Below are 56,649 nucleotides of genomic sequence, written 5' to 3'. Positions count from 1 at the left end.
CTTCACCGCCTGCGCGTTGAAGGGCGTGCCGTCGGTGAAGGTGACGTCCTTGCGCAGGTGGAAGGTGTAGGTGCGCAGGTCCTTCGACACGCTCCAGGACGAGGCGAGCCAGGCGTGGAACTGCCCCTTGTCGTCCTGGTAGACGAGTGAGTCGAAGACGTTGCGCTGGATGGAGCCGGTGATGTCCTGCTGGCTGACGTCGATGTCCCAGGAGACCGGTTCGGTGTCGACCGCGTAGGTGAGGGACCCGCCGGAGACGGGCTTGCCGGTGGAGGTGGTGCTGCCGCCCGACCCCGATCCGCCGCCGCAGGCCGCGGCGAGGAGTACGGCCGCGGTGGCGGCGGCGAGCGGGACGGGTCTGCGGCTGAGGCGGGACATGCGGGTCTCCCGTAGGTACCTGGTGGGTGCGAGGGCGACGGCCGGGCCGCTGGGGTGCGGCCCGGCCGTCAGGGTGGTGCGGGGTGGTGCGGGGGGTGCTGTGCGGGGGGAGGGGATCGGTCCTGTGGCGGGTGGTCAGGCCTTGGCGAGGTTCTCCCGGACGGCGGGCACGACCTCCTCCGCCCACCGCCCGAGCGCGACGTCGAGCGGGCCGCCGTCGGTGGCGAAGTGGATGAACCCGGCGGCGCCGTGCTCCAGTACGGCGCCGGTCAGCTCCTCGACCCACTGCCGTACCGAGCCGCCGATCCAGCGGCCGTCGGCGTCCCGGGTGCGGTCCAGCGCGGCGCTCGTGATCCGGCCCGGCAGGTTGAAGACGGTGGCGACCTCCGACGGGTCGCGCCCGGCCTCGGCCGCGGCCCGGTCGACCAGCGGACGCGAGTCGAGGTAGCGCCGGCTCACCCAGTCCGAGGCGTGGCCGGGTATCCAGCCGTCGGCCAGCCGCCCGGTGACCGCCAGGGAGCGTTCGCCGAGCGACCCGGTCCAGATCTGCGGGGTGGGCACGTCGGCCGGCTCGATCTCGCGGATGGTGCTGAACTCGCCCTGGAACGTGACCGGTTCACCCCCGCCGGACAGCGCGCGGACCAGGGTGATCGCCTCCTGGAGCGCCCGGACCGCCTGGCCGGGGCCGAGCCGGGGCCGGCCGAACCGCTCGATCTCGTCCCAGAAGCCGCCCGCGCCGATGCCGAGCACGATCCGCCCGCCCGACAGCGCCGACAGCGAGGTGACCGCCCGGGCGAGCACCGGCGCGGGCCGGCTCGGCAGGTTGGTGACGTTCGCCAGCCCGGCGATGCCGGAGGTGGCCCCGAGCACGAAGCCCAGCGTGGAGTAGGCGTCCAGCCGCTGCCCGTAGTACGGATGGTCCGAGGTGGAGAACAGGTCGAGGCCGGAGCGGTCGGCCTGGACCCCGAGCCGGACGATCTCGGCGGCGCGGGCGGTCTCGGTCCCGGGGGCGAATCCGAACAACGTGGTGCGCTGCGTCATCGACGCGCACTCCTTTCGTGAAGGGGGCGGTGGGTCGGGCGATCAGATCGGTGGAGCCGGTCCGGCGGGTCCGGCCGGGCGGTGCGCCGTCAGCCGGCCGCGGACCGGCTGTGCACGACGGTGTAGGTGTTCGCGTCCCGCCCGGTCACCAGCGAACGGGCGTGCTCCCGGCCGCGCCGCACACTCGCCGGGCGCTCCTCCTCCGGCAGCAGGTGGAAGGCGTCGTACGCCTCCTTGCTGTCCCACTGGGCGTAGTTGACGACGGTCTTGCCGTCCAGGCCGCGCAGGATCGTGTGCGAGCGGTGCCCGGGGTAGGTGCGGACCCACTCCTCGGGTTCGGCGAGCGTGTCGACCAGGTCCTTCTGGTGCTCCGGGTCGACGTCGAAGACGACGATCACCGTGTAGTCGTCGCGCTCGGCGGAGAACTCCGCCTTCGCCAGGCCCGGGTGGAGCTGTGTGGCCACCACCTCGGTCTGGAGCAGGCGGATGGACGTGGCGAGTTCGTTGAACAGCGGCACCGTGTGGTGCTTGAAGCCCTCGCCGGCGTACCGGGCCTGGAGGTCCTCGAGGCTGCGCCACTGGATGTAGTTGGCGGTGCCGCGCGCGTCCTGGCCGCTGTGCAGCGTGGAGGAGATCCAGCCGGGGTAGTCGGCGTGGTCGATGATGTCCCGCATCGCGTCCAGCAGGCGGTCCTGGCCCTGCTGGGTCTCGGTGCGGAAGAGGTTGAGCACGGTCAGGTAGCCGTCGTCGGGCGAGAGGAAAGGCATGGCGGTCTCCGGTCGGAAGGCAGCGGCGGACACGGCGGAGGAGCCCGGAAGGGGCTGCGAACTCCACTGTGTGAAGCGGAAGGTGACGAATGGTCAGTTGATGTCCGGGTCAGGCCGCGACGGCCTCGACGACGCTGCAGTGGCCGCCCGGTACGATCCGGGTCAGCCGCAGCCCGGCGCCGGCGAGCAGCGCGGCGAACTCCGCCTCGGTGCGCTGCCGGCCGCCGCACAGCACGAGCATGTCCAGGTCCATCAGCTTGACGTTCAGCGCGGGCCGGTCGGTCGGCAGCACCGCCTCCACCAGCAGCACCCGCCCGTCCGCGGGCAGCACCGCCCGCACCTTGGACAGAATCCGGACCGACGGCTCGTCGTCCCAGTCGTGGATGATGTTCGACAGCAGGTAGGCGTCGCCGCCCGGCGGCACCGCGTCGAAGAAGCTGCCGCCCTGCGCGGTGGCGCGCTCGGCGACGCCCGCCTCCTTGAACACCGGACCGGACTCGGCGACGACCTCCGGCTGGTCGTAGAGCACCCCGCGCAGGCCCGGGTTGGCTGCCAGGACCGCCGACAGCAGCGCGCCGCGCCCGCCGCCGACGTCGACGAGCGTGCGCAGGCCGCCGAAGTCGTAGGCGGCGACGATCGAGCCGATGATCTGGCGGGACGTCTGCGTCATCGCCCGGTCGAAGACGCCCAGCACGTCGGGGCGGTCGCGGATGTGGTCCCACACGGACGTGCCGTGCACGCGCTCGAAGACCGGGGCGCCGGTGCGGACGCTGTCGGCCAGCCGGGTCCAGGTGTCGCGCTCGGCGGGCAGGCCGGTCCAGACGGCGAAGTCCCGCAGCGAGACGGGCGAGTCGGTGCGCAGCGCGTCGCCGAGCTCGGTGAGCGCGAAGACGCGGTCCGGGCGCTCCTCGAACAGCTCGATGTCGGCGCAGGCGCGCAGCAGCCGGTAGAGGGTCGGCGCGTGGGCGCCGACCTCCTCGGCGACCTCCTCGACGGTCCGGGGACCGGCGGCGAGGGCGTCGGCGACGCCCAGTTCGGCGGCGGCGCTGACGGCCTGCGCCATCCAGCCGGCGGTGGCCAGCTGGAGGATGCGTACGGGGGGTGGAAGCGAAGCGGGCATGGCGGAACAGCCTCCATGAAAGGGGGTTGCCCGTGTCCGCCGCACGGCCCGGCCCGCGGCAACGGTCTCGCGCGGACGCGAGGACACGGTGGCGCGACGGGGCGGGGTACGGGGTGCGGAAGCGGGCTGCGGCTGGCGGAGCCGGGAGAGAAGGCTCCTGAAAGGCGCTGCACGGAAGGAGGTTGACGAACCGTCTGTTTCCGGGCAGGGCGAAGCCGCCCGGAAAGCGTGACACATGCCTGAGCAGGGCGTCAACTGACGACCGGACGGTCCGGGGCGGCGGGGCGGTCGGCGCGCGGGGCGTGGCGAGCACGGTGGTGCGCGGGGCCGCCGGAGTGGTGGGTGTGTCGGGGTGGTGGGTGCGTGTGGGGTGATGTCCGGCGCTTTGATGTCGGGGGGTTTCTACGGACGGCCGGGGCGGGGCGGCAGGTCGCCGCGGCTCCAGACCAGGTGGATGGCGAGGGCGCTCAGCCGCCATCCGTCCGGGGTGCGCACCGCCCGGGCCGCGACCCGGCTGCCGGTGCGCAGGTCCGCCCGGGCGGACTCGGGCGGGTGGACGTGGGTCACCAGCAGCTTGGCGGTCAACTCGGCCGCGTCCCCGGCCAGTTCGACCACATGGTTGGTGCTGGCGTGGTGGGTGCGCGCCCAGTTCGCCTTCGCCGCGCGCTGGAACTGCGCGAGCCCGGCGAGCCCGTGGTGCCCGCCCACCGGGAACACCAGCTCCAGGTCCGGCGTGAAGAGCGTGCCGTACCAGGTGTCGTCGCGCGCCACCGTGCCCAGGTCGTCGAAGTCGAGCAGATAGCGGTCGAGCAGGCCGCTGATCTCGGCCCGGTCGAGCAGTTCGGCGACGGCGGTGGCACCGTGGGCGCGCGGCAGGCCGGGCGCGCTCATCGCGGGCCGCGGGGCGGCGGGCCGAACCAGCGGCGCAGCGCCCTGCGGGTCGCGGCCAGGCTGCGGGCGGGGGTGGGGTCGGGGCCCGCGGCCCAGGCCACATGGCCGTCGGGGCGGAACAGTGCGGCGCCGACCCCGGCGAGCCGCTGCGCGTCCGGCCCGGTGGGGCGCGCCCGGACGTGGTGCACGCGGTCGGCCCAGGGCGCGAGGGCGCGGGCGAGCCGTTCGCCGTGGGCGGCGTCGCCGGTGAGGTCGAGCAGCACACCGCGGCCGTCGCGCAGCAGCGCGGCGGTGGTGGTGGCGGACGGCGCCGACAGGGGGACGTGGGGGAGCAGGCCGCCGGTCAGGGCGTGGCCGCCGCCCAGGTCGTAGCGGGTGTCGAGGCCGCTGACCTCGCCGGCGAGGTGCCGCCGCGCCGGGGGCAGGGCGATCAGCTCCTCGAACACCGCCCGCACCGGGTCGACTTCGGGCCCGCCGAGCAGCAGCAGGGCCTGGGCCCGGACCGAGGTGAGGACCTGGTGCCCGGCCGGGTGCCGCTCCGCGTGGTAGCTGTCCAGCAGGGCGTCGGCGAACGCGGGTGAGCCCGCGTCCTGCGCCCGCAGCGCCGCGGCGAGCTTCCACCCGAGGTTGAAGGCGTCCTGGAGGCCCAGGTTGAGGGCCTGCCCGCCGACGGGCAGGTGCCGGTGGGCCGCGTCCCCGGCGAAGAGCACCCGGCCCTCGCGGTAGCGGGCGAGCTGGCGGGCCGCGTCGTCGAAGGCGCCGGCCCACAGCGCGGTACCGTGTCCGATCTCCTCGCCGGTGACGCGTTTCCAGGCGTCCGCGACGGTCGCGAACCCGACCGCGCCGTCGGGGGAGCCGGCGGCCGACGGCGGGGAGCCGAAGACATGGACCATCACCCGGGTCACCCCGTCCGCCCGCCGGGCGGCGATCGCGAGGCCGCGGTCCAGCCGTTCGAAGCGGCGGTCGGGGATGTCGATGCCCGCCACGTCCGCCCGCAGCAGCTCCCGTTCGGCGCCCTGCCCGGGGAAGTCCGCCCCCAGCAGCTCGCGCACGGTGCTGTCCTGCCCGTCGGCCGCGACGGCGTAGCGGGCCCGTATCCGGGTGGTGGCGCCGTCGGGGGTGCGGGCGAGCAGGTCGACGTGGCCGGGGCCCTGCGTGACGCCGTACACGTCATGGCCGCGCAGCACGCGCACGCCCGAGTCGGCCGCCCGGGCGGCGAGACGGGCTTCGGTGGTGGTCTGCGGCACCTTCCACTGCCCGGCGTACGGGCCGGGGCCCGCCAGGTCCAGCGGGATGCCGCCGAAGTGGCCGCGCGGCTCGTGCGGGAGGGTGCCGAAGGCGGTCAACAGGTCGCGGCTGTCGAGGAGTTCGAGGGTGCGTGTGTTGAGGGTGGAGGCGCGCGACTCGGTGGTGGGCTCCACCAGCCGCTCCAGCACCAGTACGTCGGCGCCGCCCAGCCGCAGTTCCGCGGCGAGCAGCAGGCCGACCGGTCCCGCGCCCACCACGACGGCGTCGGCGTGCAGGTCGGGCTCCTCCGGCGCGGACGCGGCGTGCGCGGCGGGGCGTTGGGTGGGGGCCATGGTCACCGCCCGCCTTCCGCGTAGGCCCGGGCGAGCTCCAGCGTGGCCCGACTGTTGGCGCTCAGCGCCCCGCGGACGTAGTCGCGTGCCGCGGCCACGTCCGCGTCCGGGCCGAGCACGCCGGCGATCGCGTCGGGCCTGAGGACGACGGTGTGCCGGGAGGCCGCCGCGACGCCGTTCCCGTCGTCGGTGAAGGTCCACAGCCCGGTGTGCAGCGCCAGCAGCGCCGGGAGCGTGACCTGCTTGTAGGCGATCCGGTGCGGCGCCAGGCACACCCGGTGCGACTTGGTGGTGTGGGTGCTGCCGTCCTTCGCCCGGGTGTCCATCTCCAGCGTCTGGAGGCCCGGGGTGTCCTCGGTGAGCCGGACCCGGGCGACGTGCGGCAGCCGGCTCTCCCACTGGCCGGCGTCGTTGACGAAGTCGTAGACGTCCTTCGCCGTGCCGTCGACGTGCACCACGTCCTCGAAGGAGAACGTCAACTCCGCCTCGTGGTGGGCGCGTTCGACGTTCGCCCGCAGGCCCTCCAGTTCGGTGCGGGAGTTGCGGTCCACCGCCTGGTCGATCCACGCCAGGCCCTCGGGGCTGTCGTCCACCGCGCTGTAGTCGTGCAGCAGCCGCACCCGCGCGGCGTCCGCGCCCTGCGGCTCCACGATCCAGGTGCCGCCCATCCGGGCCACCGGCGGGGTCGAGACCTCCTGCCGGAAGTCGATCCGCAGCGCGCCGGGGTCCAGGGTGCGGCGCGAGGTCCAGCTCTTCGGCTCGCCGTTCGCGGTGGCCCAGATCCGGATGCGCTCCTGGCCGCCGGAGCGCTCCAGGTGGTCGACGTGGATGGTCGGCGCGAAGATCACCGGCCAGCGCTCGACGTCGGCGAGCAGGTCGTAGACGGTCGCGGCCGGGGCCGCGACGGTGATGGTGTGTTCGGTCTCGTGCGTGCCGCGCTGCGGCATGGGACCTCCGTAGGTGGTGAGGCGGCCCGGGAGGGCCGGACGGGGTGAGGGGTGGTGCGGCGGCAGGTGCCGGGCGGTCGTCAGAAGTTGCCCAGGCCGCCGCAGACGTTCAGCGCCTGGGAGGTGACCGAGCCGGCCGCGTCCGTCACCAGGTAGCCGACCAGGCCCGCCACCTCCTGCGGCGTCGAGTAGCGGCCGAGCGGGATCTTCGCCTGGAAGCGGGTGAGCACATCGCCCTCGCTGACGTCCCACGCCTGGGCGTATCCCTGCCGGACCCGCTGCGCCATCGGCGTCTCCACGTATCCCGGGCAGACCGCGTTGACGGTGATGCCGGTGGGCGCCAGCTCGTTGCCCAGTGCCTTGGTGAAGCCGACGACGCCGTGCTTGGACGCGGAGTACGGCGCCCCGAGCACGACGCCCTGCTTGCCCGCGGTGGACGCGATGTTGACGATGCGTCCCCAGGGCCGGTTGCGCAGCCCGCCGGTGGTCAGCACCTCCCGGGTGACCAGGAAGACGCTGTTGAGGTTGGTGTTGATCACGTCGTACCAGAGGTCGTCGGCGAGGTCGGCGGTGACACCGCCGCCGGAGCGCCCGGCGTTGTTGACGAGGATGTCCACGCCCCCGTACGCGGCCACCGCCTGCGCGACGAACGGCCGGACCGACTCCGGGTCGCGCACGTCGACCTCGGCGCCGTCCACCGCGAGCCCCTCGGCCCGCAGTTCCTTGACGGTCGCGGCGACCGACTCGGCGGTGCGCGCGCCGAGGAAGACCCGGTGGCCCTGTTCGGCCAGCAGCCGGACGACGGCCAGCCCGATGCCGCTGGTGCCGCCGGTCACGACCGCGACCCGGCCGAAGTCCCCCGCGGCCGGGTCTGGTTGCTCCTCCTCGGCGGCCGGCTGCGGCGCCGCGGCGGCCAGTTCGCCGTTGACCGCGGCCAGCAGCGCCCGGGGGGTGGTGTCGGGGGCCAGCGCGTCGTCGCCGAGCGCGATGCCGTACTCGCGCTCGATCCGGCTGCCGGTCTCCAGCAGGGCCAGCGACTCGTAGCCGAGCGCGCCGAAGTCGGTGTCGAGGATCTCGCCCTCGAGGTCGACGGTCTCGTCGGCGCCCGCGCCCTCGCGCAGAATCCTGCGCAGGTCGTCGAGGCGGAACGGGGTGTGCGCCATGGGGTCCTCCCAGCGGGAACGGGTGGGTACGTGCGGCGGCCCGCGCGGCAGCGGACCGGTGGGGCGGTGGGGGTGCGGTCGGGTTACCGTCCGGGGCGCACGCGGCGCCGGGCCGGATCGAACTGACGTGGCGTCAGATAGGGTCGGCGGCGCGAACGACGACCGCGGAGTTGAAGCCGCCGTAGCCGCGGGCGACGACCAGCGCGGTGCGCAGCGCCGCCTCGCGGGCGGCCCCGGTGACCAGGTCGATCCGGTAGCCCGGGTCGGGGGTGACATGGACGGTCGGCGGGATGACGCCGTGCCGCAGCGCCAGCAGCGCCCCGGCCAGGTCGAGCGGCGCGGCGCCCGACCCGAGCCGGCCCGTGGCGGTCTTCGGCGCGGTGACCGGCACGGCCGACGGCCCGAACACCGCCGCCAGCGCGTCGGCCTCGATCCGGTCGAGCGCGGGCAGCCCGGCGGCGTCGGCGAAGACCACGTCGACCTCGTCCGGCGCCACCCGCGCGTCGGCCAGCGCGGTCACGATCGCGTGCCGCAGCCCCGGCTCCCGGCCGGAGCCCGGCCGCGGGTCGAAGGAGGCGCCGTAGCCGGCGACGACGCCGTAGCCCGCCACCCCCCGCGCCCGCGCGGTGGCCGCGTCCTCGACCAGCAGGATCGCACCGCCCTCGCCGGGGACATGGCCGGAGGCCGCCGCGTCGAAGGGCAGATAGGCGCCGTCCGGGTCGTCGCTGGTGGTGAGCCGGGCACTGGCCAGCTGCGCCACCCAGCCCCACGGGCACAGTGCGGCGTCCACACCGCCGGAGACGATCAGCGGGGTGCCCTTGCGGATGAGCCGGCGGGTGTGGGCGAGCGCGTCGAGCCCGCCGGCCTGGTCGCTGACGATGACGCCGGAGGGCCCCTTCATGCCGTTGCGGATGGAGATCTGGCCGCTGTTGACGGCGTAGAACCAGGCGAAGGACTGGTAGGCGCTCACATACTGGCCGCCCTGGCTCCACAACTTGCGCAGTTCGTTCTGCCCGAACTCGAAGCCGCCGGAGGTGCTGGCGGTGACCACGCCCATGTCGAACGCGGCGTGGTCGGTGGCCGGGTCGATGCCCGCGTCGTCCAGCGCCCAGTCGGCGGCGACCAGCGCGAGGCGCGTCATACGGTCGGTCTGCGGGATCAGCCGCCCCGGCAGGTGCTCCTCGGCGGTGAAGCCGGTGACCTCCCCGGCCAGCCGGGCGGGGTAGCCCGTCGCGTCGAAACGGGTGATCGGGCCGATGCCGCTGCGGCCCTCGACGGTCGCCGACCAGAACTCCTTGGTGCCCAGGCCGGTCGGCGCGACCACGCCGAGCCCGGTGACCAGCGCCTCGCTCATGCCGCCCTCCGCTCCGGCGCGGCCAGCACCATCGCCGACTGGAAGCCGCCGAAGCCGCTGCCGACGGTCAGCACGGTGTCGGTGCGGTGCTCGCGGGCGGTGAGCGGCACGTAGTCGAGGTCGCACTCCGGGTCGCGGGTGTGGAGGTTCGCGGTCGGCGGCACCACGTCGTTGCGGATCGCCAGCGCCGACGCGGCGATCTCGATCGAGCCGATCGCGCCGAGCGAGTGCCCGACCATCGACTTGATGGAGCTGACCGGCACCTCGTAGGCGTGCGCGCCCAGGCTCCGCTTGAACGCGGCGGTCTCGTGCCGGTCGTTCTGCTTGGTGCCCGAGCCGTGGGCGTTGACGTAGTCCACGGCGCTCGGGTCGAGCCGCGCCTCGTCCAGGGCGACCCGGATCGCCTCGGCCAGCTCCACGCCGTCCGGGCGCAGGCCGGTCATGTGGAAGGCGTTGCAGCGGGAGGCGTAGCCGGCGATCTCCGCGTAGATCCGCGCGCCGCGGCGCCGCGCGGCGCCCAGCTCCTCCAGGACGAAGACGGCCGCGCCCTCGCCGAGCACGAAGCCGTTGCGGGTGCCGTCGAAGGGGCGCGAGGCGTGCTCGGGGTCGTCGTTGCGGGGTGTGGTGGCCTTGATGGCGTCGAAGCAGGCCACGGTGATGGGGGAGATGGGGGCGTCGGAGGACCCGGCGACCATGACGTCGGCGCTGCCCTCGCGGATCAGCTCGACCGCGTGGCCGACGGAGTCGATGCCGGAGGTGCAGCCGGTGGAGACCACCGCCGACGGCCCCTCGGCGCCCGCGGCCCAGGCGACCTCCGCGGCGAACGAGCTGGGCACCAGGTAGTCGTACAGGTGCGGTACGGCGTAGCGGTGGTCGACCTCCGCCAGCCGCCCGCCGTCGCTGACCACGCGGTACTCCGTGTCGAGACCGGTGGTCGCGCCGACCGCGCTGCCGACGGTGACGCCGACCCGGTGCGGGTCGAGGGCGCCGAGGTCCAGCCCGCTGTCGTCCAGCGCCTCGCGGGTGGCGGCCACCGCCAGTTGGGCCGCGCGGTCCATCCGCCGGATCTCCTGCGGGCCCAGGCCGTGCGCCTCGGGGCAGAAGTCGATCTCGGCGGCGACCCGGGACCGGAACGGCGCCGGGTCGAAGAAGGTGATGCCGCGGGTCGCGGTGCGGCCCTCGGCGAGCAGGCCCCAGAAGTCCTTGACGCCCACCCCGCCCGGGGCAAGGACGCCGATGCCGGTGATGACCACGCGCCGCCCGCTCATGCCGAGCCGTCCCAGGAGTAGAAGCGGGTGGCCATCGCGTCGGCCGGGGAGCGCCAGGTGGCCGGGTCGTAGGCGCCGATGAAGGGCTTGAGGTCGGCGCTGATCCGCACGAAGCGCGGGTCGGTCTTCGCGTCCTCGATCCGGCTGCCGCCGTCGTTCTCGTCGAAGTCCTGGAGGTGGAAGTACAGGCCGCGGTAGAAGAACAGCTGGCGGCGCCGGGTGCCCATCCGGTGCGGCAGGTCGGTGCGGTCGAAGTCGGCGAAGAGCGCGCCGACGTCGGCGGCGTGGCCGGGTTCCATCCGCGCCACGATCAGGGTGCTGTGCATCGGTCCTTCTCTCGGTCGTTCCGGGGGGTGGTGACAAGAGAGCGGGGCACGCCGTCGGGCCCTGGGGTACAGCAGTGCGGGGGCAGGTGCGGGGTGTACGGGGGTGTTCCGGGGGAGCTCGGCGGTCAGGCCGCGGCGGCCGGCGCGGGGCGGCGGGCCGGGCCGAACCAGCGGGCCAGGCTCTCCTCGACGCCCAGGCCGCTGCCCGGAGAGGTCCACGCGACGTGGCCGTCCGGGCGGACCAGGACGGCGCCGGTGCCGGCCGGCACCCCGCCCCCGCCGGTACGGTGCGCGCCGCCGCTGCCGGCCGGGTCGTCCGCCGGTTGCGGGGCGCCGGTGACGACGGTCAGCCGGTCGCTCCAGGCCGCGGCCCGGCGGCGCAGCCCGGCGTCGTCGGCGAGGTCCAGCAGCAGGCCCCGGCCGGTGCGCAGCAGCGCGGTGGTGTCCACGGGCCCGGCGGCGGTCGCCAGCCGCGCTTGAGGAAGCCGCCGCCCGAGCAGCGGGTGGGTGCCGGGCCCGACGTCGTAGCGGATGTCGAGGCCGCTGACCATCCCCGCCAGGTGGCGGCCCACCGCGTCGTGGACCACCAGCCCGGCGAGCACGTCCCGCAGCGGCTGCACCTCGGCGCCGCTGAGGTAGAGCAGGCCCTGCGCCCGGGTGTTGACCAGCAACCGCCGCCCGACCGCGTGCCGTTCGTCGTGATAGGTGTCCAGCAGGCTTTCCGGCGCGTCGCCGCGCACCACCGCGCCCAGCTTCCAGCCGAGGTTGACGGCGTCCTGCACGCCGGTGTTCATGCCCTGGCCGCCCGCGGGCAAGTGGATGTGCGCGGCGTCGCCCGCCAGCAGCACCCGCCCGCGCCGGTACTGCGTCGCCTGCCGCGCCGCGTCGCCGAACGCGCTGATCCACAGCGGGGTGGCCGCGCTGATGTCCTGGCCGGTCAACCGCTGCCAGGCGGCGGCCACTTCGCCGTACGCCAGGCCCTGCGGCCGGCGGCGCGGCCGGGCGCCGCGCTCGCAGACGATGATGCGGTGCGCGCCCGCGCCGATCGGCACCGACATCGCCATGCCGCCCGGCAGCGCCTCGCCGATCGGGCGCGGCGCGATCGCGCAGTCCGCGATGTCGGCGAGGAACATCTCCATGGTGGACTCGGTGCCCTCGAAGGCGAATCCGCCGAGCTTGCGCACGGTGCTGCGGCCGCCGTCGCACCCGACCAGCCACGACGCGCGCAGCGTACGGCGGCCGGCGGGCCCGTCCACGGTGACGGTGACCTCCTCGCCGTCGGCGGCGAGCCCCACCACCTCGGTGCCGCGCAGCACCCGGACGCCCAACTCCTCGATCCAGCCGCCGAGTACGGCCTCGGTGCGGTGCTGCGGCACGCCCCGCACGCTGAAGTGCGCGCCGTCGAGCACGCCGAAGTCCACCGGTACGCCGCCGAAGTGGCCCAGCGGGCTGGTGTCCAGCGGTCCGTACCGCGGCAGCAGGCCGCGCTGGTCCAGGACCTCCATGGTGCGCGGGGTGAAGCCGAGCCCGCGGGACTCGCCGCTGGGCTCGGCGAGCCGGTCCAGCAGCAGGACGTCGGCGCCGGCCAGCCGCAGTTCGCCCGCGGCCATCAGCCCGGTGGGGCCGGCGCCGACCACGATCACGGCAGCGTCCATGAGGGTGCCTCCTCTCATTGGTTCCACACGGTGGGACGGGGGAGCGGCGATGCCACGGATGGCGCCGGTGCCGCGGATGCCACAGCTGCCATGGGCGTCATGGGCCGCGGCAGGGGCGGAGAAGGGGAGGGAGAGGGAACGACGGGGCGCCTGGAACACCATCGGTCAGGGCCCGGGTCCCGGGAGGGGGAACGGCATGTCGGTGCGGGACCGCCAGGGGTCTCCCGCACGTGCCGGTAACGCGGCGCGAAGTGGGCACAGCTGCGCCGTGAAATGAGTGTGACAGCCCGCTTCGGACGCTGTCAATAGCAGATCTGAATCGCGATCAGGGGCCTCGGGAAACCTGCTGCGGCGTGATCGCGGCGCGCTTCCGCCGCCCCGCCGCCGGGCGTCCTCACATGTGCTTCACGCCCACGTAATTGGGCGCAACATTTGCGCCCGGAGATTGCCCGGCACCGGGCTCTGCTTTCCTTGACGCCGTGCCTCGGCGCTGCTTACTGTGCTGCCGACCCAGCTGCGAACGGCCATTCGATCCCATCTCTGCGACCGGACAGAATTCGGATGGACCGGCCGCCGACGGAAAGGGTGTCACCATGCGCCGGCCCCTACGCGTCCCCGAGGCCCACGCACCGCTTCTTCGAACCGTCCAGGCCGGCGACCGAGGTGCCGCCGGCCATGCCACCGCCGAGTGCGCGCGCTGCCGTCGCGGGGTCGGCAGCGCCGGACACGGCTCGCCGTCCCGGCCCGTGCTGTGCGGGCCGTGCGTGGAGCGGCTGCGCGCCGACCTGTGCCATGTGCTCACCCTGCACGAGGAGACCGAGCGCGCCCTCGTCCGCACCCCGGCGTCACTGCGCCAACGCGTCAGCGGCAGCCGGTCGTTCGGGATCGTCCTGGACGACGACGCGGTGGCGGTGCGCTCGGCGATCCGCGCCCTGCTGCTGTCCTGGACCCGCCTGGTCGCCGATGAACGAGGGGTGCCCGCCGTCACGGACACCGAGGTCAGAGGGCTGCTGCGGTACCTGGTGGTCCATCTGGAGTGGCTGGCGGGCCATCCGGCCGGGCCCGACTTCGCCGACGAGGTGGCCGAGTTGCTGGCCTCGGCCGGGCGGGGTGCGGCCGCGGAGCAGGCGGCGCCGCTCGGCCCCTGCCCGCAGCCCGGCTGCGGCGGGACGCTGCGGGCGCCCGCCGCGGCCGCCGTGCCCGCCGCGGGCCAGGCGCCCGCCGCCCGGCAGGTGCGCTGCGAGTACGGCCACGGGGTGCCGCCCCGCCAGTGGTTCCTGCTCGCCGAGCGCAGCCGGCGCGGCGCGGACGGACGGCGCCCCGCGCCGGCCGGCCGGGGGCCGCGGGGGCGGGGGTGCCGGCCGGTGAGCGGTGACCGGCGCCCGGCGCGCACCGTGCCCACCGAACTCGCCGCACTCGCCATGGGCGTCTCCCCGGCGACCATCAGGAAATGGGCGAGCCGCGGGAAGATCACCCGCTACGGAAGCCCGCAGCGCGCCGAATACGACCTCGACGAACTCTTCGAACTGGCCGCGTCGGGGAATCCGGAGATTCCGCAGGAATGCCCGGGAGAAGCCTCCTGCGGGGCGTCGTAATGAGCATGCGAAAGGAGGTCGGAAGATGACGGAATTCGACGGCGGGCAGGAATTCCGGGCGTGCCGGAAGATCCGGCGTCCCGCGGCGGAATACGCGGCCGCGCCCGCCCGCGCGGCACCCCGGAAACCGCCGGTGCCGACCCCCCGGAAACCGCCGCAGCCGGCGGTCTCGAAAAGGCCCGGGGGGCGATTGCGTTCCGCCCGGCGGCTATGGCGCGGCCACCCCGGGCGGGCCCGCGGGCGGCGGCATTTCCAGCACCACCTTCCCCAGCGTGTGGCCGCCCTCCACCGCGCGCACCGCCTCCGCCGCCCGCGCGAACGGCACCACCCGCGTCACCATCGGGTCGAGCACGCCGGTGCGCACCAACTCCACGACGGCGCCCAGCAGTCGGGGGTCGCGTACCGGGCCCACCGGCGCGCCGCCCAGCGCGCCGACCGTCGCCCGGTCCGCGCCGCTGACCAGCCGCTCCCGGTCCGCGAGCAGCCCGGCCGCCTCATGGAGCACCTGACCGCCGACCAGGTCCAGCACCCCGTCGATCCCCGCGGGCGCCGCTGCCCGCACCCGCGCGGCGAGCCCCGGGCCGGAGGCGACGTGCACCACTCCCAGCGCCTCGACCGCCGCCCGCTTGCCTTCGGCGGCCGAGCCCACCACCGACAGCCCGAGGTGCGGCGCGACCTGCGCGGCGGCCACCCCGACCCCGCCCCCGACCCCGGTGATCAGCAGCGTCGCCCCCCGCGGCAGCGCCAGCCGGCGCACCGCGCCGTAGCCGGTCGCCGCCGCGATCGGCAGCACCGCGGCGTCGGTCCAGGACACCTCCGCGGGCTTGCGCACCGCCGCGTCGGCGGCCAGCAGGGTGTACTGGGCGTACCCGCCGGTCGACGGCCCGCCCAGGACCGCGTCGCCGACCGCGAAACCGGTCACGCCCGGCCCGAGGGCGGCGACCTCGCCCGCCGCCTCCCCGCCCATCACGGCCGGCAGCAGCACCTCGGGCGCACCGGCCGGCCGGCGGCCAGAACGGCGCTTCCAGTCCACCGGGTTGACCCCGGCCGCGCGCACCGCGAGCAGCAACTGCCCCGGCCCCGGCGCCGGTATCGGCAGATCGGCGAAGTGCTCGGCCTCCGGGCCGCCGAAGTAGCTGTGGACATAAGCCTTCTGCACGTGTTTCCCCGGTGTTCTCAAGCGGTTCCGCTCGGGCGGAATCCGGTGGGCGGACTTCGGGAGCAGGGCGTTTCGGCGGGCGGATCGGCGCGGGCTTGCGCACCGGTCCGGCCCACTCGGCGAAAATGCCATGCAGATTGCACTTTACCTAAGGCGCTGGCTAGGCTCGACCCGAGTCCGACGGATCGTCTGTTTTCCGTCGGTGGTTCGGCATTCGGCCCGCACCGCGCGCCTGCACCGCCCCTCGGGCGCACCGGCGCACCCCCTGGCGGAGCGCGGCACAGACAAGGAGCACATCGCATGGGAAACACGGTTGTCGTCGTCGGCGGCGGATACGGCGGGGCGGCATTGGCCAACCTGCTCGACGCGGACTTCGACGTGGTGCTGGTCGACCCCAAGGACGCCTTCGTCCACACCGTGGCCGCGTTGCGCGGGCTGGTGGACGAGGACTGGTCGCAGCGCATCTACTTCGGCTTCGACGGGCTGCTGCGCCGCGGCCGGCACGTACGCGACCGCGCCGTCGAGGTCGACGAGCGCGGCGTCACCACCGCCGGCGGCCTGCGCCTGGACGCGGACTACGTGGTGCTCGCCACCGGCTCCGCCTACCCCTACCCCGCCAAGCAGGAGGCCGACGACGCCGCGGCCGCCCGCGAGCGGCACGCCGCGACCCGGGCCGCGCTGGCCGCCGCCGAGCGGGTCCTGCTGCTGGGCGCCGGCCCGGTCGGGCTGGAGCTCGCCGGGGAGATCACCGACCGCTGGCCGCGGCTGCGCGTGGTGCTGGTCGACCCCGCCGACGACGTGCTCGGCGGCCGCTACCTGCCGGAGCTGCGCGCCACCCTGCGCGAGCAACTGGCCGCGCGCGGCGTGGAGTTCGTCCTCGGCAGCGCGCTGGCCGCCGAACCCGAGGTGCCGTCCGGCGTCCGCGAGCCGTTCACCGTCCACACCGCCGCGGGCGTCGCCGTCGAGGCCGACCTGTGGTTCCGCTGCTACGGCGTCTCCCCGCTCAGCGACATGCTCGGCGGGAGCCTGGCCGCCGCGCGCCGCGACGACGGCTTCGTGGAGGTCGACGCGCACCTGCGGGTGGCCGGCGCCGCGAACGTCTTCGCGATCGGCGACGTCACCGCGGTGCCGGAGCCCAAGCGGTCCAAGGCCGCCTCCGAGCACGCGGCCGTCGTCGCCGCCAACATCACCGCGCTGGCGGCCGGGCGGCCGCCGCAGCGCGCGTACGAGCCGGGCGGCGACGCCGTGCTGGTGCCGCTGGGCGCCACCGGCGGCGCCTCCCAGGTACCCGGCCCCGACGGCCCCTTGGTGCTCGGCCCGGAGGAGACCGTCCGCTACAAGGGCGGCGACCTGCTCGTCGGCCGCTACGCGGAGCTGTTCGGGGTGTCGGCGCCCGTCGCCGGCTGAGCCGTACGGGCGCCGGCTGAGCCGGACCGCGGGACCGAGCAGCCCCACCGTCAGAAGCACGCACCTACCGAGGCGTTGAGATTCCGACCGGGGGCCGCCGGCCGCCCGGGCTCGCACGCGACATGAGAGGTGGTCCACCCATGGGCAACGAAGCGCGGTCCCTGGCCGGGAAGGTCGCCGTGGTCACCGGCGGCGCGGGCGGCATCGGCGCCGCCACCGTGGAGGCGCTGGCCGCGGCGGGCGCCGACGTGGTGCTCGCCGACGTCGAGGAGGAGGCCGTGGCGAAGGCCGCCGCGGAACTGGCCGCCAAGGGCCTGTCCGTGGTCGGCCGCGCCGTGGACGTCGCCGCCGAGGACAGCGTCCGCGACCTGGTGGACTTCACCGTGGACACCTTCGGCGGCATCGACGTGCTGGACAACAACGCCGCCCTGACCTCGGCGATCCGCGCCGACCGCGACGTGGTGACGATGCCGGTCGAGCTGTGGGACCAGGTGATGGCGGTCAACCTGCGCGGGCCGATGCTGCTGTGCAAGCACACGGTCCCGGTGATGATCCGGCGCGGCGGCGGCTCGATCGTCAACATCACCAGCGGGCAGGGGCTGTCGGGCGACCGGGTGATGGTCGCCTACGGCAGCTCCAAGGGCGGGCTGGTCGCCCTGACCCGGTTCGTGGCCGCCGCGTACGGCGCGCACGGCGTGCGGTGCAACGCCGTCGCGCCCGGGCTGATCCGCACCCCGGCGCTGGAGGCCGACATGCCGCTGCCGGTCCAGGAGATGTTCCAGAGCGCCAACCTCATCCCGCGGCTGGGCACCCCGCAGGACGTCGCCGAGCTGGTGGCCTACCTCGCCTCCCCGGCGGCGTCCTTCATCACCGGCCAGGTGCTGCCCGTCGACGGCGGCTTCCTCGCGCACCTGCCGACGCTCTCCCCGCTGCCGCACTGAGGCCGCACGAAGGCCCGGGCCCGCCCTCCAGCGGCGGACCCGGGCCTTCGCCTTGCTGCCGCACGTCCCCCGCGCGGCCCGGGACCCTCACCCCACCCAGGGTGAGATCCCCGCCTCGATCGCGCCCGGGCCGGCCGGCCCCGCCCACGCGAAGTAGCCGTCCGGCCGCACCAGGGCTGCCTCGCCCGGCGCGAGGTCGCCGCCGGCCGACCGCGCCACCACCAGCCGGTCCTTGCGGCGGGCGGCCCCCGGCAGTTCCCCGCCGTCGGAACCGGCCGCGTCCGCCGCCGGGAGCACCAGCACGAACCGCCCCCCGCGCAGGACTTCGTACAGCCGCCCCCGCTCCAGCGGCAGGTCCGGGGCGCGCCGCCCCACCAGGCGGTGCGCGCCGCGCGGCGCCGGGTAGGCGTAGCCGACCCCGGTGATCTCGCCGACCGCCTGCCGCGTCACCGGCCGCACATGGGTGACGACCAGCTTCCGCACGGTGCGCAGCGCCACCTCGAACGGGTTGTGCGCCATCGCCAGCCGCAGGTTCAGCCCGCTGGTGCGCAGCACCGCCCGGCCGACCGGGTGCCGCTCGTCGTGGTAGCTGTCGAGCAGCGCGTCGCCGGCCCAGCCGCCGAGCACCGCCGCCAGCTTCCAGCCGAGGTTGGCGGCGTCCTGAAGACCGGTGTTCATGCCCTGCCCGCCGGCCGGCGAGTGCTGGTGCGCGGCGTCCCCGGCGAGCAGCACCCGGCCGACCCGGTAGCGCGGCACCTGCCGCTCGTCGCTGTGGAACCGGGACAGCCAGCGCGGGTCGTGCATGCCGAAGTCGCTGCCGAAGGCCCGCTCGATGATCGACCGCAGCTCCTCGAACTCCAGCGGCGCGTCCTCCGCCGCCTCGCGGCCGGACCGCTCCCAGCCGCCCACCCGCCACCAGCCGTCGCCGAAGGGCGCGATGAAGCCGAACGCGTCCCCCGTGCCGTGCACGCGCACCACCAGCTCGGGCCGCTCGGTGAACTTCACGTCGGCCAGCGCCACCGAGCGGATCACGACCTTCCCCGGGAACGGCAGCCCCAGCGCCTCGCGCACCGCGCTGCGCACCCCGTCCGCCCCCACCAGGTACGACGCCCGCACGGTGCGCACCTCGCCCGCCCCGTCACCGGTCTCGCGGACCGAGACGGTCACCCCGTCGGCGTCCTGCGCCAGGCCGGTGACCTCGGCGCCGTAGCGGATCACCGCGCCGTGCTCCAGCGCCCGGCGCAGCAGCAGTTTCTCCACCTCGTACTGCGGGGTGACCAGCAGGAAGGGGTAGCGGGAGGCCAGCGTGCCGAGGTCGAAGGGGATCGCGCCGAACAGCCGCAGCTCCCGGATGACCTGGCCGGTGGGCACCAGCTCGTCGGTCAGGCCGCGCGCGTCGAGGAGTTCGAGGGTGCGGGCGTGCACCCCGAAGGCGCGGGTGAGGTTGCTGACGCCCTCCGGGCGCCGTTCGAGGACCTCCACCGGCACCCCCGCCGCCGCGAGGTCGCCGGCCAGCAGCAGCCCGGTCGGCCCGGCGCCGGCCACCACCACCGGGAACGGCGCCGGGTGCGGGGACTTCGGGGCGGTGGGCATGCCGTCGCCGGAGCGCGGCGGATCTTCCTGGGACATGCGCGACTCGCTTCCTGGGGAATCCCGGAGCAGGGCTCGACGGGGGACGGCGGGAGCCGGGAACCATCCTGCTCCGCGTCTGTGAACCCTGTGCTGCGGCGGCATGTCGGCACCCGCGCGCCCGCCGTGCCCGCCCGCGCGCGCGCCCGCCGCGCCCGGGAACGCGTACGCCGCCACGACGGGGCCGTGGCGGCGTACCCGGACGAGCGGCGGTGCGCCCGCTGCGGAAAGGTCCCTACGGCGCTACGCGGTGGTCTCCGGTTCGAAGGCGCTCAGGGTCGGGTCGTAGTCGGACGTACCGATGTCGTACATCGGGGTCATCCAGTGGTAGAAGTTGTCGCCGCGCTCGCGCAGCAGACCGTACAGCCGGCGCATCAGGCGGCGCCGGACATCGGCGAGTTCGGGGTGCGGGTAGCGGTTGGCCAGCTCGTACGGGTCGGCCGCCAGGTCGTACAGCTCGTTGACCGACTCGGGGTTGACCACGAGCTTGTAGCGGTCGTCGCGGATCATCCGCTGCGGGTAGGGGAAGTGGTGGCCGTGGAACTCCGCCAGCAACTCCTGCCGCCACGGCGGCGCTTCGCCCCGCACCAGCGGCAGCAGGCTGCGACTGTCCACCGCCGGCGACGGATCGCAGCCCGCCAGCTCCAGGATGGTCGCGGTGCAGTCGGTGAGCGTCGCGAACTCCTGCCGCACCTGCGGAGGCCCGCCCGGCACCCGGACGATCCCCGGGATGCGGTAGATGTCCTCGTACATCGCCGGGCCCTTGTCGTGCAGCCGGTGCGCGCCGGTGAACTCGCCGTGGTCCGCGGTGAACAGCACCGAGGTGTCATCGGCCAGGCCCAACTCCTCGATCCGGGTGAGGATACGGCCGATCTGCTCGTCGATGAGCGTCACATAGCCCCAGTACACCGCGATGAGCTTGCGGGTCACCTCGATGGGCATCGTGTCGAACGTCCAGTGCGCGCTGTAGTTGCGCTGCACCGGCGGCTTGCCCTCGAACGTCTCGGCGATCGAGGGCGGCAGCTCCACCAGCTCCGGGTCGTACCGGTCGAAGTAGGCGTCCGGCAGCAGGTAGGGCAGGTGCGGGCCGAAGAAGTGCGTGGCCTGGAAGAACGGCCGCCCGGTGGCCGCGTAGCGCTCCAGCTGCTCGATGGTCCGGGTGGCGAGGTAGTACTCGAAGGTGGCCTCCACCGGCTGGTGCAGCCGCGCCGCCAGCAGGTTGCCGGGGTTGCCGTTGGGCATGGTGCCGCGCACCAGGTCCGAGATCCGGTACGGCGGCAGGTCGCGCTCGGCGAGGTAGGCCAGGTAGTCCGGGTGGTCGACCGGGTTGTGCCAGCCGGCCAGGTCCGGGCCCTCGAAGCCGTACGACGCGGCGTTGCGCTCGGTGCCGCCGTGCCACTTGCCGACCAGGCCCAGCTGGTAGCCGCGCTCGGCCAGCGCCGCGGGGAAGGTGAAGACGTCCTCGCGCAGGTCCTCCAGGTAGCCCACGTTGCGCTCGTGGTTGGCGAGCAGCCGGTGCCGGAAGGGCGCCTGGCCGGTGAGCAGGCTCGCCCGGGCCGGGGTGCAGATCGCGGTGGGGGTGTAGAAGCGGTCGAAGCGGGTGCCGCCGGCCGCCAGCCGGTCCAGGTGCGGGGTGGCCACGTGCGGGTTGCCGTACGCGCCCAGGGTGTCCACCCGGTGCTGGTCGGTCATCAGGAACAGGATGTTCACTTGCCGGACGCCTTCGTGAACGCGGCACCGTCGTAGTACGACGACGGGTCCGGGGCCTTCTTCAGCTGGCCGGTGCTCACGAAGAAGTCGGCCAGGCCGTTCAGCCACTTGTCCACGGTGCCGTCCTTCGTCTTCGCCACCAGCTGCGCGGTGGTGAGCAGTTCGACGTTGGCCGCGTCCGCGCGGGTCTGCGCCTCGGTGACCTGGAGCATCTTCGCGGACAGCTTGATCGCCTCGTCCTTGTGGGCGGACCGCCAGTCGTTCGCCTCCTGGAGCACCTTGACCACCTTCGCGGTACGGGCGGCATCCGCCTTCGGGCCGGAGACGAAGGCGGTGGGGAAGGCGTGGTCGGGGAAGTCCCGGTCGGCGGCCAGCTCCACCAGCTTCGGCTTGCGCTTCTTGATCGTGTCGATCAGCGGGTAGTAGAAGCCCGCGCCGTCGATCTGCCCGGAGGAGAACGCCGACACGATGGTGGCCGGGTCCATCGCCACCTTCTTGACGTCGGAGATCTTCATCCCGGCCTTCGCCAGCGCCAGATCGAGGATCATCTCGCCGGAGGTGCCCTCGGTCACCGCGACCTTCTTGCCCTTCAGCTGCTCGATCGAGGTGATGCCGGGCTGCGCGATGACCCGGTCGGCGTAGGTGAGCGTGTCGATGGCGATCAGCTTCGCCTTGCCGCTGGCGGGCAGCCACAGCGCGCCCGGGCCGATGTAGCCGTAGTCGAGGTCGCCGGAGCCCAGCGCCTGGATCTGGATCGGGCCGTTGGTGAAGACCTTCACGTCGGCGCTGAGGCCGTGCTTCTTCCACAGGCCCTGGTCGTCGGCTATCGCCAGCAGGCTGGAGCCGTTGAAGTCGCCGATGTAGCCGAAGCGGACCTTGGAGCCGCCACCGGAACCGCCCGAACTGCTGGAGGAGCAGGCGGCAGCGGTGAGTGACAGAGCGGATGCGGACAGTGCGGTGACGAAGCCGCGCCGGCTCAACGGGGCCATGGCGAGGGTCCTTTCGGGAAAGTGGTACGGGAAACGGGGTACGGGGTTACGGGTACGGCGTGCGGTGCGCGGAAAAGGAAGCGGGGGTCCGACTCAGGCGGCCGGGGCGTCCGGTGCGGGATTCGCCGCCGGGGGCGGGTCGGCCGGACCCTGGTGGTACACCGACTGCCAGACCTGGTTGCGCAGCGCGGCGAACTCGGGGGAGAGCCGGATCTCCTCCGTGCGGGGATAGGGCAGGTCCACCTCGACCACCGTGTGCACCCGCCCGGGCTTCGCCGCCATCACCACCACCCGCTGGGCGAGGTAGACGGCCTCCTCCACGTCATGGGTGACGAACATGACGGTGCGCCGCTCCTTGCTCCAGGTCTCCAGCAGCTGGTCCTGGAGCTGCACCCGGGTCAGCGCGTCCAGCGCCCCGAACGGCTCGTCCATCAGCAGCACCTCGGGGTCCACCGCGTACGCCCGGGCGATCGCGCAGCGCTGCTTCATGCCGCCCGACAGCGTCTTCGGCAGCGCGTCCGCGAAGTCCGTCAGCCCGACCAGCTCGATCGCGTGGTCCGCCCGCGCCCGGCGCTCCCGGGCCGGCATCGAGGACAGCTTCAGCCCGAACTCCACGTTGCGGCGCACCGTCAGCCACGGGAAGAGCGCGTACTGCTGGAAGATCACCCCGCGGTCGGGGCCCGGCCCGGTGACCGGCCGGCCGTCCACGGACACCTCGCCCGACGTCGGCTCGACCAGACCGGCGGCCATCCCCAGCAGCGTGCTCTTGCCGCAGCCGGACGGCCCCACCACCGTGACGAACTCCCGCTCGCCGATGTCCAGCGACACCCCGCCCAGCGCGGTGAAGGTGCCGCCCTTGACCGGGTACGTCCTGACGGCGTCCCGGAAGGAGATCTTGGGTGTCATCGTCGCTCCTGCCAACCGGTGAGACGGCGCTCGGCGAGCAGCAGCAGCCGGTCCATGACCAGGCCCAGCACGCCGATGGTGATCAGTCCCACGAAGATCGTGTCGAGGTCGTAGTAGGTCTCGGCGTGCTGCATCCGGAAGCCCAGGCCCTCCTGCGCGGCGATCAGCTCCGCGGCCACCAGGGTCGACCAGGCCGCGCCCAGCCCGATCCGCATGCCGACCAGGATGAACGGCGCCGACGCCGGGATGACCACCTTCAGGAAGATGGTCCGGTCGCGCGCGCCCAGCACCCGGGCGGCGTCGATGAGGGTGCGGTCCACGTCCAGCACGCCCTGGAAGGTCGCCACCACGCTGGACAGGAACGCCGCCAGGAAGATCACGAAGATCTTCGGGGTCTCGCCGATGCCCATGAGCACCACGGCCAGCGGGATCAGCGCCAGCGGCGGCACCGTGCGGAAGAACTGCACATAGGGCTCGAACAGCCCGCGCGCCACCGGGTACCAGCCCATCAGGAAGCCGATGACGACCGCCAGCACGGTGCCGAGCAGGAAGCCGGTCAGCACCCGCCGCAGACTCGCGGCGATGTCGCCCTCCAAGGTGCCGTCGCCCAGCAGCTGCCCGGCCCTGCGGGCGACCGCCACCGGGCCGGGCACGTCGTGCACGCCCCGCGCGGCCAGCAGCGCCCACACGCCCACCCCGACCGCCACCGCGACCACGTTGAGCAGCAGCCGCGGCGCGCCGCGCCGCCAGTCCACCGCCCGGCGCGGCCCGGCCGCGTCCTTCCCCGCCGTCGGCGCCCCCGTGGACAGCGCACTGTCCTGCTCGGTCGTCGCCAGGTCCATCGTCGCCTCGCTCCGTTCGTTGCCGCTCATCGGGCTCATCGGGTACCTCCGTGCGCGCCCGCCGCCCGGGCGACCGGGTGGCCGTGCAGCTGCGGCGAGTCCCGCAGCACCAGCGCGATGCCGCCGAGCGCCGCGCCCACCTCGCCGAGCGCCGCCGGGCGCAGGTCGATCCGGTCCCGGGCCACCGGCAGCAGCCCGGCGGCCAGCGCGTCCTCCACCGGGCCGGTCAACGCCTTTCCGGCGGCGGCGAGTTCACCGCCGACCACGATCACACCCGGGCCGATCGCGTTGCACACCGCGGCCAGCACCGTGCCGATCCGCCGCCCCACCTCGGCGAGCACGCCCACCGCGACTGCCTCGCCGTCGCGTGCGGCCGCCGTCACCTCGGCGATGTCCCCGGCCCGGCCGCCCGCCGCCCGGTACGCCTCCAGCACCGCGCCCACCGACGCCACCGTCTCCAGGCAGCCGGTGCCGCCGCACTCGCACGCCGCCCCGTCCGGCACGACCGTGATGTGGCCGAACTCCCCGGACATCCCGTACGCGCCCCGGTGCGGCGCCCCGCCCACGATCAGCCCGCCCCCGACACCGTGCGACAGCCGCAGGTACAGCACGTCGCCCGCGCCCGCCGCCGCGCCCCACGTCGACTCCGCGAGCGCGGCCAGCCGGGTGTTGTTGTCCACGAAGACCGGTACGTCGAAGCGTCCGCCAATCAGGCGCGCGACGGCGTCCCACCCGTCCCCGGTGGTGCTGGCTCCGGCGGGGACGGCTGGTGCGGCGGGGCCGGCGCCGGACAGGGCGTCGTCCGCCGCCGTGACCGGCGGGCCCACCACCGGGCCGACCACGCCCACGCCGATCGCGCTGAGCGCGTCCAGCCGCAGGGAGTCCCCGGCGAGGCCGCGGATGAGGTGCTCGGCGAGGTCGGCGCGCTCGGCCCAGCTCAGGTCCGGGCCGTGCGGGCGGGTGGCCGAACCGACCACCTCGTGGGCGACGTTGACGGCCGCGACGTGGACGGCGCGGCGGGCGAAGTCGATGCCGATGGCGAGCCCGGCGTCGGGGTTGAGGGCGAGCCGCTCGACCGGCCGGCCGCGCTTGCGGGGGCCGGCCTCGGGCGCGGCGGCCACCACGGCGCCGTTGCCGACCAGCGCGCCGACGATGTCGTACAGCGTGGTGCGGGACAGCCCGCAGCGCGCTCCCAGCTCGCCGCGGCTGAGCGGGCCGTGCGTGCGCAGCAGGTCCAGCACCAGTTGCTCGTGGCCCCGCCGCAACCGGGACAGGAGGCCGTCTTGTTGCTGCATGCCGACAGGATGCGGACCCGGGATTTTTTCGTCAATGCTCCGGAAAAAAGAACCGGACATTGCACAGGGGCGTCGGCGCCGGGCAACGGCCCAGCTCAGCGCCGTATATGACGTGACATCAGGGCTCCTGCGACCGGCCGATCCTTATCGAGCGGGTTACACGGGCTTCACGGGGGTTCACAATCGGGAGCCCGGTCCACCCGTCCGGGAGCCCGGTTCACACGTCGCGGACGCAGCGGAAGCCGAGGTTGCCGGTGGTGCTGTCGGGCGTGTTGGAGGTGCGGGCGGCGACCCGGTAGCGGTTGCAGTACGAGTGGTGGCACAGGTACGAACCCCCGCGCATCACCCGGGCGGTGCCGCGCGGCGGGCCGGCGGGGTTGCTGCGCGCACCGGCCGGATGGTCGGTGGTCCACCAGTCGGCGCACCACTCCCACACGTTGCCCGCCATGTTGTACAGGCCGTACCCGTTGGGCGCGAAGGCGTCCGCGGGCGCGGTGCCGGCGTAGCCGTCCTCGGCGGTGTTCTTCGTGGGGAAGCGGCCCTGCCAGATGTTGCAGCGGTGCGTGCCGCCGGGCGTCAGCTCGTCGCCCCACGGGTAGCGGCGCTGCTCCAGCCCGCCGCGCGCGGCGTACTCCCACTCCGCCTCGGTCGGCAGCCGCCCCCCGGCCCACCGGCAGTACGCGGCCGCGTCCGCCCACGACACGTGGACCACGGGGTGCCCGCCGATGCCGGCAAGGCCGCTGCCCGGCCCGAGCGGCGCCCGCCACCAGGCGCCCGGCACCCCGCACCACCACGGGGTGTGCTGCGGGCGGGCGGCGCCCCGGCGCAGGTGCGCGGGCAGGAAGCCGGCGAAGACGTACGACCAGCCGAACCGTTCCGCCTCGGTGACGTGGCCGGTGGCGGCGACGAACGCCGCGAACTGCTCGTTCGTCACCGCGCAGGCGTCGATCCGGAACGGGCGCAGCGTGACCGGCCGCACCGGGCCCTCCCCGTCGGCGGCGAACCCCTCGGCGTCCTCGGTGCCCATCAGGAAGCGGCCGCCCGGCAGCAGGACGGTGCCGCCGGGGCCGTCGCCGGGTGCGGCTGATGCGGCCGATGCGGCGGGTGCGGCGGGCGGCGCGGACACCGTCGGGCCGAGCGACAGGAGCCCGTCGGGTGCGCCCGCGCGGTGGCCACCCGGCCCGGCGGCCGGCCCCTCGCCGCGTCCGGGCGCACAGCAGGACGGCGGATGCTGCACGGCTTCACTCATGGCGCGCTTCCCCACTTCGATCGCTCGACCGCACATGATAGGCGGAAAAACCCGAGGTCCGGGGCCTGCCGCAGCCGCACGGGCGCGCGAACCAGGCCCGTCGGTCCCCGCCCTCGGGGCGGGACGACGCTCGTGATCGGTACGCCTACGCGAGGACCCGGTCGATCTCGGCGAGCTCGTCCGCGGTGAAGGCCGGGCCGGACGCCGCCCGCACGTTGGCCTCCAACTGCGCCACGGTGCTCGCGCCGACCAGCGCCGAGGTGACCTCCTCGTGCCGCAGCACCCACGCCAGGGCCATCTGCGCCAGCGACTGGCCGCGCCCGGCGGCCAGTTCGTTGAGCGCGCGGACCCGCGCCAGCATCTCCGGCGAGATCCCGTCGGCGGTCAGGAAGGGGCTGCTGCCGGCCGCGCGCGAGTCCTGCGGCACCCCCTTGAGGTAGCGGTCGCTGAGCAGCCCCTGGGCGAGCGGCGAGAAGACGACGCTGCCGGTGCCGGTCTCCCGCAGCACGTCCAGCAGTCCGTCCTCGACCCAGCGGTCGACCATGGAGTAGCGCGGCTGGTGGACCAGCAGCGGGGTGCCCAGCCGGGCGAGGATCTCGGCGGCCTGCCGGGTCAGCGCGGCCGGGTAGTTGGAGACCCCGACGTAGCGGGCCTTGCCCTGCCGCACCGCGCTGTGCAGGGCCCCCATCGTCTCCTCCAGCGGGGTCTGCGGGTCCGGGCGGTGGTGGTAGAAGACGTCCACGTGCTCCAGGCCCATCCGCCCCAGGCTCTGGTCGAGGCTGGCCAGCAGGTACTTGCGGGAGCCCCAGTCGCCGTACGGGCCCGGCCACATGTCGAAGCCCGCCTTGGTGGACACCACCAGCTCGTCGCGGTGCGCGCGGAAGTCCCGGGCCAGCACCCAGCCGAAGGTCGACTCGGCGGCGCCGGGCTCGGGCCCGTAGTTGTTGGCCAGGTCGAAGTGGGTGATGCCCAGGTCGAACGCGCCGCGCAGCAGCGCCCGGGAGGTGGCCCGCGGGGTGCTGGTGCCGAAGTTGTGCCACAGGCCGAGGGACACGGCCGGCAGCCGCAGTCCGCTGCGCCCCAGCCGCCGGTAGGGCATGGCGGAGTAGCGGGTGCCGGAGAAGACGTCGTTCACGGGTGTCCTTGGGCGGTTCGGGGCGGCCGGCGACGAGGCGCGGCCTGCCAGGGCGTTGGAACATGTTTTCTTTGACGCGGGTCGTGACGCCCAATTCAACACGACTCCACACGGTCGCGCAGCCAGGTTGTCGCCAGCCCCGCCGGCGGCCCCGCTCAAGAATATTGACAAGGTCATTACGTAACTCTAGATTCGCTCCACGCCGACAGCGACATGCTTGCCCCGGTTCCTGCCGGGCCGGCGCGATCCGCCCCCGCACGCAAGGAGCGCACGACATGTCCGTCAGACGGCAACGACGCCGCTGGCTCACGGCGGGCACCGCCGCGGCGGCCGCCCTGCTGGTCGCGGCCCCCGCCGCCCAGGCCCGCACCGCCACCGCCCGCCCCGGCCCCGCCGTACCCGCCGACCTCGGCCCCCTGGTCGTCCACACCGGCCAGGGCCCGACCGGATACTCGGTCACCTTCCGCGTCTACGACCCCACGGCCACCAGCGAGCGCATCAAGGGGGAGTGGTCCTTCGCGTCCGCCGCGCAGATCGCCGCCGACCCCGCCAACTCCAGCCCCCGCTACGGCACCGACTGGCAGCCCGGCGACTTCCCGCTGGCCACGCCCAACGCCGGATCGGCCGCCAACTGGCCGGTCGCCCAGATGACCAAGGACGACCGCACCGGCGTCTGGTCGTACACCACCCCGCTGCCCTCCGGCGTCTTCAACTACGCCTTCTACCGCGACTGCACGGCCGCCGCGCCCGCCCTGACCGGCTGCGCCCCGGCCGCCGACCCCGCGGCCGCGCCGTGGAGCACCGCCGGTTCGGCCGAGCCGAGCAGCCAGGTCTACGTGCCCTTCGACCGCCGCTTCCAGCAGGCGGACTACTCCTGGCAGGGCCCGGCCGCCCGCGCCGACCAGGGCACGCTCACCCACCTGACCTACCCCGCGCCCGGGCACACCGGCCCCGACGGCGAGAACTACCTGTCGGTCTACACCCCGCCCGGCTACGACGCCCGCCGCCGGCAGGCGTACCCCACCCTGTACCTGGTGCACGGCGGTGGCGGCAACGAGATGGACTGGTCCACCCAGGGCGACCTGAAGAACATCATGGACCAGCTGATCGCCGGCGGCGAGATCCAGCCCATGGTCGTCGTCATGCCGAACAACCCCACCGACGACGAGATGACCGACGACGTCATCCCGTACGTCCAGCAGCACCTCCATGTGCAGACCACCGCCGCCGGGCGGGCGTTCGCCGGGCTGTCGGGCGGCGCCACCGTCGTCGAGGACCTGCTCTACGGCCGGACCCCGACCTTCGGCTCCTACAGCGTCTGGTCCGCGCCGCGCGGCCTGCCCACCGCGCAGCAGGCCGCCGACCCGCAGCTGAAGCAGCTGCTCGGCCTGCACATCGGCGTCGCCCGGCAGGACCTCGGCGGGCTCGCCCAGGGCAACACCACCGCCGAGCAGCAGCTGCTGGCGGCCAACGGCGTGCCCTTCACCTCCTACAACACCGACGGCGGCCACAACTGGGCCTACTGGCGCCAGGCGCTGCGCGACTCCCTCACCCGGGTCGACTTCCGCGCCACCACCGTCGCGGTCCGCACCCACGGCCGCAGCGCCACCGCCACCGTGACCCCGGCGACCGCCCAGCCCGCGGCCCCGACCGGCACGGTGCGCTTCCTCCTGGACGGCAAGCCGCTCGGCGCGGCCGTGCCCCTGCACGGCGGCACCGCCACCGCGGTCCTCCCGCACGGCGCCACCGGCACCGTCACCGCGGTCTACGGCGGCGACCGCCGCTACAACGGCAGCTCCTCGTAACACCCGCCACCGACCGCCCTCTCCGGGCCGGTGGGCGCCGTACGACCGGCGCCCACCGCGCCCGCCCCTCGCGTCACCCCAGGAAAGGAACGATGCCGCATGCGCGGAAACGGACGGCGGACGGCGGCGCTGCTCGCCTGCCTGGGCGCCTTGGCCGCCTGGCTGGCCACCGGCGCCACCCCGGACGCCTCGGCGACCGGCCCGGCCGCAGCGCACGGCGGGCAGACCGCCACGGCCGCCGGCAGCTCGCTGGCGCCGAAGGTGGTGCACACCGGGACCGGCCCGACCGGCTACCAGGTCACCTTCCACTTCAAGGCGCCCACCGCACACAGCGTGCAGATCAAGGGGGAGTGGTACTTCGCCGACCCCTACCGGCTCTCCGCGCTCGCGGGCACCGCGACCAGCGTCGTGCAGACCCCCGGCACGACCCCCGCGCAGTGGCGGCCCGGTGACATCCCGATCGGCTCGCCCAACTCCTCCGCGGCCAACTGGCCGGTCACCACCATGACCGAGGACCGGCACACCGGCATCTGGTCGTACACCACCCCGCTGCCCTCCGGCGTCTTCAGCTACGGCTTCTACGTGGACTGCGCGAGCAGCAGCCAGACCGGCTGCACCGAGGTCCCCGACCCGGCCAACCCGGCGTGGAACGTGCGGGGCGGGCACACCACCGGCTCACCGGAGTCCGTCAGCCAGGTCTACGTCCCCGCCGACCCGAAGTCCGCCGCCACCGACCTGTCCTGGCAGGGCCCCGCCCGCGTGCACGGCACCCTGCGCGACGTCAGCTACCCCGCGCCCGCCTCGACCGCCCCGGCCGGCCGCAGCTACCTCGCCGTCTACACCCCGCCCGGCTACGACCCGAAGCGCGCGAAGCCCTACCCGACCGTCTACCTCAACAGCGGCGGCAGCAACGAGATGGACTGGAGCACCCAGGGCGCCCTCGGCAACATCCTGGACCACCTGATCAGCACCGGCGAGATCCAGCCGATGGTCGTCGTCATGCCCGACACCCAGGGCTTCGCCGCCGACTCCTACGCCTCCTTCGACGCCGACCTGCTCACCGCCGCGATCCCCTACGTCGAGGCGCACTACCGCGTGTCCACCTCGACCGCGCAGCGGGCCATCGGCGGCCTGGGCTACGGCGCCTCGATCACCAACTCCTTCCTCTTCGACCACCCGGGCCACTTCGGCTCCTACGGCGTCATGAGCCCCGGCATCAACGGCGACTTCACCCTGCCGGACGCGGGGTCGCTCAGCGCGGCGCAGGTCGCGGCGATGAAGGACGCCAACATCATGGTCGGCGGCGGCTGGCAGGACCCCAGCCACTACTACCACGCGAGCGAGGTGGCCACCCTGGCCGCGGTGGGCGTGCCGGTCACCCCCGACTACGTCAACGGCGGCCACTCCTGGTACGCGTGGCGCCTGCTGGTGCGGGACTTCCTGACCAAGGTCGCCTTCTTCCCGCCCGCCGCCGGGTGACCGCTGCCGGCCGGCCCCGGCCCCGGCCCGGGTCCCGGGCCGGGGTCAGCACACGACGCGCAGCGCCGGCCTGAGGAAGGACGGCAGCAGCTCCGAGGCGACCTGGATCGCGCCCCGCACGGTCGCCTCGGAGGACAGCGGGCGCACCGCGAGCCCGGCGGCGTTGGGCCGGTAGGCCAGCGCGCGCAGCTCCTCGGCGAAGCGCTCGAAGAAGCGCGTACCGCCGTCGGTGAAGACGTTCCCGCCGAAGTAGACCACGGCCGGGTTGACGACGTTCACCTGCCAGGACGCCGCCAGCGCCAGCCGGTGCGCGGCCAGGTCGAGCATGCCGAGCACCGCCGCGTCGCCGCACGCCTCCATCCCGGCCAGCGTCGGCGGCGCGGGCCGCCCGGTGATCCGCTCGAACTCGGCCCGCAGGTGCGGCGCGGAGGCCACGCTCTCCACGCAGCCGCGTCGCCCGCACCGGCACAGCGCGTCGACGCCGGGCAGCACGCAGTGCCCGAGTTCCCCGGCGCTGCCGGTCGCGCCGTCGATCAGCCGCCCGCCCACCGTCGCCGCGCTCCCGACGCCGTGGCCGACGTAGACCAGCGCTGCGGAGTCCGCGGCGGCCGGCTCCTGCGCGAGCCGGCCGATGAGCGTGGCGGCCACCACGTTCACCACGGCGACCGGCACACCGAGCATCCCGGCGAGCTCGTCGGCGGCCGGCAGGTCCGACCAGCCCTCCGACCGGACCACCGTCCACCGGCCCCGGGCCCGGTCGATCGAGCCGGGCAGGGTGAGCGCCACCGCGGCCAGCGGCCCCAGGTCCGGGTGCGTGTCGCGCAGCGCGGTGACGCGCTCGGCGAACGACGCGACCAGCTCCCGCCAGTCATCCCGCTCGGGCGCCGCCGGCGCCAGGCTGTGCGCCAGGACATTGCCCGCCATGTCCGCGAGGGTGACCTCCACACGGGCGCTGCGCAGCCGGACGGCCGACACCACCCGCGCCCGGGGCCGGAAGTGCAGCAGGGTGCCGGGCCGCCCGCCGCCGGCGGCGGCCTTGAGCTGCCCCTCCTCCACGACCAGCCCCTCGGCGGCCAGCTGCCGCACCACCGCCATCACCGTCGGCCGGGTCAGGCCGGTCAGCCGCCCCAGCTGCGCGCGGGTGAGCCCGCCGTGGTCGCGCAGCGCCCCGCACACGGCGGCCACGTTGGCCTCCCGGATGTCGGCGGTCGACATGCGCTCGGCGGGTCGCGGCGCCGCGGCGGGAACGTCCATGCCCGAAAGCTTAGGGCGGTCCGGCGCCTGTCCTGCGCCGGTGCGGTGACATCCCGGCGCCAGACCCGCGCAGCGCTCCGCGCCGCCCGGCCGCGCCGCCCGGGTCCCGGGGACGCCGCCTGCCCCCGGGGTGCCCGGCGTGCCGAGCGGCACGCGGACCGCGCCGGGCGCATAGTCGTATCAGCGCAGCAGCCGTACGACCGAAAGGGAACGCAGCACCGTGCCCGCACCACCGCGGATCGACTACCGGGCGGTCTTCGCCGCCCTGGTGAGCCCCAGCCTGCTGCTCGCCCCCGACTTCGTCGTGGCCGACGCCAACGACGCCTACCTGCGGGCCACCGGCCGCACCCGGCAGGAACTCGTCGGCCGCAACATCTTCCAGGTCCACCCCGACAACCCCGACGACCCGCTGGCCGACGGCGTCAGCAACCTGCGCGCCTCACTCGAGCGGGTGCTGCGCTCCAAGCGGTCCGACACCATGGCCGTCCAGCAGTACGACATCCCCGCGCCCGGCCGGCCGGACATCTTCCGCGCCCGCTGGTGGTCCCCGATCAACACCCCCGTGCTCGGGCCCGACGGCGAGGTGGCGTGGATCATCCACCGCGTGGAGGACCTCACCGACTTCGTGCTCCGCCACGCGCAGACCGTGGACCCCGTGGCCGGCCGCGCGGCCACCGAGTCCGCGACGCAGTCCGAGCTGTTCGACCGGGCCCAGGAGCTCCAGCGGTTCAACGACGAACTGCGCGTGGCCCACGACCGCGAGCGCCGCACCGCGCTGACCCTCCAGCGGGCCATGCTGCACTCCCCGGACCTCGCCGGGCACCGCGAGATCGCGCTGCGCTACATGCCGGCCGTCCGCTCGCTGAACGTCTGCGGCGACTGGTACGACGTGGTGGACCTGACCGAGGACACCTTCACCGTGGCCGTCGGCGACGTCGTCGGCCACGGCCTGGAGGCCGCCGCCGTGATGGGCATGCTGCGCAGCGCGCTGTCCGCGGCGGTGCGGGCCATCCCCGAGCCGGGCCGGGCGATGGACGTCCTCGGGGTGTACGCGCGCACCTTCGAAGGCGCCCTGGCCACGACCGCCGCCAAGGCCGTCATCGACACCCGGGCCCGGCGCATCACGTACACCAGCGCGGGCCACCCGCCCCCGGTGCTGTGCCGCCGCGACGGCACCTCGGAGCTGCTGGACCAGGCCACCGACCCGCCGCTGGGCCTGAGCGTCGACGGCATGCCGCGCCCGCAGGCCAGCGTGGGCTACGCCCCCGGCGACACCCTCGTGCTGTACACCGACGGCCTGATCGAGCGCCGCGGCGAGGACATCGACGTCGGCCTGGGGCGCCTGACCGACATCCTCGCCCGCAGCACCGGCCTGGGCCCCGACGACCTGGCGGACGAGCTGCTGGCGGGCCTGGGCGTCGCGGACGGCGGCCCGGACGACATCGCGCTGATCGTGGTGCGGCTGTGACGCGGGCGCGGCCGTCGCACGCCGCAGCGTTCAACCGCCGTACAGACTGACGCAACGTCGACGCGTCACCATTGCTCCCCGTGTCTACTTCACGCTCGCGGGCCGGCGTCGCTTCGGTGTGCGCCACGGCTCTGACGCTTTCAGGACTGCTCGTCACCGGGGTGCTCGCCGCGCAGTCGGCGGCGGCCGCGGACCCGGCCGGCTACCAGAACGTACGGATCAACGAAGTCACCTCGGCGGGCAGCGACACGGTGGAGCTGTACAACGCCGGCGCGGCCGCGGTGAGCATCAGCGGCTGGCAGGTGGCCGACAACACCTTCTCCGCGCAGAAGTTCACCCCGTCGGCGAGCACGATCCCGGCCGGCGGCTTCGTCACCTTCGACTCGCCCAAGGGCCTCGGCGACGCCGACAGCGTGGTGGTCACCACCTCCGGCGGCACCGTCGTCGACCGCGTCGACTGGGCCACCGGCGGGGCGAAGCCCGCGATGGCGCGGTGCGGCGGCGACGGCAGCGGGACCTGGGTGCCCGAGACCTCCGCGGCCACCTTCGGCAGCGCGAACGCGGCGGGCTGCCCGCCGGCGCTGCCGGCGGCGAGCCAGGTGCGCATCAATGAGGTCACCTCCAGCGGCTCGGACACCGTGGAGCTGTACAACGGCGGGACCAGCGCGGTCGCCGTCGGGTCGTGGACCTACGTCGACAGCGACACCGGCCACACCGCCGCGAAGATCTCCGCCTCCTCGCCGAGCGCCACCAGCATTCCCGCCGGGGGCTACGCCACCTTCGACTCCACCCTGGGTCTGGGCGACAACGACTCGGTCTTCCTGCGCGACGCCGGCGGCACCACCGTGGACTCGGTCACCTGGGCGACGGACGGCGCCAAGCCGTCGGACCAGCGCTGCGCCGATGGCACCGGCCTCTTCCAGACGTCCGCCACCGCCACGCCCGGCGCCGCCAACTCCTGCGCGGGCGGCGGCAGCGGGGGCGGCACCGGCGGCGGCCAACTGCTGGGCGGCGGCGGCTCGCTGACCAGCGGCTGCACCCCCGAGGCGCCCTCCGGCACCGGCTCGACCCCGGCGGGCACCCTGGCGTGGCCCGGCGGCCAGGACGTCACGATCGCCGACAACGTGTGCGCGTTCACCACGTCCACCGGGCCCGAGGGGCGGGACGTGAGCGGGCTGGCGTTCGACCCGTCGAACCCCTCCGTGCTGTGGGCGGCGAAGAACAAGAACTGGCTGTACAAGCTGGTCAAGAGCGGCGGCAAGTGGGTTCCCGACCCGTCGTGGAGCGCGACCGGCAAGGAGATCCGCTTCGCCGGCGGCACCGGCGAGCCGGACTCCGAGGGGCTGACCGTCGGCGCGAACGGCCATGTGTATGTCACCTCCGAGCGGGACAACGCGGACAACAGCGTCCCGAAGGACACCGTCATGGAGTTCGACCCCACCGCGACCGGCTCCACCCTCACCCCCGTCCACCAGTGGGACATGACCGCGCAGTTCCCGCAGCTGGACACCGGCAGCAAGGACGACGCCAACCTCGGCTTCGAGGGCGTCGGCTACGTCCCGGACAGCTGGCTGACCGCGAGCGGCTGGGTCGACCCGCGCACCGGCGCCGCCTACGACCCGGCCGACTACCCGCTGCACGGCTCCGGCCTGTTCTTCGCCGGCCTGGAGTGGGACGGCACCCTGCACGTCTACGGCCTGAACTCCGACGGCACCTTCACCACCTTCGGCACGATCGCCACCGGCGAGCCGTCCGTGATGGACGTGACCTACGACGCGGGCACCCAGCGGATCGTCGCGACCTGCGACAACACCTGCGGGGAGACCCACACCTTCCTGAAGGTCGACGCGTCCGGCGCGATCGTCCCCGACGTGGCCTACACCAACCCGACCGTCATGCCCGTCGACAACCTGGAGGGCTTCGCGCTGGCCCCCACCTCCACCTGCACCGCCGGCTCGCGCGAGGCGGTCTGGAGCGACGACGGCATCTACGGCTTCGGCGCCGGCACCTCCTCCTCCGGCCACGCCCTCTACAGCGGCACCTTCCCCTGCTGAACCCGTGAGGCGGCGGGCACCGGCGTCGGCGCACACCGCGCCGAGGCGGGTGCCCGCGCTCAGGCTCCGTCGCCGAGGTGCGACCGCCCGGACCACGCGGCGGCCTGCGGGCCGGACGGCGCGATCGACGGGGGCAGGCCGACCCGCTCCTGGAGAGCCGAGGGGTGGTACGGCGTCGGGCCGTGCCATTCGAGCAGCATGACGGTGGCGTCGTCGCGCAGCAGGCCGTCGTGGTAGTCGAGGTGGTGCCGGACGAGCCGCCGCAGCGTCTCAGGCACCGGCAGGTCGTCGGCGTGGTGGCGGATGAGGAAGTCGGTCAGCCGGTCGAGGCCGAACTCCTGCCCGTCGCGGTTGCGCGCCTCGGTGACGCCGTCGGTGAAGAACAGCAGCCGGTCGCCCGGTTCGAGCTGGTCCTCGCAGATGGTGGTGGGCAGGCCGAGGCCGGTACCCATCGGCCCGGCCGGCGGGCAGGCGAGGGACACGATGGTGCGGCGGCCGCGGATGACCACCGGCGGGTGGTGGCCGCGGCTGGTCCACGCCAGCCGGCCGGTGTCCATGTCCAGGTCGGCCAGGATGCCGGTGGTGAAGCGGTTGCAGTCGAACTGCTCGCTGAGCGTCTGCTCGATCCGGTCCGCGATCTGCCCCAGGTCGGCGCCCTGGCGGCGGTACTTGCGGCACGTGGCGACCGCGAGGTTCGCGGTCAGGCCGGCGGCGGTGTCGTGGCCCATCGCGTCGAAGACCGACAGGTGCACGGTGTCGCCGGACACGGCGTAGTCGAAGGCGTCCCCGCTGATCTCGTAGGCCGGCTCCATGATCGCGCTGATCAGCACCCGGTCGGCGGCGAAGGTCCGCGGCGGCATGAGGCGCCACTCCATCTCCGCGGCGACCTCCATCCGCCGCCGCCGTACCAGCCGTCCGTACCAGTCGCTGGTGCCGCGCTTGCTGACCAGCAGCAGCGAGATCAGGACGGCGAGCCGGCCGACGTCCGTGCCGATCTCCACCGCCGCCCCGGGCCGGCCGACCCTCAGCACGCCCAGGCGTTCGCTGCCGTCCAGCAGCGGCACCCACCACTGGCCCCGCGACGACGCCGAGGCGGGCAGCACCTGGCCGAGCTGGAAGGCGCGGCCGGCCACCGTGCCCTCGATCTGGACGTCCGCCGGTGCGCTTCCGGCCGCCCCGGCGCCGCTGCCGCTGTCCGCGCCGCCGCCGTCCGCGTCACGGCCCGTGAGCAGGTGCAGCTGCTCCTGCTCCAGGTCGCTCACGTAGATCAGCACGTCGGGCCAGCCGGCCCGCGCCGCGTACGCCGCGACCGCGCCGGGAACCTGCTCCAGCGTCATCAGCTGACTGGCCGCGAGCAGCTCACCCAGCGCCCCCGCGCGCGTCCCGGTGCCCATGAGCCGCACCTCTTCCTCCGTGGCGAACCGCCCGGATGGCCCGAATTGCGCATTCTCCCCTCCACGATATCGGTGCCGGAGCAACGGCGCCGGGAAGGCGAAGCGTAAAATGGCTCTATCCGAACTTATCCGAACATATCCGGTGAAAGGTCACCGCCATGGCTGGTCACGCGTGGGATCTGGCCCTGAGCAGCTCCGTCCAGGACGACATCATCTGGTACGCGATCATCGCCGCCGTCTTCCTCGTGGGCGTCGTCTTCGCGATCCGCAGCAACTGAGCCCCCCGCAGCCCCGTTCGGTGACCGCCCGCGCGGTCACCGGACGCCGTGCGTGTGCAGCCGGTGCCGGAACAGGGCGGCCGCCGCGCCCAGCGCCGGCACCGACACCGCGGAGACCGGCAGCGCGTGCCGGGACAGCCACATCTGCGGGCTCCGGCCGTGCGCGCGGTCGCCGAAGGTGCCGTGCGCGCCGTGGTCCTCGCCCGGACCGGCGTCCAGCGGCTGCCACAGGTTGTCCGGCCGGCCCGGCGCCTCCCTGCGGCCGGTCTGCTGGGAGTCGTAGCCGGTGCGGGCGAGATAGCGGTCCAGCAGCGGCGCGGCGAACTTCTGCGCCAGCAGCGTGGCCGCGGTGCTGGCCCCCGCCCAGTACTGCTTGCGGCGCGGATGCTCGGCGGCGAACGCGACGGCGCGGGCGGCCAGTTCGGGCTGGTAGATCGGCGGCACCGGCTGCGGGTGGCGCGGCAGGCGGGAGCGCACCCAGGAGAACTGCGGCGTGTTGACCGCGGGCATCTGCACCACGGTGATCCGCACGTTGCTGCGCTCGTGCAGCAGCTCGCACCGCACCGACTCGGTGAAGCCGTTCACGGCGTGCTTGGCACCGCAGTACGCCGACTGGAGCGGGATGCTGCGGCCGCCCAGCGCCGAGCCGACCTGCACGACGGTGCCGCGGTCGCGCGGCTTCATCCGCTCCAGCGCCACCATCGTGCCGTGCACGAAGCCCAGGTACGCCACCTCGGTCACGCGCCGGTACTCCTCCGGGCCGATCTCGGTGAACGGCGCGAACACCGACGCGAAGGCGACGTTGACCCACACGTCGATGGGCCCGAAGCGCTGCTCCGCCTGCTCGGCGGCGGCCCGCACCGCCGCGTGGTCGGCCACGTCGACCGGGACGGCCAGCGCCCGCCCCCCGGCCTCCTCGACGTCCCGCGCCGCGCCGCGCAGCCCCTCCTGCCCGCGGGCGAGCAGCACGACGTTCGCACCGCGGCGGCCGAACTCCCGCGCGGTGGCGCGGCCGATGCCGGCACTGGCTCCGGTGATCACTACGTTCTGTGCCATGGTTCGACGGTTCCCTTCTCGGCTTGCGGTCCTTGCGCTTGCGGGCGTCACCGCGCTGCCGGGGAGTCCCCGGCCAGCCGCCCCGCGCACTCCAGCAGCAGCGCGTGGACGAACGCCTGCGGCAGGTTGCCGCGCAGCTGCCGCTGCGCGACGTCGTACTCCTCGGCGAACAGGCCCGGCGACCCGCAGGCGGCCCGGTTGCGTTCGAAGAAGTGCCGGGCGCTGACGGTGCGCCCCTGCTGGTGCTCGGCCAGCGCCATCACGAACCCGCACAGCAGGAACGCGCCCTCCGCCTCGCCGAGCGGCCGGCTGTCGTGCCGGAAGCGGTACACGTAGCCGTCGTCGACCAGGCGCCGGTGCACCTCGGCCAGCGTGGCGCGCGTACGCGGGTCGGCGGCGGGCAGGGCGCCGCGCACGGCCGGCAGCAGCAGCGCGGCGTCGACGGTGCCGTCCTTGGGGCTGCGCTGCCAGAAGCCGTCCGCGTGCAGGTGGGTGGCGGTGGTGTCGGAAAGGATCGCGTCGGCCAGCGCCGAGCAGCGGGCGCCGTCCGGGCCCAGGCCCGCCCCGGCCCCCGCCCCGGCCCCGTCGCCGGGCAGCGCTGCCACCGCCCGCAGGCCCGCGACACACGCCAGCCGGGAGTGCGTCCAGTGCCGGTCCTCCAGCTCCCAGATCCCCGCGTCCGGGGACGACCAGCGCTGCTCGACCGCGTCGACGGCGACGCCCAGCGCCCGCCGCCCGTCGCGGTCCAGCCGGTCGTGGCGGGCGGCGGCGGCCAGCAGGCTCAGCGCCTCGCCGAACGCGTCGAGCTGGAACTGCCCGTTCACCCAGTTGCCGACCTTGTCGGTGCCGCCGGGGTAGCCGGGCAGGCCGAGCCGGTGCTCGGCGGGCACCGCGCCGCCGGTGACGGTGTAGGCGGGTGCCAGCCGCGGCCCGTCGGCCAGCAGCCGGTGCGTGACGAAGGCGGTGGCGCGGTCCAGCAGGTCCGTGGCGCCGACCGCGGCCGCGGCGATCCCGGCGTAGCTCTGGTCGCGAATCCACGCGTACCGGTAGTCGTAGCTGCGCCCGGAGTCGGCACGCTCGGGCAGGCTCATCGTGGCGGCGGCCACCATGCCCCCGCTGCCGCTGGTCAGGCCGCGCAGCACCGAGTGGGCGTGGCGGGCGTCGCGGGCCGCGAGCACCCGGGGCAGTGCCGGCCGGGCGCGGGCCCAGCCCTCCTCGGTGGCGTGCCAGGCCCGCTCGGGGTCGACCGGGGGCCCGGTCAGGGGCTGCTCGGACAGTTCCAGGACGAGGTCGTGGCGGCCGCCGGCGGGGACCGTCAGATCCACCGCCAGCAGCTGCCCGCCGCCGTCCGCACCCGGAACGCGACCCTGGTCCTGACTCTGGTCCTGGTCCTGGTCCTGGTCTTGGTGCTGGTCCTGATCCGGTGCCGCGAGCAGGGACCGCTCCGGCCCCGCCGGCCGCACCCGCGCCTGGCCCGCGCCGCTCCACCGCCAGTGCAGCGGCCCGCTGCGGCCGCTCCACACGCCGTCCCGCAGCCGCACGTCCTCGTCGCGGTGGCTGCCGAAGCCCGCCCGCGGCGCGAGCAGCACCCGCACCCGCGCCGGGCCGCCGACGGCCAGCACCCGGCGCAGCAGCACCACGCGGTCCGGCGCGCCCGGGAACGCCAGGGCCTCCCGGCACTCCAGCGGCCCGTCGCAGGTCAGCCACCGGCTGCGCCAGATCAGGCTGTCGCGTTCGTAGGAGCCGCCCCACACGTGCCGGGGGTCGCGCGGGGTCACCGTGTAGGTCCCTCCGCCGCCGATCAGGCCCGAGAACACCGCGTCGGAGTCCCAGCGCGGTGCGCACATCCAGGCGATGTCCCCGTGCGGGCCGACCAGCGCGCCGCGCTCCCCGTCCGCGAGCAGCGCGTAGTCGCGCAGGACATGCGGGGCGAACGCCGGGCCGGGAGCGCCCGCGACGCCCGGTGTGCGGTCCGTGTCCGCCATGTGCGGCCCCTCTCTCCTTCGCGGGTGCGCCTGCCGCCCACCCGCTGACCGGCCACTTCTCGGGTACCCGCGGTGCGCAAGGGAATTCCGGTCCGCCGGGCGAGGAATGCGCGGCGCCCGGCCGGGCACCCGACAACGTGTCGCGGGTCGGCAGTCGGGGGGTGGGGCGCCCGCGCCGGATCGGAACACCGAGACGTGACGGAAGGTGAGAGCGATGCCCCGAGGTTCCAACGCCAAGCGGGAACGCCAGTACGAGCACATCAAGGACAGCGCCCGCGACCGCGGGGAGTCGCCCCGGCGCGCGGAGGAGATCGCCGCCCGCACGGTGAACAAGGAGCGGGCGCGGTCCGGGGAGTCCCGGACCGCCAGCCGCACCTCCACCCGGGACATGTCCTCCTCCCGGCGCGGCGGCCAGCGCTCGCACTCCGGCGCGCAGGGCCCGACCAGGGACCAGCTCTACAACGAGGCGAAGCAGCGGAACATCAAGGGCCGCTCGCACATGAACAAGGCCGAGCTGAGCCGGGCGCTGGGCCGCTGAGTACCCCCTGTCGACGCACCACCGGTCGACCGGACCGGTGACCGGCGCCGCACCGGCCGCCCCCGTAGGTCCCCTGGCCCCCGTATCCCCGTATCCGGAGGGAAACGCACGTATGAGCGCGATCGAGGACGGCGAAGCCCGCGAACTGGACGTCGAGGCCCTGGAAGCCGCACTGCGGGAGGCCGTGGACGGCGAGGTCCGGTTCGACGCGGGCAGTCGCGGCGCCTACGTGACCGACGGGTCGAACTACCGCCAGGTGCCGATCGGCGTGGTGGTGCCCCGCACGGTGGACGCCGGCGCCGCCGCGGTGGCGGTGTGCGCGCGCTTCGGGGCCCCGCTGCTGTCCCGCGGCGGCGGCACGAGCCTGGGCGGGCAGTGCACCAACACCGCGGTGGTCGTGGACTGGACGAAGTACTGCCACCAGCTCGTCTCCGTCGATCCCGAGGCGCGTACCTGTGTGGTCGAACCCGGCATCGTCCTGGACGAGCTCAACCGCCAACTGGCCCCGCACCACCTGATGTTCGGGCCGAAACCGTCCACCCACAGCCACTGCGCGCTCGGCGGCATGATCGGCAACAACTCCTGCGGGGCCTCCGCGCAGGCGTACGGCAAGACCGCCGACAGCGTCCGCCGGCTGGAGATCCTCACCTACGACGGCACCCGCACCTGGGTCGGCGCCACCTCCACCGAGCAGTACGACGAGATCACCGCCGCCGGGGGCCGCCGCGCCGAGCTGTACCGGGGCCTGCGGGACCTCAGCGACCGGCACCTGGCCGACATCCGGCGCGGCTACCCCGAACTGCCCCGCCGGGTGTCCGGCTACAACCTCCCCGACCTGCTGCCGGAGAACGGCTTCCACGTCGCCCGCGCCCTGGTCGGCAGCGAGGGCACCCTGGTCACGGTGCTGCACGCCGAGCTCGACCTGGTGCCGGTGCCGGCCGCGCAGGCGATGCTGGTGCTCGGCTACCCCGACATCTGCGCGGCCGCCGACGACGTACCGCGCCTGCTGGAGCACTGCCGGCCCACCCAGATCGAGGCCCTCGACGACCGCATGGCGCAGCTCATGCACGAGGAGGGCGCCTACCTGGAGTCGCTCTCCTCCTTCCCCGAAGGCAGCAGCTGGCTGCTGGTGCAGTTCTCCGGCGACACGCAGGAGGAGGTGGACCGCCAGTCCCACGACCTGCTGCGGGCCCTGGGCCGCGACGAGCGGGACGGCACCGTCGCGTTCTCCGACGACCCCGACCGCGAGGAGCAGATGCTCAAGGCCCGCGAGGCCGGCCTCGGCGTCACCGCCCGCCCGCCGGACGGCCGCGAGACCTGGGAGGGCTGGGAGGACTCCGCCGTCCCGCCGCAGCAGCTCGGCGCCTACCTGCGCGACCTGAAGAAGCTCTTCACGGACTTCGGCTACGACCACCCCTCGCTCTACGGCCACTTCGGGCAGGGCTGCGTGCACACCCGCATCCCCTTCCAGCTGCGCACCGCCGAGGGCGTCGCCACCTTCCGGTCGTTCCTGGAGCACGCCGCCGACCTCGTCGTCTCCTACGGCGGATCGCTCTCCGGCGAGCACGGCGACGGGCAGGCCCGCGGCGAGCTGCTGACTCGGATGTTCGGCGAGCGGCTGGTGGGCGCCTTCGGCGAGCTCAAGGCGCTCTTCGACCCCGGCGACCGGATGAACCCCGGCAAGGTCGTCGCACCCAACCGGCTCGACTCCCACCTGCGGCTCGGCGCGGACTGGCGCCCCCGCGACGAGGACGACACGCGCTTCGGCTACCCCGACGACGAGCACTCCTTCCGGCGCGCGGTCATGCGCTGCGTCGGCATCGGCAACTGCCGCAGCCACGAAGGCGGCGTGATGTGCCCCAGCTACCGGGCCACGGGGGAGGAGGAGCACTCCACCCGGGGCCGGGCGCGGCTGCTGTTCGAGATGATGGGCGGCCACGCCGACTCGCCCGTCACCGACGGCTGGCGCTCCACCGAGGTCCGCGACGCGCTCGACCTGTGCCTGGCCTGCAAGGGCTGCAAGTCCGACTGCCCCACCGGCGTCGACATGGCCACGTACAAGGCCGAGTTCCTCTCCCACCACTACCAGGGGCGGCTGCGGCCGGCGGCGCACTACGCGCTGGGCTGGCTGCCGCTGTGGGCGCGGCTGTCCCGGGTCGCGCCCGGCGCGGTCAACACGCTGCTGCGGGCCCCGGGCATCTCCACGCTCGGCAAGAAGCTCGCCGGCGTGGCACCGCAGCGCGACGCGCCGGTCTTCGCCGAGGAGTCCTTCGTCCAGTGGTGGCGCCGGCGCGGCGCGCCCGAACCCGACCCCGCGGACCCCCGCACGGTCGTGCTGTGGCCCGACACCTTCAGCACCTACTTCCACCCGTCGGTCGCCCGCTCCGCCGTCAAGGTCCTCACAGATGCCGGATTCCAGGTCGCGGTCCCCACCGACGCGGTCTGCTGCGGGCTGACCTGGATCTCCACCGGCCAGCTCGACACCGCCGCGAAGGTGCTGCGCCGTACGCTCACCACCTTGCGGCCGTGGCTGGAGGCCGGCACCCCGATCGTCGGCCTCGAACCGTCCTGCACCGCCGTCTTCCGCTCCGACCTGCCCGAGCTGATGCCAAAGGACGAGGACGTCAAACGCCTCGCCGGGCAGTTCCACACCTTCGCCGAACTGCTGCTCCAGCGCGCCCCGGACGGCTGGCGGCCGCCGGTGCTGAACCGGGCCGCCACCGTGCAGACCCACTGCCACCAGCACGCCGTCACCAAGTTCGACGCGGACCGCGAGCTGATGCGCCGCGCCGGCATCCACGCCGACGTCCTCGACGAGGGCTGCTGCGGACTGGCCGGGAACTTCGGCTTCGAAGCCGGCCACCACCAGCTGTCCATGGACATCGCCGAGTCGGGCGTGCTGCCCGCGGTCCGCGGGGCGGCCCCCAGCGCCCTGGTGCTCGCCGACGGCTTCAGCTGCCGCACCCAGATCGAGCAGGGCGGCACCGGCCGGGGCGCGCTGCACCTCGCCGAGGTGCTCGCCCTCGCCCTCGACGGGCCGGCGCCCGCCGACCACCCGGAGAAGGCCGCCGCGCGCCCCGCGCCGCCCCCTTCCGCCGTCTCCCGGCTGGTGGCCGCCGGCGCGGCGGTCGCCGCGGGCGCCGCCTGCTACGCGCTCACCCGCCGACTGCGGCACTAGCCGCCGCACCCCCCCCCGAACCTCCCCTGCACAGAAAGGACGTACCCCGTGTCGATCAAGGTGTCCGACTACGTACTCCAGCGCCTGCGCGAATGGGACGTGGAGCAGGTCTTCGCCTACGCCGGCGACGGCATCAACGGCCTGCTCGCCGCCTGGGGCCGGGCCGAGGACAAACCGGAGTTCGTCCAGGCCCGGCACGAGGAGATGGCCGCCTTCGAAGCCGTCGGCTACGCGAAGTTCTCCGGCAAGGTGGGGGTCTGCGCGGCCACCTCGGGCCCCGGCGCGATCCACCTGCTCAACGGCCTGTACGACGCGAAGCTCGACCACGTGCCCGTCGTCGCGATCGTCGGGCAGACCAACCGCAGCGCCATGGGCGGCTCCTACCAGCAGGAGGTGGACCTGCTCAGCCTCTACAAGGACGTCGCGTCCGAGTTCTGCGAGATGGTCACCGTCCCCGAGCAGCTGCCGAACGTCATCGACCGCGCGATGCGCACCGCGTACGCCCGCCGCACCGTCACCGCGGTCGTCATCCCCGCCGACGTCCAGGAACTCGACTACTCCCCGCCGACGCACGCGTTCAAGATGGTGCCCTCGAGCCTGGGCGTCTCCTCCTACGCGCCCACCCCGGCGCCCGCCGACCTCCACCACGCCGCCGACGTGCTCAACGCCGGCGAGAAGGTCGCCCTCCTGATCGGCCAGGGCGCGCGCGGCGCACGCGCCGAGGTGGAGCAGATCGCCGACCTGCTCGGCGCCGGCGTCGCCAAGGCCCTGCTCGGCAAGGACGCCCTGTCCGACGAACTGCCCTACGTCACCGGCTCGATCGGCCTGCTGGGCACCCGCCCCTCCTACGAGATGATGCAGGGCTGCGACACCCTCCTGGTGATCGGCTCCAGCTTCCCCTACACCCAGTTCCTGCCCGACCTCGACCAGGCCCGCGCGGTGCAGATCGACATCGACCCGTTCATGGTCGGGCTGCGCTACCCCTTCGAGGTCAACCTCGTCGGCGACTCCGCGCAGACCCTCAAGGCGCTGATCCCGCTGCTGGAGGCGAAGAAGCACGGCGCGTGGCGGAAGAAGATCGAGAAGGACACCGCCCGCTGGTGGGAGGTGATGCAGCGCCGCGCCGCGGTCGACGCCGACCCGATCAACCCCGAGTACGTCGTGCACGCCCTCGACGAGCTGCTGCCCGAGGACATCATGCTCGCCGCGGACTCCGGGTCGGCCGCCAACTGGTACGCCCGGCACCTGCGGATGCGCGGCGCCATGCGCGGCTCGCTGTCCGGCACCCTGGCGACGATGGGCCCGGGCGTGCCGTACGTGATCGGCGCGAAGTTCGCCCACCCCGACCGGCCCGCGCTGGCGGTCGTCGGCGACGGCGCCATGCAGATGAACGGCATGGCCGAGCTGATCACCGCCGCGAAGTACCACCACCAGTGGCGCGACCCGCGGCTGGTCGTCGCGGTCCTCAACAACCAGGACCTCAACCAGGTCACCTGGGAGATGCGCGCCATGGAGGGCGCGCCGCAGTTCGTGCCCTCGCAGGCGCTGCCCGACGTCCCCTACGCCGACTTCGCCCGGTCGATCGGCCTCGGCGGCGAGCGCGTCGAGGAGCCCGGCGGGGTGCGCGGGGCCTGGCAGCGGGCCCTGGCCGCCGACCGGCCGTACGTCATCGACTTCCGCACCGACCCCGCGGTGCCGCCGATTCCGCCGCACGCCTCCCTCGACCAGATCGAGGCCGCCGCGTCCGCCGTGCTCCAGGGCGACCCCGACCGCGCCGACGTGGTCAAGCAGGGGTTCAAGGCGAAGGTGCAGGAGATGCTGCCCGGCCACCGCCACCGCGAGGACCGCCCCGGGGCCGGGGCGTGAGCAGCCCGCCGGTCCCGCCGGTCCCGCCGGACCCCGGCGCGGTCGGCGGGCCCGCGCCCGGCGACCCGCCGGCCGTGGACGCGGTGGACAGCGCGGTCTACACCGTCCCCACCGAGCTGCCGGAGGCCGACGGGACCCTCGCCTGGGACGCGACCACCGTCGTGACCGCGACCGTGCGGGCCGGCGGCGCCCAGGGCCTCGGCTGGACCTACGGCTCGCCCGCCGCGGCCGCGGTGATCCGCGACCACCTCGCCGGCGTCGTCACCGGCCGCTCCGCCTGGGACGTGCCCGCGGCCAACGAGGCGATGACCCGGGCGGTGCGCAACGCCGCCCGCCCCGGCATCGCCGGCCACGCGGTCTCCGCGGTGGACCTCGCCCTGTGGGACCTCAAGGCCCGCCTGCTCGGCCTGCCGCTGGTCCACCTGCTCGGCGCGGCCCGCACCGAGGTCCCGGTCTACGGCAGCGGCGGCTTCACCACCTACACCGACCGCGACCAGGACCGCCAACTGCGCGGCTGGACCGGCGACCTGGGCTTCACCCGCGTGAAGATCAAGATCGGCGAGTCCTGGGGGAGCGAGCCGGAGCGCGACCGCGCCCGCGTCAGCCGCGCCCGGTACGCCGTCGGCGACCGCACCGAGCTCTACGTCGACGCCAACGGCGCCTACGGCCGCAAGCAGGCGGTCCGGCTGGCCCGGCACCTCGACGCGGAGGGCGTCACCTGGTTCGAGGAACCCGTCTCCTCCGACGACCTGGCCGGCCTCGCGCAGGTCCGCGCCGCCGTCCTGCCCGACGTCACCGCCGGCGAGTACGGCTACACGCTGCCGTACTTCCGGCAGATGCTCGCCGCCGACGCGGTGGACTGCCTCCAGGCGGACGTCACGCGCTGCGGCGGCATCACCGTATGGCTGCGCGTCGCGGCCCTCGCCGAGGCGCACGGCCTCCAGATCTCCGGCCACTGCGCGCCCCACCTGCACGCCCACGCGGCCGCGGCCGTCCCCAACCTGCGGCACCTGGAGTGGTTCCACGACCACGTCAGGATCGAGAACACGCTTTTTTCCGGCGGCTGCGACCCCACCGGAGGCGTGGTCGCCCCGGGCGCCTCCGGCGCCCCGGGCCACGGGATGTCCCTGCACGCCGCCCGCGCCGAGGAGTACCGGTCCGGCTGACACTGTCCCGCGCAGCGGTCATGGCCGCGCGCACGGCGGGTAGGCGAAGGGCCATGGACACGACCGGCGCCACCCTGGGCGTCGAGGAGGAGTACCTCCTCCTGGACACCCGCTCCCACCTGCCCTGCCCCTGCGCCCAGCGCGTGCACGACGCCGCCCGGATCGGCTCCGGGTTGGGGCGCGACGAGGTCGACCGCGAACTGCTCCAGGCGCAGGTGGAGATCGCCACGCCGGTGTGCGGCAGCCTGGACGAGGTCGGCGAGCACCTCACCCGGCTGCGGCGGGCGGTCGCGTCCGCCGCCGCGACCGAGGGGTGCCGGCCGGCCGCCACCGGGGGACTGCCGGTGCCCAGCCAGCAGGACGTCCCGGTGACCCGCGAACGGCGCTACCAGAAGATGCACGCCGAGGCCCGCCGGCTGGTGGACGAGCAGCTCATCTGCGGGATGCACATCCATGTCGCCGTGCCGAGCCGTTCGGTGGGCGCGTCCGCACTCGGGCGGGTCCGGCCCTGGCTGCCCGTCCTGCTCGCCCTGGGCGCCAACTCCCCGTTCTGGCAGGGCCAGGACACCGGCTTCGGCAGCTGGCGCACCGTCGTCTTCGGCCGGTGGCCGGTGAGCGGGTCGCCGCCCTTCGTCACCGACGCCGACGACTACGAGGAGCGCGTCGAGGCGCTGATGGCCACCGGGGTCGCCCCCGACCGCAAGCAGCTGTACTGGCTCGCCCGGCTGTCGGAGCGGTATCCCACGCTCGAGGTGCGCGCCCCCGACGTGCAGGTGGACGTGGCCGACGCCGTGACCCTCGCGGGCCTGGCCCGCGCCCTGGTGGTCACCGCGATCCGCGAGGCGCAGCACGCCGAGCGGGCGCTCGACCCGCCCGCCAGCATCATGCACGCCGCCGAGTGGCACGCCGCGCGGCACGGCCTGTCCGGCACGCTGGTGGACCCCCGCTCCGGCACCCAGGCCGACGCCGCCGACGTGGTGCGCGCCCTGCTCGACCACACCGGCGCCGCGCTCGCGGAGTCCGGGGACACCGAGCGCGTCACCGCGGGCGTCGAGCGGTTCCTCGCCGAGGGGACCGGCGCCGACCGGCAGCGCGCCGCCGAGCGCGACGGCGGCATGCCCGCGCTGCTCGCCCTGGTCACCCGGCACGGCTTCGAGGACGCCCGCCCGGCGCAGGCGCAGGAGGCCGGGACGTGACCGGCGGCCCGGCCTCCCGGCGGCCGCGGGCCGCGCCGCGGTCGCGGACGCCGGCGCGGCGGGCGACCATGCCAGGGTGAGCACCGAACGGCAGTCCGCACTCGTGGTCATCGACATGATCAACACCTACGACCACCCCGACGCGGAGCTGCTGGTCCGCTCCGTGCGCGAGGCCCTGCCGGGCGTGCGGCGCGCCCTGGCCTCGGCCCGGGAGGCCGGCGTGGACGTGGTCTACGTCAACGACAACTTCGGCCGCTGGCGTTCGCACCACGACGAACTCGTGGCGACCGCGCTCGGCGGAGCCCACCCCGACCTGGTCGAACCGGTGCTGCCCGACGCCGACTCGCTGTTCGTGGTCAAGGCCCGCCACTCGATCTTCTACCAGACCCCGCTGGAGTACCTGCTCCAGCAGACCGGTGTCGGGCATGTGGTGCTGTGCGGCCAGGTGACCGAGCAGTGCGTGCTCTACTCCGCCCTCGACGCGCACATCCGCCACTTCGACGTGACGGTGGTGCGCGACGCGGTGGCGCACATCCAGCACGACCTGGCGCGGCCCGCGCTGCGGATGATGGAGCGCAACATGGGCGCGCGGCTGGTCCGCGCCGCCGACCTCGCGTGGTGAGACCCGGCCGGCGGCGCCTCGTCGAACCCGGTGCCGTACGCCACGCCACGTCACCGCGGTCGTGCGCTGGGCGACCGGCGGGCGGCGCCCGGGCGATCGATCGGCTCCGGGCACGTGTCATTTCCGTCAGCGGGGTATCCGACCGGACATGGACGACGCAGCTTTGACGGCATTGGCCCTGGTATGCACCCTCAACCCGTCCCCGGCCCCCTCCAGCTCCCAGCTGCTGGCCGAGCAGACCCTGGAGGCGCTGCGCGAGCACGGCGTCGCCGGCGAGGCGGTCCGGATCGCGGACCACGACGTACGGCCCGGTGTCGCGGTGGACATGGGGGAGGGCGACGCGTGGCCCGCGATCCGGGAGAAGATGCTCGCCGCCGACGTCCTGGTGCTGTCCACGCCGATCTGGCTGGGGCACCCGTGCAGCGTCGCGCAGCGCGTACTGGAGCGGCTGGACGGCGAGCTGTCGGAGACCGACGACGAGGGCCGGCAGCTGACCTACGGCAAGGCCGCCGCGGTGTGCGTGGTCGGCAACGAGGACGGCGCGCACAAGGTGACCGCGGACCTCTTCCAGGGCCTGAACGACGTCGGGTTCTCCCTGGCCGCGGGCGCGGCGACCTACTGGGTCGGCGAGGCCATGCACGGCACCGACTACCAGGACCTGGACAAGCCGCCCGACGCCGTCGCCGCCACCACGAAGACGCTCGCGGCCAACACCGCGCACCTGGCCCGCGCGCTGCGCGTGCGGCCCTACCCCCCGAGCTGAGCCGGACCCCCGCATCCCCCTACCCCGCACCCCCTTCGACCCCGCAACCCGGCGGACCCGGAAACCGGAGGACACCCGATGAGCGGCACCGAGAGCACCGACCGGCCCGGCGGCGAGGCCGCGGCCGTGCTCTTCGACGTGGACGGCACCTTGATGGACACCGTGCACCTGCACACCGTCTGCTGGTGGGAGGCGCTGCGCCAGGGCGGCCACACCGTCCGCGGCGCCCGTATCCAGCGCTGCGTCGGCATGGGCAGCGACCACCTGCTGGACGCGCTCCTCGGCGAGGACCGCGACCACGACGAGGACAGCGCGCTGAGCGCCGCCCACGACGCGCTGTACGCGCAGTACTGGTCGCGCCTCGCCCCGCTGGACGGCGCCGCCGACCTGGTGCGCGCCTGCGCCGCGCGCGGCTGGCGGGCGGTGCTGGCCTCCTCGGCCAAGAGCGGCGAGGCGAAGGTGATGACCGACGCGCTCGGCGTGGACGACGTGCTCTTCGCCGCCACCACCGCCGACGACGTGCAGGCCAGCAAACCCGCCCCCGACCTGGTCCGGGAGGCGCTGGACAAGGCGGGGGTGCCCGCCGAGCGGGCCGTGTTCGTCGGGGACGCGGTGTGGGACGCGCAGGCCGCGCGCGCGGCCGGGGTGCGGTGCCTCGCGGTGCTCACCGGGGGCGGCTTCTCCCGCGCCGAGCTGGCCGACGCGGGCGCGGAAGCGGTCTACGACAGCCCGAGGGACCTGCTGTCCGCTCTCGACGGCAGCCTGCTCGCGGCCCCGCCGGGCAGGCGACCACCGGGCAGCGCCTGACCGCAAGCGCCCACGCCCGCATCGCACCCGACCCCCGGAGGTCCCCTGTGGCTGCCCAGACCGCTTCCCTCGCCTTCCGCCGCCCCCGCGGGCCGTGGACCCTGCCGGGCGTGTACGCCCCCCAGGAGGACACCCGGCTGCTCGGCCGGGCGCTGCGGGCCGAAAGACCGCTGGACGGTGCGGACCTGCTCGACATCGGCACCGGCAGCGGGGCGCTGGCGGTGCTGGCCGCGCGGATGGGCGCCCGGGTCTCGGCCACCGACATCTCGTGGCGGGCGGTGCTGGCCGCGCGGGCCAACGCGGCGCGGCAGCGGCAGCGCGTCCGGGTGCGCCGCGGCGACCTCGCCGGCAAGCAGCACGGCCGCACCTACGACGTGGTCGTCACCAACCCGCCCTACGTGCCCGCGCCCGAGGACCTGCCGCCGCCCGGCGGGGCCGCGCGCGCCTGGGACGCCGGGCGCGACGGGCGGCACGTGGTGGACCGGGTCTGCGCCCGCGCCCCCGAACTGCTGCGCCCCGCGGGCGTGCTGCTGATGGTGCACTCCGGGCTGTGCGGCGTGGAGGCCAGCCTGCACCGGCTGCGGGCCGGCGGCCTCGCCGCGGAGGTCGTGGCCCGCGACCACGTCCGGTTCGGCCCCGTGCTCAGCCGCCGCCTGCCGTGGCTGCGGGCCCAGGGCCTGGTCGGACCGGCCGACGAGTACGAGGAGCTGGTGGTCGTCCGTGCCGAGCGAACCTGACCCGCGGGAGCCCGGGCACGACACCCCCCGCCCGGCCGGTGCGGCCGGCGGCGACCGGCGTCCAGTCCGGGTCCGGGTGGACCCGGACGGGCCGATCCTCGTGGAGGGCCCGGTCGAAGTGGTGCGGGACGACGGGACCGTGGCCGTCAGCGACCGCTTCGTGGTCGCGATCTGCACCTGCCGCCGCACCCGCACCCCGCCCTGGTGCGACACCAGCCACCGGCGCCGCAGGCGCCCGCCCGCGCCGCCGCCGCGGCCCGAGCCGGACGCCCGCCGCCCCGCCGACCCGCCCGAAGGAGGCCCGTCCCGTGCGGACACCTGAACCCGCCGGCACCCTGACCGCCCCCCGGCTGCCGCACGCCCGCGGCCCGCTGTCCGACGCCGTCGCCACGGCGCTGACCACCGCCCGGCCACCGCAGCAGCGGGACGTGCTGCGCGCCCACACCACCGAGGACCCGTACGGCGACGACCTCCAACTGGCCCTGTACGTCCTGTACGAGCTGCACTACCGCGGCTTCGACGAGGTCCCCGACGACATGGAGTGGTCCCCGCTGCTCGCCCCGCTGCGGGCCGCCCTGGAGCAGACCTTCCTGCGGGCCCTGCACACCGACGTTCCCGCCCGCACCCCGGACGAGGCGTTCGCGGACCTGCTGGTCGAGCCCGCCGACCCCGCCGGCAGCGTCACCCACCACCTCGAACACGACGGCGACCTGGGCCAGTTGCGCGAGTACGCGGCGCTGCGCTCGCTCTACCACCTCAAGGAGGCCGACCCGCACGCCTGGGTCATCCCCCGGCTGCACGGGCGGGCGAAGGCCGGCATGGTCGCCATCGAGTACGACGAGTTCGGCGCCGGCCGGGCCGAGGACGTGCACGCCCAGCTCTTCGCCGACCTGATGGCCGACCTCGGCCTCGACACCGCCTACGGGCGCTACACCGAGGCCGCGCCCGCGGTCGCCCTCGCCACCGTGAACCTGATGACCCTGTTCGGCCTGCGGCGGGACCTGCGCGGCGCGCTCGTCGGCCACTTCGGCTGCGTCGAGGTCACCTCCTCGCCCGGCTCCCGCCGGCTGGCCGCCGCCATGCGCCGCACCGGCGCCGGGCCCGCCGCGGAGCGCTTCTACACCGAGCACGTGGCGGCCGACGCCGTCCACGAGCAGGTCGTCCGGCACGAGGTCGTCGGCGGGCTGCTGGCCGAGGAACCCCACCTCGGCGCCGACGTCGCGTTCGGCGCCGACGCCACCGTCCTGCTGGAGGACCGGCTCACCGCCCACCTGCTGGACGCCTGGCGGTCGGGCCGCTCGGCCCTGCGCCGTCCCCTGTGATCTCCGGCCGGCCCGGCCGTCAGGTCTGCGCGGCGATCAGCACGCACAGCGCGGCCACCCCGAAGGTCAACCAGGCGACGTAGTCGCCCAGATGCCCCGAGTGCAGCCGCCGCAGCCCGGTCACCGCGTGGCGCACCGCCCGGTGGAAGGGCAGCCGCACCGGCCGCCGCACCGCCAGCCACGCCAGGAGGGCCGCCCCCGCGGCCGACACGAAGCCCAGCAGCAGCCCCTCACCCGTCCACGCCGACGCGACGTGCGCGACCGCCGGGGCGGCCCCGCCCAGCACCGCGGCCCGGTAGGCGGCCGGGTCGGTGTAGACCCCGGCGCCGCCGGCGATCGCGCGCCCCACCGCGGGCACGCACCCCACGGCCGCGCACAGGGCGAGCAGCACCGCGGGCACGGCCGTCATCATCGGCGGCAGCGACCGCCCCGGCGTCCGGATCTCCGGCTCCTCGCCCTCACCGCTGGTCTCCTCCTCGCCGGGCCGCTGCGCCGGCACCGCGCCCGCGCCCCAGAAGATCCGCACCGCCGCCCGCAGCACCGCCCCGCCGGTGAGCGCGGACGTGAGCACGTACACCGCCGGAAGCCACGCCTGCGTACGGCCCGCGGCGGCCTCGCCGAGGGCCTTGCCGAGCCCGGTGCCGAACGGCGGCAGCCCCGCCAGCGCCAGCGCGCCGAGCACGAACAGCACGCCCGGCAGCCGCAGCGCGCGCCCCCGGCCGTGCAGCCCGTGCTCGTCGACGGAGCCGTAGCGGTCCAGCAGCACACCGGTCAGGCCGAACAGCGCCGCCTTCACGCAGGCGTGCGCGGCCACGTACACCGCGGTGCCGGCCGCCCCGTCGGGCCCGAGCAGCGCGATCCCCACCACGAACAGCCCGACATGACCCACCGTCGAGTACGCGAGCATCCGCTTGAGGTGCCGCTGCTGCCAGCACATCACGGCGCCGACGAGCGCGGTGAGCACCCCCAGCGCGGTGAAGGTGTGGCGGAACACCTCGTGCGGGACGCCGCCCGGGCCGGAGAAGACCGTCCAGTACACCCGGCCGACGCCGTACACGCCCAGCTCGACCATCACGCCCGACAGCAGCATGCACACCGGGGTGGGCGCGACGGCGTGCGCGTCGGGCAGCCAGAAGTGGAACGGCACCACCGCCCCCTTGACCAGCATGGCGGTGACGACCAGCACGAAGCCCGTCACGGTGAGCAGGTCGGCGCGGTGGCCGGCCAGCGCGGTCCCCAGCGCCGCGAGGTCCAGCTCGCCGGTGCGCGCGTAGAGCAGCCCGATGCCCAGCAGCGAGCAGTACGCGGCCAGGGAGTTGACGATCCCGAAGGTGAGGGCGCCCTGGAGCGGGCGCGGGTCCTCGATGCGGTAGCCGGTCAGGGCGTACCCGGCCGCGCCCATCAGCTCGAACCACACGAAGGCGTTGAACAGGTCCCCGGTCAGCGCGAAGCCGACCATGCCGGCCTGGAAGGTCAGCACCATCGCCGGGAACAGGCCCGCGCGCTCGCCGCTCGGCTCGTCGAAGTACCGCCAGGAGTAGGCGAGCACCGCCAGCACCAGGCACGCGGCGAGCAGCGCCAGGCCCGCGCCGACCCGGTCCGCGGCGAGCACCACGCCGATGCGCACCGGCCACCCGGCCAGGCGCGCCACCGCGACGCCGTGCAGGTGCGACCACAGCAGCGCCAGGCAGACCACGTCGGCCGCGGCCGCGGCGGTGGCCAGCACGTCGCAGCCCTTCCGCGGCAGCACCCGGCCGGCCACCGCCAGCAGCGGCGCGCCGAGCAGCGGGATCGCCACCGCCGCCGGCAGCAGGACCGCGTCCGTCACCGGGTCAGCCCTTCAGGGCGGTCAGCGCCTGCGGGTCGACGGTGCCGTGCCGCTTGCGCAACTGGATCGTCAGCGCGAGCAGCAGGGCGGTGACGGTCGCGCCCACGACGATGTCGGTCAGCGCGAGCGCCTGCACCACCGGGTCCACCACCGGCCGCGAGCCGGGCCGCAGGTCGGAGAAGACCGGCGCGGTGCCGTGGTCGCGGTAGCCGACGGTGAGCAGCAGGACGTACGTCGAGGACTGCGCGACCGCCAGGCAGCCGATCGCGTGGATCAGGTTCCTGCTGGTCACCAGCCCGTAGAGGGCCACCAGCAGAATCCATCCCGCGGCCAGGTACGCCCACACGCCCATCAGGCGCCCTCCTTCTGCTCGGTGCTGCCGGTGACCTCGACGGCCTGGTCGAGGAAGTGCGCGACGAGCACGATCAGCCCCGACGCGACCTCCACGCCGACGGCCGCGTTGAACAGCGGCACCATGCCCCCCGAGGTGATCCGGTTGAACGTGCCCAGCGGGAGGACGTTCTCCAGGAACGCGCCGCCCGCCGCGAGGCCCGCGACGCCCATCGCGGTGAACGACGCCGCCGCCAGACAGTCGGCCATGTCCAGGACGACCAGCGGCCGCAGCCGCCGCAGCACCCGGTAGTCGGCCGCGACATAGCCCAGATGGAGCGCGGTGGCCAGCACGACCCCGCCCTGGAAGCCGCCGCCGGGGCTGAGCTGGCCGTGCGCCACGACGTACACCCCGACCAGCACGGTCACCGGCAGCAGCACCGCGCCCAGCAGCCGGGTGGTGGGCAGGACGTGCTCCGAGGCGGCGGGGTGCTGGCGCTCGTCGCGGGCCAGGCGCAGCAGCAGCGTCGCGCCCAGCACCGTGCCGAAGAGGATCGACTCCTCGCCGAGGGTGTCGAAGCCGCGCAGGTCGAAGTTGACCGACGAGACGACGTTCGCGGTGCGGTGGCGCAGGGCCGCGGCCACGGCGCGGGTGCCGTAGGGGTGCGCGGCGCCGCCGAACCGCGGCAGTTCGCGGCAGGAGACGGCGAAGCAGACTCCCAGCACCGCCGCGGACAGCGCGAACAGCAGCAGGCGCGCACGGGCGTTCACGACCCGCCCCCGCCGCCCGGTCCCTCCGGCTCGCCGCCCCCGGCGGGATGCTCCGGCCCGGACAGCGAGCGCCGTCGCACCTTGCGCACCGTCAGCAGGATGAGCAGCGGCGTCAGTACGGTGCCCACCGCCACCTGCGACAGCGCCACGTCCGGTGCCTGGAGCACCGTGAAGAGCAGCGCCAGCGCCAGCCCGAGGACACCGAGCAGCACCGCCTGCCGCACCGGTTCGCGGCACAGCACCGCCAGCGTGGCGGCCACCACCACGAAGCCGAGCGCGACACCGATCAGGGCCGTGTCCACCGTTGCTCCTCCTCTTCCCCGCTGCCGTCCCCGCTCCCGTGCCCCTCGCCTGCCCCGACCTCGCCGGACTCCCACGCGGCCTTGCCGACCGCGATCGTGGCGGCCGTGCCGCCCGCGGCGAAGACCAGGCCGATGAAGAGCGTCTTGACCGCCGCGCGGCCTGGGCCCTGCTCCACCGCGACCGCCAGCGCGATCAGCGGCACCCCCAGGCACGACGCGATCGCCAGCGCGTGCAGGCGCGCGGGCGTCCCGTCCAGCCGCACCAGGGCCGCCGCCGACAGCAGCACGCAGCCCACGCCCGCCCACAGCAGCACCAGGGCCGCCACATGACCGGCCGTCACCCGTGCCCCCGGGCAGGCCCCGTGAGCGCCGCGCACTCAGTCGCCGGCACGCTGCTGCTCCTCAACGGCCCCGTCGCTCCCGCCGGCCACCACGAAGCGGGTGAACACCAGCGTCCCGGCCGGCGACAGCACCGCCAGCACCAGCGCCAGGTCCTGGTACGAGGACCGGCCGTACCCCTGCGGCAGCAGCAGGAACACCGCGCCCACCACGGTGGACAGCAGCGACAGCGCCACCAGCCGCCGTACCGCGGAGCCCGCGGCGGCCACCCACAGGCACGCGGGCACCGCGCCGGCGAGCAGCACCAGGGCCGCGGCCGTCCACGCGTTCACCGCGGGCCGTCCGGACCGGTGAGGGCACGCTCCACCGCGCCGGGCGCGCGGCGCAGGGCGTGCACGCGGACCGCGGCGCCCTGCCGAGCGCCCCCGGCCGCCGACGTGCCGTCCGTGCCGTCTGCGCCGTCTTCGTCGATCGTGAGCACGCAGGTGTCCGCGGAGGCGGCCAGCAGCAGCCCCGCGCCGCCCGCGCCCGTGCCCGGGCGCAGCACGACCCGGCGGACACCGCCCGGCCGCCGCCCGCCCCGGACGACCGCCCCGGCCAGCGCCGCGCTCCCGCGCAGCAGCGACCAGGGCAGCGCCGCCAGCGCGCGCAGGGCGCCGCGGCCGTGCGGCCGCCCGATGCCCACCGCGCGCCGCAGCCGGTGCGCCGCCATCGCGCCGGCCAGCGCGGCACCGGCGGCCACCAGCAGTTCGACCGGATTGACC

General features: G+C 74.9%; 50 protein-coding genes and 1 pseudogene (2 of these 51 cut by a window edge). 18 read left to right on the top strand and 33 right to left on the bottom strand.

What is annotated here, in order from left to right:
* The 13 genes and pseudogenes from AC3ERT_RS17715 to AC3ERT_RS17655 all read right to left on the bottom strand — a co-directional run.
* Positions 1-378, bottom strand: partial view of an ABC transporter substrate-binding protein gene (locus AC3ERT_RS17715; protein WP_435126877.1) — the 5' end (the start) only. It extends 1,278 nt beyond the left edge of the window; 378 of the gene's 1,656 nt are visible here — the first part of the coding sequence; the start codon lies at positions 376-378; its stop codon lies beyond the left edge, outside the window.
* A 135-nt stretch (positions 379-513) separates the two neighbouring features.
* Positions 514-1,419 (bottom strand): LLM class flavin-dependent oxidoreductase, encoded by a 906-nt coding sequence (locus AC3ERT_RS17710; protein WP_435126879.1) that lies wholly within the window; start codon positions 1,417-1,419, stop codon positions 514-516.
* An 89-nt stretch (positions 1,420-1,508) separates the two neighbouring features.
* Positions 1,509-2,186: an antibiotic biosynthesis monooxygenase family protein gene (locus tag AC3ERT_RS17705; RefSeq protein ID WP_335972529.1), complete on the bottom strand. Its 678-nt coding sequence runs from the start codon at positions 2,184-2,186 to the stop codon at positions 1,509-1,511.
* Between the two features lie 109 nt (positions 2,187-2,295).
* On the bottom strand, positions 2,296-3,306 hold the full coding sequence (locus tag AC3ERT_RS17700) for a methyltransferase (protein WP_435126882.1): 1,011 nt from the start codon (positions 3,304-3,306) through the stop codon (positions 2,296-2,298).
* Between the two features lie 402 nt (positions 3,307-3,708).
* A complete protein-coding gene (locus AC3ERT_RS17695; RefSeq protein ID WP_435126884.1) occupies positions 3,709-4,197 on the bottom strand; it encodes a nuclear transport factor 2 family protein in 489 nt (162 codons plus the stop codon).
* Positions 4,194-5,777, bottom strand: coding sequence for an FAD-dependent monooxygenase (locus tag AC3ERT_RS17690; protein ID WP_435126886.1), 1,584 nt, complete (start codon positions 5,775-5,777; stop codon positions 4,194-4,196). The genes AC3ERT_RS17695 and AC3ERT_RS17690 overlap by 4 nt, the downstream gene beginning before the upstream one ends.
* A gap of 2 nt (positions 5,778-5,779) precedes the next feature.
* Positions 5,780-6,724 (bottom strand): aromatase/cyclase, encoded by a 945-nt coding sequence (locus AC3ERT_RS17685; protein WP_435126888.1) that lies wholly within the window; start codon positions 6,722-6,724, stop codon positions 5,780-5,782.
* Between the two features lie 80 nt (positions 6,725-6,804).
* The gene (locus AC3ERT_RS17680) at positions 6,805-7,560 is read right to left on the bottom strand and encodes an SDR family NAD(P)-dependent oxidoreductase (protein WP_435127373.1); all 756 of its coding nucleotides are present in this window, start codon (positions 7,558-7,560) and stop codon (positions 6,805-6,807) included.
* A gap of 102 nt (positions 7,561-7,662) precedes the next feature.
* A pseudogene (locus AC3ERT_RS17675) lies at positions 7,663-7,887 on the bottom strand (acyl carrier protein); the annotation flags it as partial.
* Between the two features lie 133 nt (positions 7,888-8,020).
* On the bottom strand, positions 8,021-9,241 hold the full coding sequence (locus AC3ERT_RS17670) for a ketosynthase chain-length factor (RefSeq protein ID WP_435126890.1): 1,221 nt from the start codon (positions 9,239-9,241) through the stop codon (positions 8,021-8,023).
* On the bottom strand, positions 9,238-10,509 hold the full coding sequence (locus AC3ERT_RS17665) for a beta-ketoacyl-[acyl-carrier-protein] synthase family protein (RefSeq protein WP_435126892.1): 1,272 nt from the start codon (positions 10,507-10,509) through the stop codon (positions 9,238-9,240). The genes AC3ERT_RS17670 and AC3ERT_RS17665 overlap by 4 nt, the downstream gene beginning before the upstream one ends.
* Complete coding sequence (locus AC3ERT_RS17660) at positions 10,506-10,835, bottom strand: TcmI family type II polyketide cyclase (RefSeq protein WP_335972517.1); 330 nt, start codon at positions 10,833-10,835, stop codon at positions 10,506-10,508. Before AC3ERT_RS17660 ends, AC3ERT_RS17665 begins: the two co-directional genes overlap by 4 nt.
* Positions 10,836-10,960: 125 nt before the next feature.
* The gene (locus tag AC3ERT_RS17655; protein ID WP_335972515.1) at positions 10,961-12,490 is read right to left on the bottom strand and encodes an FAD-dependent monooxygenase; all 1,530 of its coding nucleotides are present in this window, start codon (positions 12,488-12,490) and stop codon (positions 10,961-10,963) included.
* Between the two features lie 746 nt (positions 12,491-13,236).
* Here AC3ERT_RS17655 and AC3ERT_RS17650 point away from each other — a divergent pair.
* The gene (locus AC3ERT_RS17650; RefSeq protein WP_488180738.1) at positions 13,237-14,085 is read left to right on the top strand and encodes a hypothetical protein; all 849 of its coding nucleotides are present in this window, start codon (positions 13,237-13,239) and stop codon (positions 14,083-14,085) included.
* 208 nt (positions 14,086-14,293) lie between these two features.
* Here the strand turns inward: AC3ERT_RS17650 and AC3ERT_RS17645 are convergent, their stop codons facing one another.
* Positions 14,294-15,244: an NADP-dependent oxidoreductase gene (locus tag AC3ERT_RS17645; protein WP_435175279.1), complete on the bottom strand. Its 951-nt coding sequence runs from the start codon at positions 15,242-15,244 to the stop codon at positions 14,294-14,296.
* Between the two features lie 300 nt (positions 15,245-15,544).
* Here AC3ERT_RS17645 and AC3ERT_RS17640 point away from each other — a divergent pair, with 300 nt between their 5' ends.
* Together AC3ERT_RS17640 and AC3ERT_RS17635 are read left to right on the top strand one after the other, a co-directional pair.
* On the top strand, positions 15,545-16,651 hold the full coding sequence (locus tag AC3ERT_RS17640) for an FAD-dependent oxidoreductase (RefSeq protein WP_335972508.1): 1,107 nt from the start codon (positions 15,545-15,547) through the stop codon (positions 16,649-16,651).
* 140 nt (positions 16,652-16,791) lie between these two features.
* Positions 16,792-17,592 (top strand): SDR family NAD(P)-dependent oxidoreductase, encoded by an 801-nt coding sequence (locus AC3ERT_RS17635; protein WP_335972506.1) that lies wholly within the window; start codon positions 16,792-16,794, stop codon positions 17,590-17,592.
* A gap of 87 nt (positions 17,593-17,679) precedes the next feature.
* On the opposite strand, the gene AC3ERT_RS17630 is transcribed toward AC3ERT_RS17635, so the two are convergent.
* From AC3ERT_RS17630 to AC3ERT_RS17595, 8 genes are all read right to left on the bottom strand, one after another.
* Positions 17,680-19,185 carry an FAD-dependent monooxygenase gene (locus AC3ERT_RS17630; protein ID WP_335973056.1) on the bottom strand — a complete coding sequence of 502 codons (1,506 nt, stop codon included), beginning with the start codon at positions 19,183-19,185 and terminating at the stop codon, positions 17,680-17,682.
* A 279-nt stretch (positions 19,186-19,464) separates the two neighbouring features.
* The gene (locus AC3ERT_RS17625) at positions 19,465-20,931 is read right to left on the bottom strand and encodes a sulfatase family protein (protein WP_335972503.1); all 1,467 of its coding nucleotides are present in this window, start codon (positions 20,929-20,931) and stop codon (positions 19,465-19,467) included.
* Entirely contained in the window at positions 20,928-21,920 is a 993-nt protein-coding gene (locus tag AC3ERT_RS17620; RefSeq protein ID WP_335972501.1) for an aliphatic sulfonate ABC transporter substrate-binding protein, read from the bottom strand. The genes AC3ERT_RS17625 and AC3ERT_RS17620 overlap by 4 nt, the downstream gene beginning before the upstream one ends.
* A 93-nt stretch (positions 21,921-22,013) precedes the next feature.
* Positions 22,014-22,826 (bottom strand): ABC transporter ATP-binding protein, encoded by an 813-nt coding sequence (locus tag AC3ERT_RS17615; RefSeq protein WP_335972499.1) that lies wholly within the window; start codon positions 22,824-22,826, stop codon positions 22,014-22,016.
* Positions 22,823-23,668, bottom strand: coding sequence for an ABC transporter permease (locus AC3ERT_RS17610; protein ID WP_435127375.1), 846 nt, complete (start codon positions 23,666-23,668; stop codon positions 22,823-22,825). Before AC3ERT_RS17610 ends, AC3ERT_RS17615 begins: the two co-directional genes overlap by 4 nt.
* A gap of 35 nt (positions 23,669-23,703) precedes the next feature.
* Positions 23,704-24,963: an ROK family protein gene (locus tag AC3ERT_RS17605; protein WP_435175276.1), complete on the bottom strand. Its 1,260-nt coding sequence runs from the start codon at positions 24,961-24,963 to the stop codon at positions 23,704-23,706.
* A 217-nt stretch (positions 24,964-25,180) separates the two neighbouring features.
* The gene (locus AC3ERT_RS17600) at positions 25,181-26,212 is read right to left on the bottom strand and encodes a formylglycine-generating enzyme family protein (RefSeq protein ID WP_435175274.1); all 1,032 of its coding nucleotides are present in this window, start codon (positions 26,210-26,212) and stop codon (positions 25,181-25,183) included.
* Positions 26,213-26,357: 145 nt separating this feature from the next.
* Positions 26,358-27,311, bottom strand: a complete 954-nt coding sequence (locus AC3ERT_RS17595) for an aldo/keto reductase (RefSeq protein WP_335973052.1) — start codon at positions 27,309-27,311, stop codon at positions 26,358-26,360.
* Positions 27,312-27,622: 311 nt separating this feature from the next.
* On the opposite strand from AC3ERT_RS17595, the gene AC3ERT_RS17590 reads away from it, so the two are divergent.
* Entirely contained in the window at positions 27,623-29,152 is a 1,530-nt protein-coding gene (locus AC3ERT_RS17590; protein WP_435175272.1) for an Ig-like domain repeat protein, read from the top strand.
* Between the two features lie 99 nt (positions 29,153-29,251).
* A complete protein-coding gene (locus AC3ERT_RS17585) occupies positions 29,252-30,631 on the top strand; it encodes an alpha/beta hydrolase-fold protein (RefSeq protein ID WP_435175270.1) in 1,380 nt (459 codons plus the stop codon).
* Between the two features lie 45 nt (positions 30,632-30,676).
* Here AC3ERT_RS17585 and AC3ERT_RS17580 read toward each other — a convergent pair whose 3' ends face one another.
* The gene (locus AC3ERT_RS17580; RefSeq protein ID WP_435175268.1) at positions 30,677-31,885 is read right to left on the bottom strand and encodes an ROK family transcriptional regulator; all 1,209 of its coding nucleotides are present in this window, start codon (positions 31,883-31,885) and stop codon (positions 30,677-30,679) included.
* 220 nt (positions 31,886-32,105) lie between these two features.
* Here AC3ERT_RS17580 and AC3ERT_RS17575 point away from each other — a divergent pair, with 220 nt between their 5' ends.
* Positions 32,106-33,353 carry a PP2C family protein-serine/threonine phosphatase gene (locus tag AC3ERT_RS17575; protein WP_435126921.1) on the top strand — a complete coding sequence of 416 codons (1,248 nt, stop codon included), beginning with the start codon at positions 32,106-32,108 and terminating at the stop codon, positions 33,351-33,353.
* Between the two features lie 80 nt (positions 33,354-33,433).
* Entirely contained in the window at positions 33,434-35,407 is a 1,974-nt protein-coding gene (locus AC3ERT_RS17570) for a lamin tail domain-containing protein (protein ID WP_435126923.1), read from the top strand.
* Between the two features lie 59 nt (positions 35,408-35,466).
* Here AC3ERT_RS17570 and AC3ERT_RS17565 read toward each other — a convergent pair whose 3' ends face one another.
* The 3 genes from AC3ERT_RS17565 to AC3ERT_RS17555 all read right to left on the bottom strand — a co-directional run bounded on the left by AC3ERT_RS17565 (position 35,467) and on the right by AC3ERT_RS17555 (position 40,120).
* Positions 35,467-36,801 carry a PP2C family protein-serine/threonine phosphatase gene (locus AC3ERT_RS17565; protein ID WP_435126925.1) on the bottom strand — a complete coding sequence of 445 codons (1,335 nt, stop codon included), beginning with the start codon at positions 36,799-36,801 and terminating at the stop codon, positions 35,467-35,469.
* A gap of 314 nt (positions 36,802-37,115) precedes the next feature.
* Positions 37,116-38,135, bottom strand: coding sequence for an SDR family oxidoreductase (locus AC3ERT_RS17560; RefSeq protein ID WP_435126927.1), 1,020 nt, complete (start codon positions 38,133-38,135; stop codon positions 37,116-37,118).
* 47 nt (positions 38,136-38,182) lie between these two features.
* Positions 38,183-40,120, bottom strand: a complete 1,938-nt coding sequence (locus AC3ERT_RS17555; protein WP_435126929.1) for a glycoside hydrolase family 15 protein — start codon at positions 40,118-40,120, stop codon at positions 38,183-38,185.
* A gap of 214 nt (positions 40,121-40,334) precedes the next feature.
* On the opposite strand from AC3ERT_RS17555, the gene AC3ERT_RS17550 reads away from it, so the two are divergent.
* From AC3ERT_RS17550 to AC3ERT_RS17500, 11 genes are all read left to right on the top strand, one after another.
* Positions 40,335-40,658, top strand: a complete 324-nt coding sequence (locus AC3ERT_RS17550) for a plasmid stabilization protein (RefSeq protein ID WP_335972480.1) — start codon at positions 40,335-40,337, stop codon at positions 40,656-40,658.
* A gap of 112 nt (positions 40,659-40,770) precedes the next feature.
* The gene (locus AC3ERT_RS17545) at positions 40,771-43,836 is read left to right on the top strand and encodes an FAD-binding and (Fe-S)-binding domain-containing protein (RefSeq protein ID WP_435175266.1); all 3,066 of its coding nucleotides are present in this window, start codon (positions 40,771-40,773) and stop codon (positions 43,834-43,836) included.
* A gap of 48 nt (positions 43,837-43,884) precedes the next feature.
* Positions 43,885-45,702 carry a thiamine pyrophosphate-requiring protein gene (locus AC3ERT_RS17540; protein WP_335972478.1) on the top strand — a complete coding sequence of 606 codons (1,818 nt, stop codon included), beginning with the start codon at positions 43,885-43,887 and terminating at the stop codon, positions 45,700-45,702.
* Between the two features lie 74 nt (positions 45,703-45,776).
* A complete protein-coding gene (locus AC3ERT_RS17535; protein WP_435175290.1) occupies positions 45,777-46,868 on the top strand; it encodes an enolase C-terminal domain-like protein in 1,092 nt (363 codons plus the stop codon).
* Between the two features lie 53 nt (positions 46,869-46,921).
* Positions 46,922-48,064, top strand: a complete 1,143-nt coding sequence (locus AC3ERT_RS17530) for a carboxylate-amine ligase (protein ID WP_435175264.1) — start codon at positions 46,922-46,924, stop codon at positions 48,062-48,064.
* Positions 48,065-48,140: 76 nt separating this feature from the next.
* Entirely contained in the window at positions 48,141-48,686 is a 546-nt protein-coding gene (locus tag AC3ERT_RS17525) for a cysteine hydrolase family protein (protein WP_435126936.1), read from the top strand.
* A 148-nt stretch (positions 48,687-48,834) separates the two neighbouring features.
* Entirely contained in the window at positions 48,835-49,449 is a 615-nt protein-coding gene (locus AC3ERT_RS17520; protein ID WP_435126938.1) for a flavodoxin family protein, read from the top strand.
* A 78-nt stretch (positions 49,450-49,527) separates the two neighbouring features.
* On the top strand, positions 49,528-50,256 hold the full coding sequence (locus tag AC3ERT_RS17515) for an HAD family hydrolase (protein WP_435175262.1): 729 nt from the start codon (positions 49,528-49,530) through the stop codon (positions 50,254-50,256).
* 47 nt (positions 50,257-50,303) lie between these two features.
* Complete coding sequence (locus AC3ERT_RS17510; RefSeq protein ID WP_435175260.1) at positions 50,304-50,993, top strand: HemK2/MTQ2 family protein methyltransferase; 690 nt, start codon at positions 50,304-50,306, stop codon at positions 50,991-50,993.
* The gene (locus AC3ERT_RS17505) at positions 50,977-51,315 is read left to right on the top strand and encodes a CDGSH iron-sulfur domain-containing protein (RefSeq protein WP_435175258.1); all 339 of its coding nucleotides are present in this window, start codon (positions 50,977-50,979) and stop codon (positions 51,313-51,315) included. Before AC3ERT_RS17510 ends, AC3ERT_RS17505 begins: the two co-directional genes overlap by 17 nt.
* Positions 51,302-52,315, top strand: a complete 1,014-nt coding sequence (locus tag AC3ERT_RS17500; RefSeq protein WP_435175256.1) for an iron-containing redox enzyme family protein — start codon at positions 51,302-51,304, stop codon at positions 52,313-52,315. Before AC3ERT_RS17505 ends, AC3ERT_RS17500 begins: the two co-directional genes overlap by 14 nt.
* Positions 52,316-52,334: 19 nt before the next feature.
* Here AC3ERT_RS17500 and AC3ERT_RS17495 read toward each other — a convergent pair whose 3' ends face one another.
* The 7 genes in view from AC3ERT_RS17495 to AC3ERT_RS17465 are tightly spaced (at most 36 nt apart) and all read right to left on the bottom strand, a layout consistent with a single transcriptional unit that may run on beyond the window.
* Complete coding sequence (locus tag AC3ERT_RS17495) at positions 52,335-54,143, bottom strand: complex I subunit 5 family protein (protein ID WP_435175254.1); 1,809 nt, start codon at positions 54,141-54,143, stop codon at positions 52,335-52,337.
* 4 nt (positions 54,144-54,147) lie between these two features.
* Positions 54,148-54,495, bottom strand: coding sequence for a sodium:proton antiporter (locus AC3ERT_RS17490; protein ID WP_335972470.1), 348 nt, complete (start codon positions 54,493-54,495; stop codon positions 54,148-54,150).
* Positions 54,495-55,244 carry an MnhB domain-containing protein gene (locus tag AC3ERT_RS17485; protein WP_435175252.1) on the bottom strand — a complete coding sequence of 250 codons (750 nt, stop codon included), beginning with the start codon at positions 55,242-55,244 and terminating at the stop codon, positions 54,495-54,497. The genes AC3ERT_RS17490 and AC3ERT_RS17485 overlap by 1 nt, the downstream gene beginning before the upstream one ends.
* On the bottom strand, positions 55,241-55,546 hold the full coding sequence (locus AC3ERT_RS17480) for a Na(+)/H(+) antiporter subunit B (RefSeq protein ID WP_335972469.1): 306 nt from the start codon (positions 55,544-55,546) through the stop codon (positions 55,241-55,243). The genes AC3ERT_RS17485 and AC3ERT_RS17480 overlap by 4 nt, the downstream gene beginning before the upstream one ends.
* Positions 55,531-55,887 carry a cation:proton antiporter gene (locus AC3ERT_RS17475; RefSeq protein WP_435175250.1) on the bottom strand — a complete coding sequence of 119 codons (357 nt, stop codon included), beginning with the start codon at positions 55,885-55,887 and terminating at the stop codon, positions 55,531-55,533. The genes AC3ERT_RS17480 and AC3ERT_RS17475 overlap by 16 nt, the downstream gene beginning before the upstream one ends.
* A 36-nt stretch (positions 55,888-55,923) precedes the next feature.
* Positions 55,924-56,217, bottom strand: a complete 294-nt coding sequence (locus AC3ERT_RS17470; protein ID WP_335972467.1) for an MrpF/PhaF family protein — start codon at positions 56,215-56,217, stop codon at positions 55,924-55,926.
* A protein-coding gene (locus tag AC3ERT_RS17465) for a hypothetical protein (RefSeq protein ID WP_435175247.1) crosses the window boundary here: on the bottom strand, positions 56,214-56,649 show its 3' portion. It continues 125 nt past the right edge of the window; the window shows 436 of its 561 coding nt (coding positions 126-561); its start codon lies beyond the right edge, outside the window; it ends in the stop codon at positions 56,214-56,216. The genes AC3ERT_RS17470 and AC3ERT_RS17465 overlap by 4 nt, the downstream gene beginning before the upstream one ends.

It is taken from the genome of Actinacidiphila sp. bgisy145, assembly GCF_057708125.1.
The sequence above is the reverse complement of the archived record's forward strand: the minus strand, read 5'-3'. Positions and strand labels throughout refer to the sequence as shown.

Excerpts from the sequence above, each read along its gene's own strand:
- AC3ERT_RS17555 (WP_435126929.1), bottom strand. The coding sequence starts at position 40,120 with ATGGCGGACACGGACCGCACACCGGGCGTCGCGGGCGCTCCCGGCCCG.
- AC3ERT_RS17560 (WP_435126927.1), bottom strand. The coding sequence starts at position 38,135 with ATGGCACAGAACGTAGTGATCACCGGAGCCAGTGCCGGCATCGGCCGC.
- AC3ERT_RS17490 (WP_335972470.1), bottom strand. The coding sequence starts at position 54,495 with ATGGGCGTGTGGGCGTACCTGGCCGCGGGATGGATTCTGCTGGTGGCC.
- AC3ERT_RS17685 (WP_435126888.1), bottom strand. The coding sequence starts at position 6,724 with ATGCCGCAGCGCGGCACGCACGAGACCGAACACACCATCACCGTCGCG.
- AC3ERT_RS17515 (WP_435175262.1), top strand. The coding sequence starts at position 49,528 with ATGAGCGGCACCGAGAGCACCGACCGGCCCGGCGGCGAGGCCGCGGCC.
- AC3ERT_RS17630 (WP_335973056.1), bottom strand. The coding sequence starts at position 19,185 with ATGCCCACCGCCCCGAAGTCCCCGCACCCGGCGCCGTTCCCGGTGGTG.
- AC3ERT_RS17520 (WP_435126938.1), top strand. The coding sequence starts at position 48,835 with ATGGACGACGCAGCTTTGACGGCATTGGCCCTGGTATGCACCCTCAAC.
- AC3ERT_RS17660 (WP_335972517.1), bottom strand. The coding sequence starts at position 10,835 with ATGCACAGCACCCTGATCGTGGCGCGGATGGAACCCGGCCACGCCGCC.
- AC3ERT_RS17615 (WP_335972499.1), bottom strand. The coding sequence starts at position 22,826 with ATGACACCCAAGATCTCCTTCCGGGACGCCGTCAGGACGTACCCGGTC.
- AC3ERT_RS17595 (WP_335973052.1), bottom strand. The coding sequence starts at position 27,311 with ATGCCCTACCGGCGGCTGGGGCGCAGCGGACTGCGGCTGCCGGCCGTG.
- AC3ERT_RS17605 (WP_435175276.1), bottom strand. The coding sequence starts at position 24,963 with ATGCAGCAACAAGACGGCCTCCTGTCCCGGTTGCGGCGGGGCCACGAG.
- AC3ERT_RS17530 (WP_435175264.1), top strand. The coding sequence starts at position 46,922 with ATGGACACGACCGGCGCCACCCTGGGCGTCGAGGAGGAGTACCTCCTC.
- AC3ERT_RS17635 (WP_335972506.1), top strand. The coding sequence starts at position 16,792 with ATGGGCAACGAAGCGCGGTCCCTGGCCGGGAAGGTCGCCGTGGTCACC.
- AC3ERT_RS17695 (WP_435126884.1), bottom strand. The coding sequence starts at position 4,197 with ATGAGCGCGCCCGGCCTGCCGCGCGCCCACGGTGCCACCGCCGTCGCC.
- AC3ERT_RS17580 (WP_435175268.1), bottom strand. The coding sequence starts at position 31,885 with ATGGACGTTCCCGCCGCGGCGCCGCGACCCGCCGAGCGCATGTCGACC.
- AC3ERT_RS17585 (WP_435175270.1), top strand. The coding sequence starts at position 29,252 with ATGCGCGGAAACGGACGGCGGACGGCGGCGCTGCTCGCCTGCCTGGGC.
- AC3ERT_RS17690 (WP_435126886.1), bottom strand. The coding sequence starts at position 5,777 with ATGGCCCCCACCCAACGCCCCGCCGCGCACGCCGCGTCCGCGCCGGAG.
- AC3ERT_RS17700 (WP_435126882.1), bottom strand. The coding sequence starts at position 3,306 with ATGCCCGCTTCGCTTCCACCCCCCGTACGCATCCTCCAGCTGGCCACC.
- AC3ERT_RS17655 (WP_335972515.1), bottom strand. The coding sequence starts at position 12,490 with ATGGACGCTGCCGTGATCGTGGTCGGCGCCGGCCCCACCGGGCTGATG.
- AC3ERT_RS17550 (WP_335972480.1), top strand. The coding sequence starts at position 40,335 with ATGCCCCGAGGTTCCAACGCCAAGCGGGAACGCCAGTACGAGCACATC.
- AC3ERT_RS17600 (WP_435175274.1), bottom strand. The coding sequence starts at position 26,212 with ATGAGTGAAGCCGTGCAGCATCCGCCGTCCTGCTGTGCGCCCGGACGC.
- AC3ERT_RS17545 (WP_435175266.1), top strand. The coding sequence starts at position 40,771 with ATGAGCGCGATCGAGGACGGCGAAGCCCGCGAACTGGACGTCGAGGCC.
- AC3ERT_RS17590 (WP_435175272.1), top strand. The coding sequence starts at position 27,623 with ATGTCCGTCAGACGGCAACGACGCCGCTGGCTCACGGCGGGCACCGCC.
- AC3ERT_RS17710 (WP_435126879.1), bottom strand. The coding sequence starts at position 1,419 with ATGACGCAGCGCACCACGTTGTTCGGATTCGCCCCCGGGACCGAGACC.
- AC3ERT_RS17670 (WP_435126890.1), bottom strand. The coding sequence starts at position 9,241 with ATGAGCGAGGCGCTGGTCACCGGGCTCGGCGTGGTCGCGCCGACCGGC.
- AC3ERT_RS17705 (WP_335972529.1), bottom strand. The coding sequence starts at position 2,186 with ATGCCTTTCCTCTCGCCCGACGACGGCTACCTGACCGTGCTCAACCTC.
- AC3ERT_RS17565 (WP_435126925.1), bottom strand. The coding sequence starts at position 36,801 with ATGGGCACCGGGACGCGCGCGGGGGCGCTGGGTGAGCTGCTCGCGGCC.
- AC3ERT_RS17610 (WP_435127375.1), bottom strand. The coding sequence starts at position 23,668 with ATGGACCTGGCGACGACCGAGCAGGACAGTGCGCTGTCCACGGGGGCG.
- AC3ERT_RS17665 (WP_435126892.1), bottom strand. The coding sequence starts at position 10,509 with ATGAGCGGGCGGCGCGTGGTCATCACCGGCATCGGCGTCCTTGCCCCG.
- AC3ERT_RS17640 (WP_335972508.1), top strand. The coding sequence starts at position 15,545 with ATGGGAAACACGGTTGTCGTCGTCGGCGGCGGATACGGCGGGGCGGCA.
- AC3ERT_RS17620 (WP_335972501.1), bottom strand. The coding sequence starts at position 21,920 with ATGGCCCCGTTGAGCCGGCGCGGCTTCGTCACCGCACTGTCCGCATCC.